Below are 56,514 nucleotides of genomic sequence, written 5' to 3' on the forward strand. Positions count from 1 at the left end.
CGAGCCTCCCGCTGTGCCGTACTGCTCTGCCGTGCATCCGCACTCCCTCTGTCGGTAACCGTGCGTAACTGTTCGTACGGTCGCCGTGCCAAACGCCGCCGGGCGGACCGAGGGTGCGGCGGCTCACCCGGCTGAATACGGCTGCGGACCTGCCGACAGCTGCGCGCTGCGCGCCGGACCGGAATACGGACGGAGGGTCGGCCGTTGTACGATTCAGTTCAACATTCAACTACTAATCGAGCAGTCAGAGCTTGAGCCAGAGCCAGAGCTTCGAGAGGTGAGCGCGATGCAGTTCGGAATCTTCACCGTCGGCGACGTCACGACCGACCCGACCACGGGGAAGGCGCCGTCCGAGCACGAGCGGATCAAGGCGATGGTCGCCATCGCGCTCAAGGCGGAGGAGGTGGGCCTGGACGTCTTCGCTACCGGCGAGCACCACAACCCGCCGTTCGTGCCGTCTTCCCCCACCACGCTGCTCGGCCATGTCGCGGCCCGCACCGAGAACATCATCCTCTCCACCTCCACCACCCTCATCACGACGAACGACCCGGTGAAGATCGCCGAGGACTACGCGATGCTCCAGCACCTGGCCGACGGCCGCGTCGACCTGATGATGGGCCGCGGGAACACCGGACCGGTCTACCCGTGGTTCGGCCAGGACATCCGGCAGGGGATCCCGCTCGCCGTGGAGAACTACGCACTGCTGCACGAGCTGTGGCGGAACGATGTCGTGGACTGGGAGGGCAAGTTCCGTACACCGCTGCAGAGTTTCACCGCCACGCCCCGCCCCCTCGACGGTGTGCCGCCGTTCGTCTGGCACGGCTCGATCCGCAGTCCGGAGATCGCCGAGCAGGCGGCGTACTACGGCGACGGCTTCTTCGCCAACAACATCTTCTGGCCGAAGGACCACTTCAAGCGGCTGATCACGTTCTACCGGGAGCGCTTCGCCTTCTACGGACACGGAACTCCCCGGCAGGCGACGGTGGGACTCGGCGGGCAGGTGTTCATGCGGAAGAACTCGCAGGACGCCGTACGTGAGTTCCGGCCCTACTTCGACAACGCGCCGGTGTACGGGCACGGGCCCTCGCTGGAGGAGTTCACCGAGCAGACACCGCTGACCGTGGGCAGTCCGCAGGAGGTCATCGAGAAGACCCTGACGTTCCGGGAGTCCTTCGGCGACTACCAGCGCCAGCTGTTCCTGATGGACCACGCGGGCCTGCCGCTGAAGACCGTCCTCGAACAGCTCGACATCCTCGGCGAGGAGGTGGTGCCGGTGCTGCGAAAGGAGTTCGCGAAGGACCGGCCGGCGGACGTGCCGGACGGTCCCACCCATGCGGCGCTCGTCGCCGAACGTGACCGCGGTCTGCGGGCCGGGACCGAGGAGGCAGTGGTATGACCGCGCTGAAACTGGTGGCGGTATCGGCCGGTCTCGGCCGGCCGTCGTCGACCAGGCTGCTGGCCGACCGGCTGACGGAGGCCACGTCCCGCGCGCTCGACGGCGGCGACGGCGGCGACGTCGAGGTACAGGTCATCGAGATCCGTGATCTGGCGACCGCCATCGCCAACCACCTGGTGACCGGCTTCCCGAACCCCGCCCTGCGCGAAGCCATCGACGCTGTGGCAGAGGCCGACGGCCTGATCGCGGTGACGCCGGTCTTCACCGCCTCGTACAGCGGGCTCTTCAAGTCGTTCTTCGACCTGATCGACAACACCGCGCTGGCCGGTACCCCGGTGCTCGTCGCCGCTACCGGCGGCACCGCACGCCACTCGCTCGTACTGGAACACGCGATGCGCCCGCTCTTCGCCTATCTGCGGGCGGTGGTCGTCCCCACCGCCGTCTACGCCGCATCCGAGGACTGGGGATCGGACGGCGACGGCGACGGCGGGAGCCTTCCGGGCCGCATCGAGCGGGCCGGCCGGGAACTGGCCGCACTGATGGCGGGCAGGTCCGCGACGGCCGGAGCGGAGGACATCTACGAGAACGTGGTGCCGTTCGCGCAGCAGTTGGCCGGACTCCGCGCCGACTGACCCTGCCAGGCAGGCACCGGGGGAGCCTGCCGTGCCGATGGGCCGCCCGGGGGAAGATGCCGGGCGGCGGAATAGGCGCCGGACCGAAAGCGGTTGGGGTTTCCATGACCTCTGAGAGCTCTGACGAAGTCGCGCGTTTCGGCACCATCGGCATCTGGAGTGCGGCTCTGCACCCCGCGGGTCCCGACCGCGGCGGTGAAGTGACCGAGGCCGTGGCCGAGCTGGACGAGCTCGGCTACGGCACCCTCTGGATCGGCGGCAGCCCGTCCATGGACGACGTGGTGCCCCTCGTCGACGCGACGCGGCGCATCACCGTAGCCACCGGCATCCTGAGCATCTGGCAGCACAGTGCCACCGATGTCGCGGAGCAGGTGGCGGGGATCGAGAAGCGCCACCCGGGCCGGTTCGTGCTCGGGATCGGGGTCAGCCATGACGCACTCGCCCCGAAGTACGCCCGCCCGTACTCGGAGATGGTCGCCTACCTCGACGCCCTGGACACCGCGTCCGTCCCGGTGCCTGCCTCGCGCCGGGTGCTGGCCGCGCTCGGCCCGAAGATGCTGAAGCTCTCGGCCGAACGGGCCGTGGGTGCCCATCCCTATCTGGTCACCGCCGAACACACGGCGCAGGCGCGCGAAGCCCTCGGCGCCGACGCCCTGCTCGCTCCCGAGCTGAAGGTCGTACTCGACACCGATCTCGACCGGGCGCGCACCGTCGCGCGCGGCACGCTCTCGATGTACCTGCAACTCTCCAACTACACCAGCAATCTGCTGCGGCTCGGTTTCGAGGACGCCGACTTCGCCGACGGCGGCAGCAACCGGCTCCTTGACGCACTGTTCGCGCTGGGCGACCTGGAGACGGTGCGGGCCCGGGTGGACGCGTACCGTGCGGCGGGCGCCGACCATGTGGCGCTCCAGGTGCTGACGGGGGACCGGCGCAGCGACCTGCCCCGCGCCGAGTGGCGCGAGCTGGCGTCGGCCTTCTCCCTCGGCTGACCCCGCCCGCCCCCGGACCGGCCCTGCGCCACTGACCGGTACCACTGGCCGGACGGATCAGTACCACTGTCCGGATGGATCATTCACCCATATTTCGACGGCCCCGCGGCCCGGTCCGCGGGGCCGTCGCCGTCGTTCGGGGGAACTCGCCGCCGGACCACGCCTATTGACGCCTCTGTCCACCGCTCCTAAGGTCTCGAACCACTCGACGCATGACGTCTGACGTCATGCGTCGATGTTCAGTGGTCCACGAGTTCCCCGCACCCTCCCCATCGCACCAAGGAGCGTTCGAGCAGATGGCATTGACGTGGAGAGCACCAACGTCCCTGCGGAGACTGGCTGTTGCCCTGTCGGCGGTGGTGGCGACACTCGCCGCCGTCGCCGTGGTGACAACGGGCCCGGCCGCCGCGGCCGACGGCAGCCAGTCGGCCGTGGTCAGCCAGGACTGCACCAGCAGCCGGATCCGGGTGGCGCTGCTCAACCCCACCGCGGCGGCCACCACCTTCACGGTCACCTGGCCGGGCAACGGCACCTGGACCCGGGCGGTGGCCGCCGGTGACCGTACCGATCTGTACTTCTCCAAGCCCAGCGGTACGGACTACTCCTTCCGCACCACCACACCCCAGGGGCTGGACAGGACCACGACGGGCACCCTGGACTGCGGCCGGTCGATGGCCGCGCAGGTCAGCGCGGAGTGCCCGCGCGCCGCTGACGGCTCGCCGGCCGCGACCCACCGGCTGAAGCTCACCCTGGTCAACCGCTCCGACACATCGAAGACCTTCACTGTGGGGTGGGAGGGCCGCTCCGGCTCCCCCTGGACCCGGACCGTGGCGGCGCGCAGTTCCGACGACACGCTGTCGTGGACGGTGGCCGACGGAACCCCGTACCGGATCAGGACGACGGCCACCGGCTTCGACCGCACCGAGAGCGGGACCGTGCGCTGCGGGCTGGCCGCGGGCACACCCGGAATGAACGCTCGGACGCTCTTCGCCGCGCACACCTCCACCAGCGCGGGAACCCCGATCGCCGGTCTGAACCGGGCCAAGGCGGACGGCAGCGGCTACGAGACCTACACCGGCACCGCCGCGTCGGTCCGTATCCCCGCGATGGCCGTCACCGACAACGGCACGGTCATCGCCATGGCCGACGCCCGCATCGACAGCTCCGGCGACCTGGGCGGCAGCAGCAACAACATTCAGGTGGCCATGCGCCGCAGCACCGACGGCGGCGCCACCTGGACGGGCGCCTCCACGGTCGCGCACGCGGCGACGACCAGCGAGGGGTACGGCGACAGCAGCCTCCTGGTGGACCGTTCGGCCGGTCCGGACGGCAAGGTCTACGCGTTCATCAACTACTCGCCCGCGCCCGGCATCGGCTACGCGGGCTCGTCGGCCGGCTCGAACTCGGCGACCGACACCACCGCCATGCACATCCGGGTGATCTCCTCCACGGACAACGGTGCCACCTGGAGCCGCCCGGTGGATCTGAACCCGCAGGTCAAAAGCGTCAAGTGGGCCGGGATGTTCGCCTCTTCCGGCCACGGCATCCAGCTCTCCGACGGCCGCCTCGTCCAGCCGATCGTCTACAAGCAGGACGGGGCCGACCACGCGGGCAACATCTACTCCGACGACCACGGCGCCACCTGGCACGCGGGCGCCGCGGCGGCGACCGGCGTCAACGAGAACAAGGCGGTCCAGCGCGACAGCGGCCAGGTGGTGCAGAACCTGAGGTCGGACAGCGGAGGCAACCGCTGGTACGCCACCGCCGCGGACACGGCCGCCGGCCGCAACGTCGCGGGCGCCTACGGTCCGGCCTGGAACTCCGGCCTGATCGACCCCGGTTGCAACGGCGACGAGATCTCGTACCTCAGGCCCACCGATGTGGGATCCGGCGGATACCCGGCCCTGACGCCCGTCACGGTGCAGAGCAACAACGCGTCCGCCGACCGCAGCGAGCTGACCGTGCGGACCAGCGAGGACGACGGTGTGACCTGGCCGCACCAGGTGCTGATCAAGTCGGGCGCGGCCGGCTATTCGACCACGGCGGTCCTCAACAACGGGGTGATCGGCGACCTCTACGAGATCGGCGACACCGGCGGCATCGTCTTCAGCAGCTTCACCCCCGACTGGGCACGGCAGTCCTGACCCGCACGTGATCCGGTGCTTGCGGTGCGGTCAGCCGATCAGTTCCCGGACCCGGGTCGGCCGGCGGGCCCGGTGCGAGCGTACGGGCCCGCCCCCTCGTCAAGGTGCGGGGGCGGGCCCGGAGTTCCGGAGGGGCGGGTCAACCGGCTGGAGCCGCCGCCCGTGCCTCCTGTACCCGTCGCCTGACCGGTGCGTAGTGCTCGGCGATGGCGCGGGTGAAGGCGTCGGCATCGCCGGCGCGGGCGGCGTCGACGATCCTGCGGTGGTTGGCCACGGTCTCGGCCTCGTCCTTGCTGGTGATCACGCCGAGATGCGGCACGACGATCGTGTAGACATCCCAGAACGCGAGCGACAACTGCCCTATCAGCTCGTTGCCGAGGGGTTCGACCAGCAGGGCGTGGAAGGCGCGGTCGGCCTCGACGAAGCCCGTACCGTCGCCGCTCCCCGAGCGCTCCATGTCGTCCACGATGCGGTAGAGGGTGCGGAGGTGGTCGCTGTCCAGGGAGGTGAGGATGCGCTCCGCCATCCCGCGCTCGAACAGTTCGCGTACGTCCACCAGGTCCGACATGACCTTGAAGTCGTCGTCGCGGCTGAGCAGTCCGCGGAAGGTGAGCCCCTCCACCAGGGCCGAGAGGGTGAGCCTGCCGACGTAAGTGCCGTGGCCGTGCCGCACCTCCACGATGTCCAGCGCGTCGAGGGTCTTGACCGCCTCGCGGACGCTCGACCGGCTGGCGCCGAGCGTGGCGCTCAGTTCGCTCTCGGTGGGCAGCGGATCTCCCGGGCGGAGTTTGTTCTCCAGGATGTACCGCTTGATGCCCTCGCTGACCTCCTGTCTCAGCAGGGAACGCCCCTGACGTCCTTCCAGGATGTGTCGGCTCTCCACCCCTTGACCCCTCTCCTCGTCCCAGCTACGTTCACACGTTACCAGCCATCAGACATCAGACATCAGACAAATTTCTGCACCTGGTGCCGTCGCTGTTCCGTTCCCCCGCATCAGGAGGACCCCCGTGTCTCAGAGCACGAGCACCGTCTCAGCGCACGAGTACCGCGGCCGGGACCAGGCAGCTCACGTCACGCGGAGGAACCAAGCCCCCGCCGAACTGCTCGAACTGGTCCGGCTCGCCCCGGAGCGCACCCTGCGGAGCTACCCGTACGAGCTCTCCGGCGGGCCGGCGCCGGCGCGCCGCCATCGCACGGGCGCTCGCCCTGGAGCCCGAGCTGATCGTCGTCGGCGAGCCGCGTGCCGGACACCGCGCTGACGTCTTACGGCGACCCGGACCTGGGCAGGATGATGGCCCCATGAGCGATCACGACGAGACCGCGGGCAGCCGGAGCGCTTTCGACGAGGAGGCACGACAGGTCCTCGCGACGGGCGCACGCGAGGAGAAGCTGCGCCGCCGCTACCCGATCGAATCGACGTCCTTCGAGCGGACCCGGATGGCGCCGTACACCGCGTACGCGGCGATGGTCCTCGAAGGCGCGGGCTGGCGGCAGATGTTCCCGGCCCAGCCGAGCGAGGACGAGGCGCGGCTCGATCTGGCAGCGGTCCTGCGCGGTACCACCGAGCACCCGCAGGTCACGGCGGTCCGCTACGCACAGGCGGCCGACGCCGTCGAGAACGGCGCGGACCAGGTGGTCCTCGGTGAGAGGGTCTACCGCATCGTGCGCGTCGAACAGACGGTCGTCATGACGGAGTACGGACCCGAGCCGCCCCAGGGCGCGGACTGTCCCTTCCCCGAGGAGTTCGACGACCGGGAGTCCGAACACTGAACCGGCATGTCCGTCAGGCCAGTTCGGCGAGGGTGTTCCAGAACATCAGCTCGTAGCTCTGCAACAGCCGCCCGTGCCGGAGGGCGGCTGCGGTGTCCAGGCCGCCGTCGAGCCCGGCCTGGACGGCGGCCGCTGCCTGCGCTTCGAGACCGGGCGCGGGCTCGCCGAAGAAGTCGAAGAACCCGCAGGCCTCGTCGTCGAAGCCGTAGTGGGTGCGCAGCCCCTCCGCGATCGCCGCGCAGTAGCCACCCCAGGCGGCGAAATTGGCGGTGAGTGCGAGGGCCGCCTCCGCCGGTGCGCCGGTCAGTGCCAGCCTGGCCACGTACGAGGGGTAGGCCTGGCAGCCGGCCGTCGGTTCGTACGCCGCCACGTCGGCGCTGTCGAGTCCGCACGCGGAGGTCAGCGCTTCGAGCCGCTCGGCCGCGGTGTTCTCGCCGCCCGCGAGGGAGGCCAAGAATACGGCACAGGCGTCCTCCCGGCGAGCGGCCGACCGCTCGGCCAGATACGCGAAGGCGCTCCGGTCGCTCGCGATGATGTACTGCTGTTCCAGCGCGAGCGCCGACAGTGCGCCGGGGTCCGCGGTACCCGCGGCGATGAGCGGCACGAGCCGGTTGTCCGCCGCGCCCGGTGCGAGCGCGGCCGTGGTGCTCCTGAGTACGTCCAGCGCTGTACGGTCCATTCCGGTCCCCTTCGTCATGGGTACGCGGTACCCGCCCAGAGTGTGTGCGGCACCTGTCGTGCGCACCCCGGGCGGCGGTGCCATACTCGGACATGTTCACTCGAACGGCTGTCCCTGTCCGAAAGGACGACGCCATGACCTGGGCTTCGTGGACCACCAGCGGAATCTTCGCGGGACCGGGCGGAGTCCGTACGGAAGAGGTCGGTGTGCTGACCGGCGACCTGACGGTGCACACCACGTGGTCGGAGGACCAGGCGTCCTTCGCCGTGCAGTACAGCGGGTCGTCGGACTGGTTCACCCTGGTCGGCAGCCCGGTGCCCTGCGGCTCGGAGCGAGCCAGCCGGGAACTCCACCAGATCGTCGTCGAGGCGGTCCGCACCGGCGGCGGAGCCACGGCCCAGACCGTCACGTACAACGCAGGGCCCTGGACGACTCAGCAGTAGGGCACGCTCAGCAGTAGGGCACGCCCACCGGCGCGGTGTGCGTAGCCGTACCCGGCCCGTCAGCTGCGGGAGCCGGCCGTGCCGGCCGCGTCCGCCGCATCCGCCGCTTCGGTGGCCCGCGGGGCCGCCGGCGGTGCGGCTGTCGTTCCGCGGCGGAGCCGGCGTGCCAGCGGCTCGGTCCAGCGGGCGGTCAGCGGGCCCACGATGACCAGGATCAGGACGTACGCCGTAGCCAGCGGGCCGATGCGCGGCTCGACGCCGACCGCCAGACCCGCGATCACGATGGAGAACTCACCGCGCGCCACCAGTGTGCCGCCGGCCCGCCAGCGTCCCGCCGGTCTGATCCCGGCCCGGCGGGCCGCGTACCAGCCCGTGGCGATCTTCGTCAGCACCGTCACGATCGCGAGCAGCAGCGCGGGGACGAGGACGGGCGGAATGTCGGCGGGGTTGGTGCTCAGCCCGAAGAAGACGAAGAAGACGGCGGCGAAGAGGTCACGCAGCGGAGTCAGCAGATTGTGCGCGCCTTCGGCGACCTCACCGGAGAGCGCGATACCGACCAGGAACGCACCGACCGCCGCGGAGACCTGGAGCTGCTGCGCGATCCCCGCGACGAACAGCGTCAGCCCGAGGACCACGAGGAGCAGCATCTCGGGGTTGTCGGACGAGACCGCCCGGCTGATGAACCGGCCGTGGCGCAGCGCCACATAGAGGACCGCGCCGACCGTGCCGAGAGAGATCAGCAGAGTGAGGCTGCCCCCGGCCAGGCTGAGCCCGGCGAGCAGCGCGGTGAGCAGCGGCAGGTAGACGGCCATCGCCAGGTCTTCGATGACCAGCACGCCGAGGACGACCGGTGTCTCCCGGTTGCCGAGGCGGCCGAGATCCCCGAGCACCTTGGCGATCACTCCCGATGAGGAGATCCAGGTGACACCGGCGAGCGCGACGGCGGCGACCGGGCCCCAGCCGAGGATGAGCGCGGCGGCAGCGCCCGGGGTCGCGTTCAGTACGAAGTCGACGATCCCGGAGGGGTACTGCGTCTTGAGGTTGGTGACGAGTTCGGACGCGCTGTACTCAAGTCCCAGCAGGAGGAGCAGCAGGATGACGCCGATCTCGGCGCCGGTGGCGGTGAACTCCTCGCTGGCGTCCAGCGGGATGAGGCCGCCGTGGCCGAAGGCGAGTCCGGCCAGCAGGTACAGCGGAATGGGGGAGAAGCCGATGCGGCCGGCGAAGCGGCCGAGGAGGCCCAGGGCAAGGATGACCGCCCCGAGTTCGATGAGCAGCGCGGACATGTCGTGCACAGGCGTCTATCCTCCGGTGATCAGTTCCGCGACGGCGTCCACGCCTTCGCGGGTGCCGACGACAACGAGGATGTCGCCACTGGCGAAGCGGAAGTCCGGGGTGGGAGAGGGGAATGCGGTGGTCCGCCGCAGCACGGCGACGATGGAGGCGCCGGTCCTGGTGCGCGCCTGAGTGGCGCCGAGGACGCGCCCCGCGTACGGGGACCTCTTGGTGATCGCGATGCGTTCGCTCACCAGGTCGATCTCCAGGTGCTCGTGCAACTGGGCCACCGGCGCCGGTGTGAGCAGCCGGGACAGCGCGGCCGCTTCGTGCGAGGCGAGCGGAGTCGAGCTGCGGCAGCTGTCGTCGTCCTCGGGGTCGTGGAAAGCGAGGATGCGCCGGCCGTCCTGATGTGCCACGACCGAAATGTGCTGTCCGGCATCGGTGTTGAGGTCGTACCTGGTTCCGACTCCGGGCAGGCCGGTTTTCCGGATGCGGGCGGCGGGTTCCATGGAAGGCTCCATCAAGGCATTGAGGGGCGGTGTACGGACACGGTTGCCGGAGGCGCGGCCCGACCGCGCTCGGTCTCGGTGGATCCGGTCCGGTGGGCAGCCGGTAGCTCTGCTCATACTCTAGCGCAGGTCAAGTAATGGTAAATAGTGCGGTCTTTATGGGGTGGTTGGTGGCTTTTGTGTCCGAATTGTCAAGGAAATGAGACCTGCGACGGTAGCGCTCTGTACCGAGGCCGCCCGGTAAGGGTGTGGTGCCGGGCCCGCCGCTGTTGCTGGCATGATCGGGGGCATGGCTGAACGCGTTATCGCCGCGTGTGACGGGGCGTCGAAAGGAAATCCGGGACCTGCCGCATGGGCCTGGGTCATTGCCGACGGTGCGGGGGCACCCGTCCGCTGGGAGGCGGGTCCGCTGGGCACGGCGACCAACAACGTCGCCGAACTGACGGCTCTGGAGAGCCTGCTGGCCGCCGTGGACCCGCGCGTAGCGATGGAGATCCGGATGGACTCCCAGTACGCGATGAAAGCGGTCACGACCTGGCTGCCCGGCTGGAAGCGCAAGGGCTGGAAGACGTCGGCCGGCAAGCCGGTCGCGAACCAGGAACTCGTGATGCGGATCGATGAACTGCTCACCGGCCGTACCGTCGAGTTCCGCTACGTCCCCGCGCACCAGGTCAACGGTGACCCGCTCAATGACTTCGCCGACCGGGCCGCCAGCCAGGCCGCGATCGTGCAGGAGGCCGCGGGCAGCCACCTCGGCTCCCCGCAGCCGCCCGCCGCGCCCGACGCCGTCCGTACCGGCGGGGCGTCCCGGCGTCCCTCCGGGGGCGCCACGAAGGCCGGGCCGTCGGCGAAGCGCACCTCGTCGCGGACACTGAACGCGAAGTTCCCCGGCCGGTGCCGCTGCGGCCGTTCCTACGCGACCGGTGAGCCCATCGCCAAGAACGCGGACGGCTGGGGCCACCCCGACTGCCGCACGGCGGACGCCTGAGCCGAGCGGCCGGCCGGATCAGCCGGCCGGGGAGTACGAGTAGACCGTCGTGGACACCATGCAGGCGCCCGGCTGGACCACCTCCGCGCGCAGGGTGGACGTCTTCGGGTCGTAGTCGACGCCCTCGGACTCGAAGGTGCCGGAGCAGATGCTGCGCCGGGGGAGCTGGAGCAGTGTCGTCACCCGGCCGGTGACGACACTGCCGTCCAGGGCGTGCGGGAGGTCGACCTGGAGCAGGTCCTTGGCCTCGTCGTCGGATACGCACACCAGCCGGGTGTCCGATACGAAGTCGCAGCCCTGGATGTCGCTCACCGCGCGGTCCAGTGAGATCTGGCCGGCCTGCGGGAGCGCCCCGCCCGTGGGTGGAGTGGCCGGATTCAGCAGCGGAGCCGGGAAGACCTGGAGGCGGTCCTGGTCGCCCCACTCCCCGGAGACCATCCACTGCGAGTCCGGAGAGACCGCGGTGAAGGAGTTGTTGAGCTTCTCGCCCGGGTCGAGTCGGTGGACGTACTCGTACCGCTTCCCGTCGGGGGTCGTCACCGCGTACATCTTCGATGTCGCGTCGTCCCCGCCCTGGTAGGCGTCGAAGACATCGCCGTCGGCGATGTCCGGATCGCCCACGTGGTTCCAGCCCTTGGCGCGGAGGTCCAGCGGCACCGACGCGAGCCCGCGGAAGAGCAGCGAGCCGTCCGCCCGGCTGGCTACGCCCTCGCCGCCGGTCAGGGAGCCGGTGTAGGAGGTGCCCGACTCGGTCCAGCCACCGGGGGAGGCAGCGGTCGCGCTGGGCAGGAACGCGACGGAGAGCGCTATGGCGCCCGTCAGAACGGCGGCAACGCGGAGCGTCTTGGGGGGCACTGATCCTCCGGCGGTTCGGCAGCGGGATGGCGAAGCGTAGACCGGACGCCCGTACGAACGCACCACCCCGGCGCGGCAGTTGCCTGCCGATGGCCGGAATGCGACGTAGCCGCGAGCCCGGCCGGATCCCAGCGAAAGGACCTAGTCGGCGGGCTCGGCGGTCCAGGTGATCAGCGGGGGCCGCACCGAACCGCAGAGCGGCTGCCCCTGGCCGTCCGTGAGGCGCAGCCGGGCGGTGAGGCGGCCGGACCGTACCGCCGCGTCGAGCACTTCGGGGCTGACGGCGTCCAGCATCAGTTTGGCGCGCCGGAACATGGTGGCGGTGCCGTCCTCGTCCGCGGTGGTCCAGGACAGATAGACGAAGCGTCCGCCGAAGCGGTTCTGGATGTACGGACCGGCGATGACGGTGCCGTCGGGCCCCGGCGCCGTCGTGCACTCCAGCGTCCACCGGGCCGACGGCAGGTCGCCGGCGTGCGGTGCGGCCACTTCCTGGGGGCGGTCCTTGGCCTGGACGCCGACGTGGATGTCGACGGCGTCGGCGAAAGCGGAACTGGTGCGGCCGGGGAGGCCGGAGGCTTCGATACGGAGCTGCATGCCGCCATTGTCCAGGGCCGGGGCGTTCGGCAGATCGGCACACGCTCGTTCCGTGTTCTTCACACGCCGGACCGGGGGCCGTGGCAGTGTCCTGTGAACCGTACATGACATCAACCACGTGCTACCGCGCGCCAGTTGGAGAGGACACCCCACATGTCCCGTCTTACAGCGACGAGATGGATGACCGCCGCGGCCCTGGCGGCGGTCGCCGCGCTGAGCGTGGCACCCCCCGCGCCCGCGGCGGCCCGCCCTGCTCCCCTCCCGGCGGCGACGGCCGCCGGGGTGCTGGACGATTCGTACTACGCGGACGCCGAGGGCAAGTCCGGCGCGGCGCTCAAGAGCGCGCTCCACACGATCATCAGCAAGCAGTCGACGGTCAGCTACGCCCAGGTCTGGGACGCACTGGAGGTCACCGACCAGGACCCGGCCAACTCCTCCGACGTGATCGAGCTGTACACCGGGAAGTCCGTGCCCAAGTCGAGCAGCGGCGGCAGCACGGGGGACTGGAACCGCGAGCACGTCTGGGCCAAGTCGCACGGGGACTTCGGTACCGCCACCGGACCGGGCACCGATCTCCACCATCTGCGGCCCGCGGACGTCTCGGTGAACGGTGTCCGGGGGAACAAGGACTTCGACAACGGCGGCACGGCCGTGGCCGGAGCCCCCGGCAACTTCACCGACTCGGACTCCTTCGAGCCGCGCGACGCGGTCAAGGGGGATGTCGCCCGCATGATCCTCTACATGGCCGTGCGGTACGACGGTGGTGACGGATTCCCGGACCTGGAGCCGAACGACAAGGTGGACAACGGATCGGCGCCGGCCATCGGCCGGATCAGCGTGCTCACGAAGTGGAGCGACGAGGACCCGCCCGACGCCTTCGAGGAACACCGCAACGACGTGATCTACAGCGACTACCAGCACAACCGCAACCCGTTCATCGACCACCCCGAGTGGGTCGACTCGATCTGGTAGACGCGGGCGGTACGACAAGGGGTGGGCCCGCGTCCGGGCCCACCCCTTACTGCTTCCGGGGCGTGCCGGGGCTCAGGGGCTCTCCATGTCTCCGCTCACGTCTCCGCTCCCCTTGGAGGTGTGGGCGATGCACTCGACGTCGATCTGGTCGGCGAGTTTCGCCAGTTCGATGGTGAGGGCGGCCACGGTGTCCTCGTCGGCGTTCGACGCGTCGTCGCGCACCGCCTGGAGCCAGCCGGCGCCGAGCGTCCGCAGCATGTGGCTCACGTCGGCGGCTGCCACATGCAGCACGCCCTGTTCGTCGGGGACCAGGGCCAGCATGACGTCACGGTTCAAGTCTCTCCGCCTCCAGTGTCTGCGGAATGCTCCGCGATGCGACTCTAATGACACCTTGCGCCCTCACGCGGGACATGAGGTCCATGCCCGCCGCGGGCGCAGCCGATGCGCGAGGCATCCGGGTGTGTGGTGTCAGGTGCCCGCTCACGCGCCTACCCACCCCGGACCATCGGAGCGGCACGCGGAGTCGTGGGCGGGGCCGGACCTCACCGGCGCTCGGCGCGGCGGCGCCGGATGACGGCGATGTCGATGGCCGACACGGCGGTGAAGAGAGCGCAGACGGCGGCGAGAGCCACCAGGACCGCCGTGCCCGGGGATCCCGCGGGGCGCGCCGAAGCCGCCCACAGGGCGAGGAGCGCCGCCCCCGCGGCGAACAGCGGCAGGGCGATGGCGGAGAGCACCAGACGGGCGCCCAGTGCGCTGTAGGCGGTCAGCGGTTCGGTCCCGGTCCTGACCCATCGGGGGCCGGAGAACACTGAGTGCGAGTGCGGGGCGCGTCCGCCGTGGCCTGTTCCCAGTGCGGCACGGTGGGACATGAGGAATCCCCTTCCCGGCTGCGGCCACCGGGAACGCGGGCGGCCGCGCACCTGATCACACGGATCCTGTACCACCCAGTGTGCTCCGCCCGCGCTGCTCCCGGCCGGATCCGGAGGAGACACCCCAGGGCCGGGGCTCCAGGCCCTGTCCGGCCCTAGCGGATGCGTCCCACCGCTGCGTAGATCCCGCTGCCTTCCGCTTCCGGGGAGGCGGTGTCCTTGAACCACTCGGTCGCGGTCACCAGGCCGGGCTCGACGAGATCGATTCCGTCGAAGAACCGGGCCACCTCGGTACGGGTGCGGAAGCCGAGCCGGATGCCGCCCTTCGCGTACTGCGCCGTGACCATGGCCGCCAGTTCCTCGTACCGGTCCGACGCGGCGTGGGACATCACCAGGCAGCTGCCCGGCGCCAACGTCTCCACCAGGGCGCCGACGATGCCGTACGGGTCCTGGTCGTCCGGCACGAAGTGCAACAGCGCGATCAGGGAGAGCGCGATCGGCCGGTCGAAGTCCAGGAACTTCCTGGCGTGCTCGATGATCGTGCGCGGCTCGCGCACATCCGCCTGGATGTAGTCGGTCGCGCCCTCCGGGCTGCTGACCAGCAGGGCTTCCGCGTGCCGCAGGACGATGGGGTCGTTGTCCGTGTAGACGATCCGCGCCGACGGCACGGTCTGCTGGACGATCTGGTGCAGGTTCGGCCGAGTGGGGATGCCGGTGCCTATGTCGAGGAACTGGTCGATGCCGCTGCCCGCCAGCCACGCGGCGGCGCGGTTCATGAACGCGCGGTTCTGCCGGGCGGCGTCCTTCGCCTCGGGCGGAAGGCTCTCGCCCACCTCCTGGTCGACGGGGTAGTTGTCCTTGCCGCCCAGCAGCCAGTCGTAGACCCGCGCGGGGTGCGGCTTGCTCGTGTCGATCCGGGGGGCGGGTGCGGCTGCCGTCATGGCGGGCTCCGTTGCGCGAGGAGTGGACGGGGCAGGCCCCTGGGTGAGGCCGGGGGAGAGGGTGACTGCCGCACTGCCGCAGTCCACCGCACCCCGGCCGACCAGCGCCTTGTCGGCGCAGTCTGTCACAGCAACTCGCCACCCAGCACATGGCATTGGCCCCGCGGAACTGAGGGGACGGGGGGAAATGAAGACGGACCGGGCCCGCCGGGCCCGGTCCGTCCTGTGCGTGGATCAGTGGTCGTGTCCGTCGTGGTCCGGCATGTCCGCACCGGACCCGGAGCCGTCGTGCGAGGCCGCCGCCTGCACGGTGAACTCGGCTGTGTGGACCTTCCCCTGGTGCTGGAAGTCCAGATACAGCCGGTACGCGGTGGCGCTGGGAAATTCTGCGTGGAAGGTGATCCCGGGCCCGGGGCGCGTGGTGCCGTCGCCGGGGGCTCCCTGCGGATGCACGTGGAGGTAGGCGAGGTCGCCCTGGCGCAGGGCGACGAGATGCCCGTACGCACCGAGGTAGGGCTGGAGATCGGTGACCGGCCGGCCGTTCTTCGCCACCGACAGGGTGAGCATGCTCGCCGCGCCGGCCGTCGCATCTCCGGACAGGGTGACGGTGTATCCGTCGACATGTGCCGTGCGGGAGGGGGCGGGCAGCGGAGTGGGCCGGTAGTCGCCCGCGACGGAGACGTCCGCGCCCAGCGTGAGCCCGCTGCCGCCCGCGGGCACGAAGTCGGTGAAGACGCGGTAGCTCCCGGCCGATCCGAAGGTGAGCGGTACCGACCAGGTGCCGTCGGCGCCCAGTTCGGGATGGACGTGCTGGAAGCCGGACAGGTCGCGGCGGGCCACGATGAAGTGCAGGTCCTTGCCGTGCGACTGCGTGTAGCGGGTGACCGGTCTGCCGTCGGGCCCCGTGATCCGGAAGCGGAAGTCGGTCTGCTTGCCGGCCGGCAGCGGATCCGACGGCGGTACGAGGGTGTACCCGTGCTCGGAGACCTGCAGGCCGCCGGGCACGGTGTCGCCCGACCCCATCGGGTCGGCGGAACCGGCCATGTCGTGGCCGGCGTGGGCCTCGGCGCTGTCACCCACCGGCCCCACCGCGTGGCCGATACCGAGGGAGGCCCCGAAGACCAGGGCGAGACCTACCGCGAACGTTGCTGTCTTGCCGATGGTGTTCATCGCTTGTCCTTCCGGGGAGCCGACGGCTCCGTGCCGATCGTGCGGGGGGCGGGATACGGCCGCCGGCCGCCGGCGGCCGGCGCCCGCTGTGCGCGGGCCGCCGGGCCGGGGCGGCGGGCTGGATCAGTGGCAGCTGCCGCAGCAGCTCCCCGACGCCTGCTCGGGTGCCGCGGTGACCTCGTAACCGGCCTCGTCGATGGCGGCGGCGAATGCCGCGTCGTCCACGGCGGCGGTGGACGTCACCGTCACCTTGCCGGTGGACAGGTCGACATCGACCTGGGTCACGCCGTCGATCTTGGAGACCTCTTCGGTGACGGACTTGACGCAGTGCGCACAGGTCATGCCGCTGACGGTGTAGACGGCCGGGGACGCGGACGCGGTGGTGGTCATGGCGAAGCCTCCTGCTTCTCGGTCGCGCCGGCGGTCTCTCCGCCGGTCACTCGTCCGACTACATACCCCTTGGGGGTATCTCGTCAAGTCGGATCGATGCGACATCGGGACTGGCGTTACGTACCCCCTGGGGGTATGTTGCAACTCCAAGGATACCCCCCTCCGGTATGGGAGCACAGTGATGTCAGACTCAGCCGCACCTCCGCATCCGCGGCGCTGGACCGCGCTCGCAGTGATCGCCCTGGCGCAGTTCATGGTGATCATGGACACGTCGATCATTGGCGTGGCCCTGCCCGATATGCAGCACGACCTGGGGTTCTCGCAGGAGAACCTGTCCTGGGTCTTCAACGCCTACGTCGTGGCGTTCGGCGGGCTCCTGCTCCTCGGCGGCCGGCTGTCGGACCTGTTCGGGGCCAAACGGCTCTTCGTCATCGGCTGGACGGTCCTCGCGGTCGGTTCCCTGACCGCGGGGCTGGCCGGCGAGGTCTGGATCGAGCTGACCGGCCGCGCGCTGCAGGGCATCGGCGCCGCACTGATCGCGCCGTCGGCGCTGACGCTGCTGATGATGCTCTTCGGATCCCGCCCGGCCGAGCTCCCCAAGGCCTTGTCGCTCTACGGTGCGGCAGCCCCGGCGGGCGGCACCGCGGGCGTCTTCCTCGGCGGCCTCATCACCCAGTACGCCAGCTGGCCCTGGGTCTTCTACATCAACATCCCCATCGCGATCGCCGTCCTGGCGATCACGCCGGGCGTCATGCCGTCGGTCCCGGCGCGCCGGGGTTCCATCGACCTCGCCGGAGCCGTCACGGTCACGGCGGGGCTGGCCATTGCCGTCTTCGCGGTGGTCCGTGCCCCCGGAACGGGCTGGGGCTCGCCCAGGACCTGGCTCGTCCTGCTGGCCGGGATCGCCCTGATCGCTGCGTTCGTCGTCATCCAGTCCCGGCGGCGTGAGCCGCTGATGCGGCTCGCCATCCTGCGTTCACCCAATCTGGCGGGTGCCAATATCGCCCAGCTGCTGATGGCCGCCGCCTGGATCCCGATGTGGTTCTTCCTCAACCTCTACCTGCAGCAGGTGCTGGGGCTCGGTGCGTTCGCCTCCGGGGCCGCGCTGCTGCCCATGACGGTCGCGATCATGGTCATGATGATCGTCCTCGCGCCCCGGCTGATGGCCCGGTTCGGCCCCAAGCCGATGATCGTCACAGGGCTGTTCGCGCTGGCCGCCGGCATGGTCTGGCTCTCCTTCGTCCGCGCCGACGGCACCTTCTGGGTCGATGTCCTGCCCGCCTCGCTGCTGGCCGCGGTCGGTATGTCGCTGGCCTTCATCCCCTCGCTCGGTACGGCCCTCTCCAGCGCGCGTCCCGAGGAGGGCGGGCTGGCTTCCGGCATCGTCAACACCAGCTACCAGGTCGGCTCGGCCCTGGGGCTCGCGGCCATGACGGCGGTCGCCGCCGCGCACGGCTCCAACGAACTGGGCCATCCCGAGGCCCTCGCCAACGGCTTCTCCGCCGCGTTCATCGGTGCGGCGGTCCTCGCCGCGGCCGGCGGGGCCGCCTCGCTCCTCACCCTGCGCGGCGCGCCGGCGACCTCCGGAACGGAGGGAGCTGTGCCGCAGGAGCAGCCCGAGGCCGTCTGACGGCCCTGTTCCACCACCCGGGCCGGGCGGCCCGCCGGACGGCATACGACTCCGTCCGGCGGGCCGCCGGACCTGTGGCCTGGGGCTCCGGGGCGGACGTGACAGGATGTCTCCATGTCTAACAACGTTTTCTTCGACATCACCATTAACGGCGAGGCCGCGGGAAGGATCGTCTTCGAGCTCTTCGACGGCGTCGTTCCCAAGACCGCGCAGAACTTCCGCGAGCTCGCCACCGGCCAGCACGGCTTCGGTTACGCGGGCTCGGGCTTCCACCGTGTCATCCCGGAGTTCATGCTCCAGGGCGGCGACTTCACCCGGGGCGACGGCACCGGCGGCAAGAGCATCTACGGCGAGAAGTTCGCCGACGAGAACTTCACGCTGAAGCACGAGCGTCCGTACCTGCTGTCGATGGCCAACGCCGGCCGGAACACCAACGGTTCGCAGTTCTTCATCACCACGGTGGTGACCCCGTGGCTGGACGGCAAGCACGTCGTCTTCGGCGAGGTCATCGAGGGTCAGGACCTCGTGAAGAAGATCGAGTCGCTGGGATCCCGCTCCGGCGGCACCAGCGCGAAGATCGAGATCGCGGCTTCCGGAGTCGTCGAGAAGTAACCCCCCCCTGGGGTTTCTGACGGGGCCCTTCGGGACCCTTCCCGGCACGGACCGGAGATGTCCGGGTGCCTCCGCGACCGCCGCCAGTGCGAGCGGTCGCGGAGCCCCGGACCCGGTCGTGCCTCCTGAGGCTTCACCCACCCGGCGCGGCCAGCACCCGGGCCCGGCAGGCGGACGGGGAGCCCCAGGCCGAGCGCAGGGCGCGGGCCTTGCGGATCCACAGCGACAGGTCGTACTCGGCGGTGTAGCCGATGGCGCCGTGCAGTTGCAGTGCGGTACGGGCCGCCGCGTAGGCCGCCTCGCCCGCCGCCACCTTCGCGGCCGCGACCTCGGCCCCCGCATCCGGCGACCTGCCCGCCAGGGCCACCGCCGCACCGTGCACCAGCGGGCGCGCGAACTCCAGCCCGGTCAGCGCGTCGGCCAGCCGGTGCTTCACGGCCTGGAAAGAGCCGATGGTGGTGGAGAACTGGGTGCGCTGCTTGGCGTAGGCGACTGTCCGCTCGACCAGCGCCAGACCGACCCCCAGCGACTGGGCCGCAGTCGCGAACGCCGCCCAGTCGGCGGCAGCACGGGCCGCCGCGCCGACATCCGCGCCCGACGCGAGCGGGACTCCGCCGGCGATGTGCGGGACCGCGAGCCGCCGGGCCGGATCGACCGAGGGCTGGACGGTGCCGTGCCCGGACGCCGCGTGCAGCTCCGTCTCTCCCTGTCCCACCACGAAGGTGACGTCGGCGGTGTCCACGTCCAGGGCGTACGGGCCGCCCGCCGGCATGGCCAGCGACGCCATCGCCTGACCCGATGCGAGCCGCGGCAGCCAGCGGTCCGCGGTCGCCGTGTCCGGGCACCCTGCGGGCCCGCCGAGAAGGACGCCCGCCGCTACGGTCTCCACCAGTGGTCCCGGTACGGCGTGCCGCCCCAACTCGATGAAGGAGACGGCGAGTTCGACGGGGAGCAGGCCCATGCCCTCGTACTTGTCCGGTACGGCTAGGGCGAAGGCCCCCGCGTCGGCGATCCGCTTCCACAGCGCGCGGCCGGGGCCGGTGTCGCCCGCGCCCCAGGCCCGTACGGCGGCCGGTACGTCGGCCGATGTGAGCATCCGGTCCAGCGTCCGGCCGAACTCGGTCTGTTCGTCGTCCAGCAGGAATTTCATGACCGGCGTCCCTTCGGCAGGCCCAGCAGCCGCTCGGCGATGATGTCGCGCTGGATCTCGTTGGTCCCCGCGTAGATGGGGCCCGCCAGCGAGAAGGTGTAGCCGTCGGCCCAGCTGCCGTCGGCGGGTGCGTCCGCTGCCTCGTCCGAGAGCTCGCCGCGCGGCCCGAGGAGGTCGAGTGCCGTCTCGTGCAGGCTGATGTCCAGCTCCGACCAGAAGACCTTGTTCAGGCTGGACTCGGCGCCGATGGAGCCGCCGGCCGCGATTCGCGAGGCGTTGGCGTAGGTGAACAGCTGGTAGGCGCGCGAGCGGATCACGGCGTCGGCGACCCGGTCGCGCAGCGCGGTGTCGTCCGGGTCGGCCTCGGCGCGCCACAACGCGGTGAGCCGTTCGGCCGCGGCGGTGAAGCGTCCCGGGCTGCGCAGCGTCAGGCCGCGTTCGTTGCCCGCTGTGCTCATCGCGACCTGCCAGCCGCGGTTCGGCTCGCCGATGACGTCGGCGTCGGGCACGAAGACGTCGTCGAGGAAGAGTTCGGCGAAGGCCGGCTTGCCGTCGAGGCGTCCGACGGGCCGTACGGTCACGCCGTCGGCGTCGAGCGGGAACATCAGATAGGTGAGGCCGCGGTGCGGCCGGTCCGCGTCCGGGTCGCTGCGGAAGAGCCCGAAGGCCCGGTCGGCGAAGGCGGCCCGCGACGACCATGCCTTCTGGCCGTTGAGCAGCCAGCCGCCGGCCGTCCGGGTCGCGGTGGAGCGCAGCGAGGCCAGATCCGAGCCGGACTCGGGCTCGGACCAGGCCTGCGCCCAGATCACCTCACCGCTCGCCATGGCGGGCAGGATCCGGGCGCACTGCTCGGGGCTGCCGTGCTCGAAGAGGGTGGGGGCGAGGAGGTTGATGCCGTTCTGGCTGACGCGGCCGGGTGCGCCCGCCGCGAAGTACTCCTCCTCGAAGATCAGCCACTGCAGGATCGAGGCGTCCCGGCCGCCGTGCCGGGCGGGCCAGGAGACCACCGACCAGCGGTCGGCCGAGAGGGTCCCTTCCCAGGAGCGGTGGGCCGCGAAGCCCTCGGCGGTCTCCAGGGAGGGCAGGGGCGAGGCGGGGACGTGTGCGGCGAGCCATTCGCGCGCCTCGGCGCGGAAGGAGTCCTCGGCGGCGGTGAAGTCGAGATCCATCAGCGTCCTGCCTTCTTCATCGCACCGATGTCCATACCGCCGAGCGAGTCGGCCGCCGTCTCGGCGTTGTGCGCGTGGGCGAGATGGTGCAGGCCGAACACCGAGTCGAGACCGGTGTGCAGGCCCTGCAGATCCTCGGCCTGGTTGACCGCGCGCTTGGTCAGGGCCAGCCCCATCCGGGGCATCTCGGCGATGCGCGCAGCGAGTTCACGGGTGCGGTCGGTGAGCTCGGCCGCGGGAACGACCCGGTTGACCATGCCGACCTCGTAGGCGCGCTGCGCGCTCATCCGGTCACCGGTGAAGAGGAACTCCTTGGCGATCCGCGGGGGCATCACCCAGGGGTGGGCGAAGTACTCGACGCCGGGGATCCCCATCCGTACGACCGGGTCCGCGAAGAAGGCGTCGTCGGAGGCGACGATGAGGTCGCAGACCCAGGCGAGCATCAGCCCGCCTGCCACACACGCGCCCTGCACGGAGGCGATCAGCGGCTTCGGCAGCTCGCGCCACCGCCGGCACATGCCCAGATAGACCTCGGACTCCCGGGCGAAACGGCTCTCCGCGCCCGTCTTGTCCGAGTGGTCCCACCAGAGTCCCGCCGTGCGGTCGAAGGGGAGGTGCGCGTCGCGCTCCGGGGTGCCGATGTCGTGCCCCGCGGAGAAGTGCCGGCCGGCGCCCGTCAGGACGACGGCCTTGACCTCGCTGTCGTCGGCGGCGCGGTAGAAGGCGCGGTCGAGTGCGTACGTCATCGCGGAGTTCTGGGCGTTGCGGTAGTCGGGGCGGTTCATGGTGACGAGGGCTATGGGGCCCTGCCGCTCGTAGCGCACCACGGGCTCTTCGTGGTCGGCGGTCATCGGCGGCTCCTTCTCTGGCAGGTATTCTTCCCTAACAAGTGTTTGGTAGGTTAACCTACGGCCATGAGCAGCGTCGAGGAATCCGGCACCGGGACCGCCCGGCAGCGGACCGCATCGCGAGGTGGACATCCGTGAACAAGCCCCCGCAGTACCTCCCCGGGCACCAGCTGCTCGCCGGCCGTACCGCAGTGATCACCGCGGCAGCCGGCGCGGGGATCGGCGGCGCCACCGCGCGCCGGTTCCTGGAGGAGGACGCCCGTGTCGTCCTCGGCGACAGCCACGCCCGCCGCCTCGACGAGACCGTCCGGGCCCTGGCCGATGAGTTCGGCGCCGACCGGGTCGCCGGCGCCGCCTGCGACGTCACCGACGAGGACCAGGTGGGCGCCCTCTTCGACCTGGCCGAGGAACGGCACGGCGGGCTCGACCTCGTCGTCAACAACGCGGGGCTCGGCGGAACCGCCGAGCTGACCGAGATGACCGACGCCCAGTGGGACAAGGTCATCGACGTCACCCTGAACGGGACCTTCCGGTGCACCCGCGCCGCGCTGCGCCGGATGAAGGCCTCCGGCGGCGGGGGAGTCGTCGTCAACAACGCCTCCGTCATCGGCTGGCGCGCCCAGCGCGGACAGGCCCACTACGCGGCCGCGAAGGCCGGCGTGATGGCACTCACCCGCTGCGCCGCCGTGGAGGCCGCCGAGTACGGCGTACGGGTCAACGCGGTCTCGCCCAGCCTGGCCATGCACCCGCACCTGGTGAAGGTCACCACGCCCGAGCTGCTCGAACAGCTCACCGAGGCCGAGGCCTTCGGCCGGTACGCCGAGCCGTGGGAGATCGCCAACGTCATCGTCTTCCTGGCCAGCGGCTACTCCTCGTACATGACGGGCGAGACGGTGTCGGTCAGCAGTCAGCACGCGTGAGCGGGGAACGACAATGGGTCTGTGCCTACAGCCAAGAACGCGCCGGCCGACAACGTGCCGGGCAAGAACGCGACCGCAGCCAAGAAAAAGACCGCGATGAGTCCCTCGCCCGCGCGGCGCAGGGAGCTGCTCGCCACCGCCGCCGAGGTGTTCGCAGCTCAGGGCTACAACGCCACCACGGTGCGGAAGATCGCGGACGAGGCCGGGATCCTGGCCGGCAGCCTCTACTACCACTTCGACTCCAAGGAGTCGATGCTCGATGAAATCCTGACCACCTTCCTGGACGAGCTGTGGGCCCGCTACGACGCCGTACTCGCCTCCGGTCTCGGCCCCAGGGAGACCATCGAAGCCCTTGTGACCGAGTCCTTCCGGGAGATCGACCGGCACCGCGCCGCAGTCGCCATCTACCAGAAGGAATCGAAGTACCTCTCCGTGCAGCCGCGCTTCGGCTATCTCGCCGACTCGCAGGAGAAGTACGAGAAGGCCTGGCTCGGAACGCTCGAACGCGGCGTCTCCGATGGGGCCTTCCGCGGCGATCTCGACGTCCGTCTCACCTACCGCTTCGTGCGCGACACCGTCTGGGTCGCCGCGAGCTGGTACCGGCCGGGCGGACAGCACAGCCCGGAGGAGATCGCCCGCCAGTACCTCGCGATGGTGCTGGAAGGCATCGCGTCCGGGCCGCACCAGGAAACGTAGACCGACCGCCGGTTGCCGGACGGTCGGAACCCCATCAGGTTCCCATGGAGGAGCAGTCATGGCCGAGGCCTACATCGTCGAAGCGGTACGCACCCCGGTCGGGCGGCGCAAGGGCGGGCTCAGCGCCGTCCACCCGGCCGACCTCGGCGCGCATGTGCTCCGGGCGCTCGTGGAGCGCTCCGGTATCGACCCGTCCGCCGTCGAGGACGTCGTGTTCGGCTGCCTGGACACGGTCGGCCCGCAGGCCGGGGACATCGCCCGGACGAGCTGGCTGGCCGCCGGGCTCCCCGAGGAGGTGCCGGGTGTGACCGTCGACCGGCAGTGCGGTTCCTCCCAGCAGGCCGTGCACTTCGCCGCGCAGGGGGTGCTGTCCGGCACCCAGGACCTCGTGGTCGCGGGCGGCACCCAGAACATGTCGATGATTCCCATCGCCTTCGCCAGCCGGCAGGCCGCCGAGCCGCTGGGGCTGACCGAAGGGCCGTACGCCGGGTCCGAGGGGTGGCGGGCGCGCTACGGCGACCAGCCCGTCAACCAGTTCCACGGCGCCGAACTGATCGCCGAGAAGTGGGGCATCTCCCGTACCGACATGGAGGAGTTCGCGCTCCGCTCGCACCAGCGCGCGCTCCGGGCGATCGACGAAGGGCGCTTCGCACGCGAGACGGTCGCCTACGGGGAGGTCACCACCGACGAGGGGCCGCGCCGGGACACCTCACTGGAGAAGATGGCCGGACTGAAGCCGGTTGTCGAAGGCGGCCGGCTCACCGCAGGCGTCTCGTCCCAGGTCTCCGACGGGGCGTCGGCCATGCTGCTCGCATCCGAACGGGCCGTACGCGAGCACGGGCTGACGCCCCGGGCCCGGATCCACCACCTCTCGGTACGCGGCGAGGACCCGATCCGGATGCTGTCCGCGCCCATACCGGCCACGGCGTACGCGCTGAAGAAGGCGGGCATGTCCATGGACGACATCGACCTGGTCGAGATCAACGAGGCGTTCGCGCCTGTGGTGCTGGCCTGGCTGAAGGAGACCGGCACCGATCCGGAGAAGGTCAATGTCAACGGTGGCGCCATCGCACTGGGCCACCCGCTCGGGGCGACCGGCACCAAGCTGATGACGACGCTCCTGCACGAACTGGAGCGCACCGGCGGGCGCTACGGCCTCCAGACCATGTGCGAGGGCGGCGGCCAGGCCAACGTCACCATCATCGAGCGCCTCTGACACGACGGCCCCGTCGGATGCCTCCTACCGGCATCCGACGGGGCTTCCGGCAGGCCTCTCACGCAATGCGGCCGTGCCGTTCCCAGCACCTCCAGGTGCCGGGAACGGCACGGCCGTTGCATGTCCCGGTGTTCTCAGCCGGTCCCGGTGGACGCACCAGGGACGGCGACTCCGGCCTCCAGCGCGGCCAGCGACCGCAGCGTCTCGTGGGCCTCGGACATGATCCGGCCGACGAGCTCGGCACAGGACGGCAGATCGTCGATCAATCCGGCGACCTGCCCCGACGCCATCACCCCCAGATCGGGGCGGCCGTCCACCATCGACGCCTTGAGCATCATCGGTGTGTTGGCGGCCAGCAGCACCTGACTCCAGGTCAGGTCCTTGCCGTGCTTCATGGCCAGGCCGTCGCGGACCATCTCCGCCCAGCCGAGACCGGAGTGCGCCTTGAAACCGGCGGCGTGCCGCAGCGCCCGCAGCAGCGCCGCGGGCCGCCCCGAGCGTTCCAGCGAGGCGACCAGCGGCGTACGGAGCATCCGGTGCGGCAGCCCGTCGACCTTGGTGGTGACGGTGATGTCCTTGACACCCGCCGCGAGATACTCCGCCTTCACCGCGTCCGGCACCGTGCTGTCCGAAGTCAGCAGGAACCGGGTGCCCATCGCCACGCCCGCCGCGCCCTGGGCGAGCGCGGCCACCAGACCGCGGCCGTCACGGAATCCGCCCGCCGCCACGACCGGGATGTCCACCGCGTCGACGACCTGCGGAAGCAGCACCGTGGTGGCGACCTCACCGGTGTGCCCGCCGCCCTCGCCGCCCTGCACGATGACCGCGTCGGCGCCCCACGCGGCCACCTTCTCGGCGTGCCGGCGCGCACCGATGGACGGGATCACCACGACGCCCGCGTCCTTCAGCCGGCCGATCAGGGCCTCGGAAGGGGCGAGCGCGAAGGACGCCACCCGCACGCCCTCCTCGATGATGAGGGCCACCCGGTCCGCGGCGTCGCCCGCGTCGGCCCGGAGGTTGACGCCGAAGGGCTGGTCCGTACGGGACCTGACCTCGCGCACCGCCGAGCGCAGCTGCTCCAGCGTCATGGTCGCGGAGGCCAGGATGCCCAGCGCCCCGGCGTTGGCCGACGCCGACACCAGACGGGGCCCCGCCACCCACCCCATGCCGGTCTGCACGACCGGATGGCGCACGCCGACCAGCTCGGTGAGCGGGGTGGAGAGCGTGGCGGCCGGGCCCGTACCGCCGCTGTCCCCGGTCACGTACGCACCTCACGGTTGCGCAGCCCCGCAGGGTCGATGACCGTACGGATCAGCCGGAGTTCCTCCGCGCTCGGCTCGCGGGTACGGGGTACGTCGTCGGCGATCGTGAGCGGGAAGCCGGTGGCCTCGCGCACCTGGTCCGCGCCCACCCCGGGGTGCAGCGAGCGTACGCGCAGTGTGCGGTCCGGTGTCTCGAAGTCCAGCACCGCCAGATCGGTGACGACCCGGCGCAGTTCGTGGAATCGGGTGGCCGAAGGGCCCGCGGCGGCGGCGCGGTCGTGGCCGACACCGCTGACCATGTCGACCTTGTCGACGAACACCCGGGTGGAGTGCCGCGGCACCCAGTAACTCGTCGGGTTGTTGATGGTGTTGACCGGGGCGCCGCGCACACCCAGCAGCTGCCTGGCGGGCTGCTTCCAGTCGCCGATGCAGCTGATGTTCTGGTTGCCGTGCCGGTCGAGCTGGCTGGCGCCCATCATCACGTGCCGCTTGCCGCCGGTCACCATGGAGAGGTGCCGCCGGTACGGCAGCCAGCCCTCGACGACCTCCGGCGTGGCGCCGATGGCGGGGACATCGCCGATCACCAGCGCCTCGCCGTCGGTGAGCAGCAGGTCGGGGGAGAAGGTCAGCCGGGCGAGCCGGGCACCGACAGCGGGCACGGTCCCCATCGGGCTGGCCAGGATCTCGCCGTCCCCCCGCCAGGCCTCGGCGCAGGCGATGACGCAGTACTCGGCGCGGGTGACATCGCTCCGCTCATCGGCGGTGGCGTCCTGTGTGCTCATGCGCCCTCCTCGGCGAACGCCGCGACCGCGGCCTGATAGGTGTCCTCGTCCCCGGACAGGAAGCGTGCGGTGAACTCCCGCCAGGCGTCCGGATCCGCGGCGGCCTTGGCGTACGCCGCCTGGAACGGCTCGTCGCGTCCGTAGTCCGGCATGCAGGAGGTGAAGTGCGCCCCGTTCGGGGTCTCGACGACCCCGGTCACCGACTGCCGCCCCACCAACAGGGTCTGCGGCGCGCCCGCATCGGCGAACTCCGTGCTCGGCACGATGCGTTCGCACGAGACGTACGCCTCGGTCGCCGCGTCGCAGAAGAGGTCGTCGAAGTACGGGTCGGGGCCCAGGTACTGGGCGTTGCCCCGTGCGTCGGCCCGGTTGAGGTGGACGAGCGCGGCGTCCATCCGCAGCGCGGGCACGGCCACCAGTTCCTCGCCGTCCGCGTACGGCGAAGTGACCGTACGCAGCTCGGGGTTGACCCGCATCACGTCCGAGCCGAGACCGGCCCGCACCGGCAGGAACGGCAGCCGGTGGGTGGCCGCGGTCAGCCCCCACATGAACATCGACTCGTCCAGCTCGGTCAGCTCGAAGTCACCGCGCTGGCGCGCCGCACGGAAGTGCGGCTCCAGCGGGATGGAGTCGAGCGTGGTGAAGGCGGCCACCAGCTTGCGGATCTTCCCGGCGGCGGCCAGCAGGCCCACATCGGGGCCGCCGTACGAGATGACGGTCAGATCGGTGACGTCCGACCGCAGCAGGGCCCGGACGAGCGCCATGGGCTTGCGCCGGGAGCCCCAGCCGCCGATCCCGATCGTCATGCCGCTGCGCAGCCGGCCGGCGACCTCGTCCGGCGACATGATCTTTCCGGTCTGCCCGGTCTCCCCGGGTGTGTCGCTGCTCACGACTTCTCCTTGCTTCCGAAGGTGTCACGGACCCGGTCGGCGACGCCGATCAGGTTGGCCTCGAAGGTGAAGCCCTGCTCGAAGCGGTAGCTGCGGCGGACGTCGACCGGGTCGATCCCGTTGATGGCCGCCTTCGCGAGGCGGATCAGAGTGCCGTCCTTGGCGGCGATCTCCGCCGCCAGCCGTACGGCCGCGTCCAGCACCTCCGCGCGCGGGACGATCTCCCACACCGAGCCGTGGTGGTGCAGTTCCTGCGCGGTGGCGGTGCGCGAGGTGTAGTAGAGGGTGCGCATCAGATGCTGCGGGACCAGGCGCGCGAGGTGGGTCGCGGCGCCGAGCGCGCCCCGGTCCAGCTCGGGGAGGCCGAAGGTCGCGTCGTCGCTCGCCACGATGGCGTCCGCGTTGCCCACCAGGCCGATACCGCCGCCCAGGCAGAAGCCCGCCACGGCCGCGACCACCGGGACCTCGCACTCGTACACCGCGGCGAACGCCTCGGCGCAGCCGCGGTTGGCGCCCACCAGTGCCTCATGGCCGTCGGTGCGCTGCATTTCCTTGATGTCGACTCCGGCGTTGAATCCGCGCCCGGCCGCGGCGAGCACCACGCAGCGCACGGACGGGTCGGCGCCCGCGGCGCGCACGGCCGCTGCCAGGTCGTACCAGCCCTGTACGGGCAGGGCGTTGACCGGAGGGAAGTCGACGGTGACCACGGTTACGCCGCTGAGCGGGCTTGAGGTGGAGACACCCATGAGCAGATCAGCTACCTTTCCACCAAACATTTGTTAGGTGAGAAGGTAGCAGTGGTTCGCGTACCGCGGGAGGGGGCGCCCGGCGTCCTTGCCCGTACGACTGCCGACGAAGCCGAAGAGACGAAGCCGAAGAAGCGAAGAGGAGAAGTGGGATGACGTCACAGAACGTGCAAGGCGCGACGGACGGCACGGCCGGGAACGGCGGAGGAATCTGCGCGGGGCGGGTCGCCGTCGTCACCGGGGCGGGCCGGGGCCTGGGCCGCGCCCACGCGCGCGCCCTGGCGGCCGAGGGCGCCCGGGTCGTCGTCAACGACCTGGGGGTCGGGCTCGACGGCGCGGGCGGCTCGGCGGGCCCCGCACAGGAGGTCGTGGACGAGATCGTCGCGGCGGGCGGCGAGGCCGTCGCGCACGGTGGGGACATCGCCACGACGGACGGTGCGGCCTCCCTGGTCACCGCCGCGCTCGACGCCTTCGGGCGGCTGGACATCCTGGTGAACAACGCCGGGTTCCTGCGGGACAAGATGCTCGTCAACCTGGACGAGGAGAGCTGGGACGCGGTCATGCGGGTCCACCTCAAGGGTCACTTCCTGGCGCTCAAGCACGCCGGGGCGCACTGGCGCGCGGAGGCCAAGGCGGGGCGGATGCCGCAGGCCCGGGTGATCAACACCAGTTCGGGTGCCGGGCTGCTCGGCAGTGTGGGGCAGGGCAACTACACGGCGGCCAAGGCCGGGATCCTGGGGCTGACCCTGGTCGCCGCTGCCGAACTGGGCCGCTACGGCGTCCAGGTCAACGCCATCGCCCCCGCCGCCCGCACCCGGATGACGGAGACGGTCTTCGCTGACGCCATGGCGGCGTCCGGCGACGGCGGCTTCGACGCGATGGCCCCCGAGAACGTCTCGCCGCTCGTGGTCTGGCTGGCCTCCGGAGCGTCCGGCGGAGTCTCCGGCCGGGTCTTCGAGGCGGAGGCCGGGCGGATCACCGTCATGGAGGGCTGGCGGCCGGGGCCCGGCGCCGACAAGGGGGCGCGCTGGACGCCGGCCGAGGCGGGCGAGGCGGCGCTGCGGCTGCTCGCCGCCGCCGAGCCGCCGCAGCCGGTGTACGGCGCGCAGTGAGCATCGCCGTGCGGGCGCCCGTTCGTGGCGCCCGCACGGCGGTCGGCCCGGCGCCGGGCCGGTCGCGGCCCGTCAGCCTGCGGCCGTGTCGGCGGAGCGCGCCGCGAGGTAGCGGCCCGGTACGTCGCCGCCCCCGTGGACGGCGAGATCGGCGCCGTTCACGTACGACGCCTGAGGGCCCGCCAGGAACAGGCAGGCGTCGGCCACGTCGGACGGCACGGCCATCCGCCCCATCGGGATGGTCCGCGCCACCGCCGCACCTCCGTCGCTGCCGTAGACGGCCGCCGCGTTCGAGGTGCGGATCAGCCCGGTGGTGATGTGGTTGACGCGGACCAGCGGCGCCCACTCCAGTGCCAGGGCGCGGGTCAGGCCGAGCAGTCCGGCCTTGGCGGCCGAGTAGGCGGCCGTGCCCGGCTGCGGATCGTGGCCCGAGACGCTGCCGATGTTCACGACCGAGCCGCCCTCGTCCTGCGTCCGCATGACGCGGTTGGCCGCCTGGGCCGTGTAGAAGGGCGCCAGCAGATTGAGTGCGACGATCCGCTCGACGAACCGCGGCGAGACGGTGGCGGCGTCCGAATCGGGCGAGCCCCCCGCGTTGTTGACGAGCGTGTCCAGCCGGCCGAACCGGGCCGCCGCGTGCTCGATGAGGCCGGCCGCCGCGTCGGGGTCGCGTACGTCCGCCGCGAGGAAGGCCGCGGTGCGTCCGCCGGCGGCGGGCAGGGAATCCGGTTCACCGCGGCCGCACACGAGGACCTCGGCCCCCGCGCCGAGGAACGCCTCGGCGATCGCGTGTCCGATTCCCTTGGTGCCGCCCGTGACGACGACTGCCCGTCCGGTGAAGTCCGCCGGGTTCCTGATGGTCATGAGCCGCCTCCGTGCCGTCCGGGCCCGGCTGTGCCTTGGACGGCCGGGAGCTGGTGCGACATCAACCTACCAAGCGTTAGGTAGGTGGACTAGAGTGCACTGGATTACGAGCTTTCATTCCGAGAATTCCTACGACGAGGGGTCTCCATGACGCAGGACGAGCCGGCCCGTACTGTTCCCGGCGTGCTGGCCACGACGGCCCGCAGCCACCCGGACACCGAGGCGCTCGTCGACGGCGCGACCCGGCTGACGTACGGCGAACTGGCCGCGCGGGTGCGGCGCGCCACCGCCGCCCTGATGGCGTCGGGCGTCGTCCCCGGCGACCGGGTGGCCGTCTGGGCCCCCAACGGGCACCGCTGGGTGGTGGCCGCACTCGGGGCGCTCGGTGCGGGGGCCGTGCTGGTGCCGGTCAACACCCGCTACAAGGGCGAGGAAGCGGGCTGGCTGCTCGCCAGGAGCGGGGCCAGGACCCTGTTCGTGGACAACGGCTTCCTGGGCCACGACTACCTCGGCTACCTCGGCGGGCTGCCGGGCGCCCCGGAGACCGGGCCCGGAGACGGCGGTCCGGCCGCTGCCGCTGCCGCTCCCGCTGCCTCCGAGGACGACGGTCCCGGCGCCGCTGTACGCGGCACGGGGCCGGTCCCCGCGCTGCCCGCACTGCTCGACGTGGTGCTCATCGGGGACGGCGCGGCCCCCGGGGCGCGCGGCTGGCAGGAGTTCCTGGCCGCGGGCGGGCCCGTGTCCGGCGCGGCTGCCGACGCACGGGCCGCCGCGGTCGGCGAAGAGGACGCCTGCGACATGTTCTTCACCTCGGGCACCACCGGCAGACCGAAGGGCGCACTGACGGCACACGGCCAGAACATCCGCGCCTTCGACGCCTGGAGCGAGCGGGCCGGGCTGCGCCACGGGGACCGGTATCTCATCGTCAACCCTCTCTTCCACACCTTCGGGTACAAGGCCGGAGTCCTCGCCTGTCTGGGCCGGGCGGCCACGATGGTGCTCCAGCCGGTCTTCGACGTACGGGAGACTCTGCGGCTGGTGAGCGAGGAGAAGGTGACCGTGCTGCCCGGTCCGCCCGCCATCTACACGTCGATCCTCGACCACCCGGACCGCCACGCCTACGACACCTCGTCGCTGCGCCTGGCCGTCACCGGCGCTTCCGTCGTACCCGTCGCACTGGTCGAGCGGATGCGGGAGGAACTGAAGCTGACCGTGCTCACCGCGTACGGCCTCACCGAGTCGTGCGGCATGGTCTCCATGTGCACCGCCGACGACGACGCGCGGACCGTCGCCCGGACCTCCGGCCGGGCTGTCGACGGCGTGGACCTCTGTGTGGTGGACGCGGCGGGCAACCCGCTCGGGGCCGGTGAGAACGGCGAGATCGTGGTGGGCGGATACAACGTGATGCGCGGGTACTTCGAGGATCCCGCCGCGACCGCCGAGGCGATCGACGCGCAGGGCCGCCTCCACACCGGCGACGTCGGGTGCCTCGACGCCGAAGGCAACCTCACCGTCACCGGACGGCTCAAGGACATGTTCCTGGTCGGCGGGTTCAACGTGTACCCCGCCGAGATCGAGCAACTGCTCGCGCGCCACGGGCAGATCTCCGAGGCCGCCGTCGTCGGGATACCGGATCCGAGGCTGGGCGAGGTGGGCCGGGCCTATGTCACGGCCCGGCCGGGCGAGCGGCCGGATCCCGCGGAGGTGATCGCCTTCTGCCGGGAGCGGCTGGCCAACTTCAAGGTGCCGCGCGAGGTCGTGGTCCTCGACCGGTTCCCGCGCAACGCCATGGGGAAAGTCCTCAAGACCGCCCTGGACAGGAGCTGACCGCGATGCACGCCGCCAAATACCGGATCCCGCCGGGTGAGTTCACCGCTGTACGGGGAGCCACGGCGTGAGCGCGCCGTCGCGCACCCCGGCGGGTGCCTGGCGCGGCCGTGAGCTGGGAGAGCGCACCGTCAGCTACGACGAGCGCGACGCGATCCTCTACGCCCTCGCGATCGGCGCCGAAGCCACCGACCTGGACCTGGTCTTCGAGGAACGGCTGCGGGTGCTGCCCACCTTCGCGCTCACCCTCGCCCAGTGGGCGCCCGACGCACTCGGCTCGCTGGGCGCGTTCGACATCCGTACCGCGGTCCACGGTGCCCAGCGGCTCCAGGTGAAGGCACCGCTGCCGCGCTCCGGCAAGCTGTCCATGCGCGCGTACGTGAGCGAGGTCTGGGACAAGGGATCGGCCGCGGTGTTCGAGGTCGTCGTGGTCAGCGACTGCTCCGTCGCCACCTGGTCGCTCTTCGCCCCGGGATGCGGCGGCTTCGGCGGCGAACGCGGCCCGGCCGCACCGTCCGCCCCGCCGGAACCGCCCGGCCACCGGGCCGAGGTGGCGACCGCCCCGAACCAGGCGGCGCTCTACCGGCTGCTCGGTGACCGCCACGCCATGCACATCGACCCGGACGCCGCACGGGCGGCCGGGCAGCCGAGGCCGTTCCTGCACGGGCTGTGCTCGATGGCGGCCGCGACGCTGCCGCTGGCCCGGGCGGTCGGCGCTCATCCGGCCGATCTGGTCCGCCTCGAAGGCCGCTTCGCGGCCCCGGTGTTCCCGGGGGACCGCCTCACGGCACACGCCTGGGAGCCCGCGGGTCCGGAGGCGCGCCCGCCTGCCGGCGCGCACCCGGCGCCGCCCGCCGAACTGCGCTTCGAACTCCTCGGCGGCGGCCGCTCAGTGGTGTCCGGCGGACGGGCCGGGTTCAGCGCCTGACCGCACCGGCCGGAGCGGTGTAAGTGCACGGTGAGTGAGCCGGGTCACTTTCTGTTGATGTTCAGGCATAGGTAAAGGCCAATCGGGGAGGTGACCGGACCACTGGTCGAACCAGTGGATTCAGTTGAGTGAGGAAAGGCAGAACACACGTGTCGGCAAGCGAGACCATTCATGTAGACGGGATGTGGCGGGGCGCCGCATCCGGCGCCACACGGGAGGTCATCGACCCCGCCGACGCGAAGACCCTGCAAGTCGTCGCCGAAGGCGGCGCGGAGGACGCGGACGCCGCCGTACTGGCCGCGCACACCGCCTTCGCCGGCGGCCGGGGCGACTGGCCCCTCACGCCGGTGTCCGAACGCGCCGCGCTGCTGCGCCGGGTCGCCGGGCTGCTCCAGCGCGACCGCGAGGAGATCGCGCTCATCGAGAGCCGCGACACCGGCAAGACCCTGGAGGAGGGCCGGGTCGACGTCGACGACGTCACCAACGCCTTCCGGTACTTCGCCGATCTGGTGCTGAACGAGAGCGGCGGCCGGGTCGTCGACGCCGGATCGCCCGACGTCCACAGCGTCGTCGTCCATGAGCCGGTCGGCGTCTGCGCCCTGATCACCCCCTGGAACTACCCGCTGCTGCAGGCCAGCTGGAAGATCGCACCGGCGCTCGCCGCGGGCAACACCTTCGTGATCAAGCCCAGCGAGGTCACCCCGCTCTCCACCGTCCACCTGGTGAAGCTCCTGGCGGAGGCCGGCCTGCCCGCCGGAGTGGCCAACATCGTCACCGGCCCCGGAGTACCCGTGGGGGCCAGGCTCGCCGAACACCCGCAGGTCGACCTGTTCTCCTTCACCGGGGGACTGGCCAGCGGTACCACGGCCGCGAGTTCGGCCGTCGCCGGAGCGAAGAAGATCGCCCTGGAGCTGGGCGGCAAGAACCCCAATGTCGTCTTCGCCGACGCCTGCTCCACCGAGGAAGGCTTCGACACCGCCGTGGACCAGGCGCTGAACGCCGCCTTCATCCACAGCGGCCAGGTCTGCTCGGCCGGTGCCAGGCTCATCATCGAGGAGTCCGTCCGGGACCGCTTCGTCGCCGAACTGGCCCGCCGCGCCGAGCGGATCAGACTCGGCCGCGGCACCGCCGAAGGCGTCGAGTGCGGGCCGCTGGTCTCCCAGCAGCAGCTGGACAAGGTCGAGGCGTACGTGGCGTCGGCCCTGGCCGAAGGAGCGCAGCTGCGCTGCGGCGGCAAGCGCCCCGAGCCGTCCGACGAGCGGCCCGCCACCGGTTACTTCTACGCGCCCACCGTCCTCGACGGCTGCCACCGCTCCATGAAGGTCGTACGTGAGGAGACCTTCGGCCCGATCCTGACCGTCGAGACCTTCCGTGACGAGGAGGAGGCGGTGACACTGGCCAACGACACCGAGTACGGACTGGCCGGCGCCGTCTGGTCGGCCGACACCGCCCGCGCCCGCCGCGTCGCAGCCCGGCTCCGGCACGGCACTGTCTGGATCAACGACTACCACCCCTACCTCCCGCAGGCGGAGTGGGGCGGTTTCGGCAAGTCCGGCATCGGCCGCGAGCTGGGCCCCACCGGCCTGGACGAGTACCGCGAGTCCAAGCACATCTACGAGAACCTCCGGCCCGCACCGGTCCGCTGGTTCACGGGCTGACTGCCCGTCTGTTCGCAGCGCCGCTTACCACCGTCAGCACTTTGCAGAAGGAGCAACGCCTCATGCCTCCGGAGATCTCCACGGTCGCCGCCGACTACGTCATAGTCGGCGGTGGCACCGCGGGTTCGGTGATCGCCTCCCGGCTCACCGAGGATCCCGCCGTCAGCGTCGTCGTCGTCGAGGGCGGCCCGACCGACATCGACCGCGACGACGTCCTCACCCTGCGCCGCTGGCTCGGTCTGCTCGGTGGCGACCTGGACTACGCGTACCCCACCACTGAGCAGCCGCGCGGCAATTCGCACATCCTGCACAGCCGCGCCAAGGTGCTCGGCGGCTGTTCCTCGCACAACACCCTGATCTCGTTCAAGCCGCTGCCCGGAGACTGGGACGAGTGGTCCGAGCACGGCGCGGCCGGCTGGGACGCGAAGTCCATGGACCCGTACTTCTCCAAGCTCCGCAACAACATCGTCGCGGTGGACGAGAAGGACCGGAACGCCATCGCCAGCGACTTCGTCGCCGCGGCCCAGCAGGCGGCCGGTGTCCCGCGCGTGGAGGGCTTCAACAAGAAGCCCTTCCACGAGGGCGTCGGCTTCTTCGACCTCGCCTACCACCCGGAGAGCAACAAGCGCTCCTCCGCCTCGGTCGCCTACCTCCACCCGCACATCGAGGCCGGCGACCGGCCCAACCTCACCATCATGCTGGAGACCTGGGCCCACCGGCTCGAACTGGACGGCAACCGTGCCACCGGTGTGCACGTGCGCACCAAGGACGGCGAAGAGGTCCTGCTGCGGGCCGGCCGCGAAGTGCTGGTCTGCGCGGGCGCCGTGGACACCCCGCGGCTGCTGATGCTGTCGGGCATCGGCCCGAAGCAGGACCTGGAAGCCCTCGGCATTCCCGTCGTGCACGACCTGCCGGGCGTCGGCGAGAACCTCCTCGACCACCCCGAGTCCGTCATCGTGTGGGAGACCGACGGGCCCATCCCGGAGAACTCGGCGATGGACTCCGACGCCGGACTCTTCGTCCGCCGCGACCCCGGATCGCGCGGCCCTGACCTGATGTTCCACTTCTACCAGATCCCCTTCACCGACAACCCGGAGCGGCTGGGCTACGAGAAGCCCGAGCACGGTGTGTCGATGACACCCAACATCCCCAAGCCGCGCAGCCGCGGCCGCCTCTACCTCACCAGCGCCGACCCCGAGGTCAAACCGGCCCTGGACTTCCGGTACTTCACCGACGAGGACGACTACGACGGCCGGACGCTGGTCGACGGCATCCGCCTCGCCCGCGAGATCGCGAAGACCGAACCGCTCGCCCACTGGCTCAAGCGCGAGGTCTGCCCGGGTCCCGATGTCACGTCCGACGAGGACATCAGCGAGTACGCCCGCAAGGTCGCGCACACCGTCTACCACCCGGCGGGCACCTGCCGGATGGGCGCCCCCGACGACGCCCTCGCCGTGGTCGACCCCGAGCTGCGGATCCGCGGACTGGCCGGTATCCGTATCGCCGACGCGTCCGTCTTCCCGACGATGCCGTCGGTCAACCCCATGATCGGAGTCCTCATGGTCGGCGAGAAGTGCGCCGAACTGCTGGCCGCCACCCCTGCCCAGGGAGGTACGGCATGACAGCGACCGGCACCCCGGCCGCCTCCGGCGACGCCGGACGGCACAGCGGCGAACCGACGACGCCCGCATCGGAGGCGAAGCCCGCATCGGACGCGAAGCCCGCATCGGACGCCGCGCCCGCATCGGACGTGACGCCTGTATCGGACGTGACGCCCGCATCGGACGCTGCCGCCGCACCGGCGGACGAGAAGCGCGGCACCGTCTTCTCCGTACGCAATCTGTGGAAGGTCTTCGGCCCCCGCGCCGACCGGATCCCCGGTGACAGCGCGCTGACCGGGCTGACCGGCGAGGAGCTGCGCCTGCGCACCGGCTGCACCGCCGCCGTGCGCGACGTCTCCTTCGACGTCCACGAGGGCGAGGTCTTCGTGGTCATGGGCCTGTCCGGCTCCGGCAAGTCGACGCTCGTGCGCTGTCTGACCCGGCTCATCGAGCCCACCAGCGGCGACCTCACCATGGACGGTGAGGACGTCCGCGCCATGGACAGGACCAAGCTGCGCGAACTGCGCCGCCACCGCGCCGCCATGGTCTTCCAGCACTTCGGCCTGCTCCCGCACCGCACGGTCCTGGACAACGTCGCCTACGGGCTGGAGATCCAGGGCGTCGGCCGGGCCGAACGCCGCACCAAGGCGGCCGAGTTCATCGAGAAGGTCGGCCTCACGGGCCTGGAGCACCGGCGGCCGAGCGAACTCTCCGGCGGCCAGCAGCAGCGGGTCGGCCTGGCCCGCGCGCTCGCCGTGGACCCCGAAGTCCTCCTCTTCGACGAGCCGTTCAGCGCGCTCGACCCGCTCATCCGGCGGGACATGCAGCAGGAGGTCGTCCGGCTGCACAAGGACGAGGGCCGCACCATGGTCTTCATCACCCACGACCTGTCCGAGGCGCTGACCCTGGGCGACCGCATCGCGCTGATGCGCGACGGCCGGATCGTGCAGCTCGGCACGCCGGAGGAGATCGTCGGCTCACCGGCCGACGACTACGTACGCGACTTCGTACGCGACGTGCCGCGCGAGCAGGTCCTCACCGTCCGCCGGGCCATGCGCCCCGCACAGGACGGCGAGGCCGGCGAGGGCGAGTCGGTGCCCGCCGGCACGCTCATATCCGACGCCATCGACACCGTCGTCCGCTCCGGAGGCGCCGTCCGCGTCGTCGAGGGGGACCGGTGCCTGGGCATCGTGGACCACGCCTGTCTGCTCGCCGTCGTGGCCCGTCTCGACGAGAGCCCGGCCGAGAGCGGAGTGGCCGCCTGATGCGTACGCTCCACGCGCCCGCGCGCCTGCTCCACCCGGCCACCCGGAGGCGCGCATGACGACCGCCACCACCGCCCCCCTCGGCGCCGAAAGCCCGGCCGCGCCCGGCAGAGCCGGCCGGATCCGTACCGCACTGCTCCACCGCGGTCCGGGCAAGCTCCTCGTGCTCGCCGTCGCCGCCGCCGTCCTGGTACCGATCGCGAACTCCGTCTGGTCCAGCGGACTGTGGCCCGGTGCGCTCACCGTGGACGTCTCGGCACCGCTGGGCCACGTCAGCGACTGGATCATCGACAACCGCGACACCCACCCGCTGTTCCTGTACTTCCTCGGCTATCTGAGCAACGCCGTGGTCATCGCCGTACGCGCCGTCTATCTGGTGCTGCTCGCCCTCGGCTGGACCGGGGTCACCGCCGCGGTCACCCTGGTGGCCTGGCGGGTGGCGGGATGGCGCATCGCCGCAACCGCCCTGGTCTCCCTCCTGATCAGCGGAGTGCTGGACATGTGGGTGCCGACCATGCAGACGCTCGCGCTGATGGTGGTGGCGGTCATCGTGTCCGCCGTCGTCGGAGCGGTGCTCGGCCTGGCGGGCGGTCTCTCCGACCGGCTGTTCCGCATCCTGCGCCCGGTGCTCGACACCATGCAGGTGCTGCCGGCCTTCGCCTATCTGCTGCCCGTGGTCCTGGTGTTCGGCATCGGTGTCCCGGCCGCCCTGCTCGCCACCGTGGTCTACGCGGCTCCGCCGATGGCCCGGCTCACGGCGCTCGGGCTGCGCGGCGCCGACGTAGGAGTCCTGGAGGCCGTCGCCTCGCTCGGCTCCACCGCACGCCAGCGGCTGATCACCGCCCGGCTGCCGCTGGCCCGCAAGGAACTGCTCCTCGGCCTCAACCAGACCATCATGATGGCGCTCTCGATGGTCGTCATCGCCTCACTCATCGGCGCCGCCGGTCTCGGCGACCGCGTCTACCAGGCGCTGGCCTCCGTCGACGTCGGCGGGGCGCTGGCCGCGGCCATCCCGATCGTGCTCCTCGCCATCGTCATGGACCGCACCACCGCCGCGGCCGGGACCCGCCTCGGCAGCGAGCCCTCCGGACCCGCCGCCCTGCGCGGCTGGCGCGGCTGGGCCCTCGCGGCCGTCGGTACCGCCGTCGTCGCGGTGGCCGGCCGGCTGGCCGGCTCCACGCTCTGGCCCGCCGGAACCACCGTGGCCATCGCGCGGCCCGTCAACGACTTCAAGGAGTGGATGGTCGACCACCTCTACTCCGGAGTCCCCGTCGTCGGCGGCACCGCCGACTGGGCCGCGCACTTCACCTCCTGGATCCTCGACCCTCTCAGGGACGGGCTGACCGGGCTGCCCTGGTGGGGCGCGCTGCTGATCGTCGCCGCCCTCGCCTGGCTGATCGGCACCTGGCAGACCGCCCTGACCGCGGTACTCGCGCTCTGCGCCATCGGCGTACTCGGCATGTGGAAGCCGTCCATGGACACGCTCTCCCAGGTCCTGGCCGCGCTGGTCGTCACGCTCGTCATCGGGTTCGCCGTGGGGATCCTCGCAGCGGGCAGCCGCCGTGCCGAGGCCGTACTGCGCCCGGTCCTGGACGTCATGCAGACCATGCCGCAGTTCGTGTACCTCATCCCGGTCGTCGCCCTCTTCGCCGTGGGCCGCGCCCCGGCCGCCGCCGCCGCGGTCGTCTACGCGCTCCCCGCCGTCATCCGCATCACCACCCAGGGCCTGCGCCAGGTCGATCCGGCAGCGGTGGAAGCCGCCCGGTCGCTCGGCGCAACCCGGCTGCAGACGCTGCGTCAGGTCCAGCTGCCGCTGGCCCGCCCGGCGCTGCTGCTGGCCGTCAACCAGGGCGTGGTCCTCGTACTCGCCGTGGTCATCATCGGCGGCCTGGTGGGCGGCGGCGCCCTCGGCTACGACGTCGTCACCGGACTGGCCACGGGCGACCTCGCCATCGGCCTCGTCGCGGGTGTGGCCATCGTCTGCCTCGGCCTGATGCTCGACCGGGTCACCCAGCCCACCGAACGCCGCACCCGGAAGGGGGCCTGAACCGTGACCCGTACCCGCACCCGTGGCGCACGCCGCGCCACGACCGTACTCGCCGCCCTGGCGTCGGGCGCCCTGCTCGTCTCGCTCAGCGGCTGCGGGGCCGCCGACATGACGAAGCAGGCCTCACCGTTCGCGGCGGCCAAGGGCGCCAAGTCCGTCACGCTGTCCGTGCAGAGCTGGGTCGGCGCACAGGCGAACGTGGCCGTCGCCAAGTATCTGCTCGAACACAAGCTCGGCTACCGCGTCGACACCGTCCAGGTGGACGAAATCCCTGCCTGGGACGCGCTCAGTCAGGGCCGGGTCGACGCGATCCTGGAGGACTGGGGCCACCCCGACCAGGAGAAGCGGTACGTCAAGGACAAGAAGACGATCACCGCGGGCGGCGACCTGGGGGTCACCGGCCACATCGGCTGGTTCGTCCCGAAGTACTGGGCGGACAAACACCCGGATGTCACCGACTGGAAGAACCTCAACAAGTACGCCGGTCAGCTGCGTACGGCGGAGAGCGGCAGCAAGGGCCAGCTGATGGACGGCTCGCCGTCCTATGTCACCAACGACAAGGCGCTGGTGAAGAACCTCAAGCTGAACTACGACGTGGTCTTCGCCGGGTCCGAGGCCGCGCAGATCACCCAGATCCAGCAGTTCGCCAAGGAGAAGAAGCCCTTCCTCAGCTACTGGTACGAGCCGCAGTGGCTCTTCAACCAGGTACCGATGAAGGAGGTCAAGCTCCCCCCGTACACGGCGAAGTGCGCGGACAAGGGGGTCAAGGACCCGAAGTCCATCGACTGCGCCTACCCGTCGACGCCCCTCCAGAAGTACTTCAACACCGAGTTCACCAGGACGGGCGGCGACGCCGCGACGTTCCTGAAGAACTTCAAGTGGACGAAGGACGACCAGAACAAGGTCTCCGAGATGATCGCCTCGCAGAGGCTGTCGGCCGACGAGGCGGCCAAGCGCTGGGTGGACCAGAACCCGGACATCTGGAAGAAGTGGCTCCCCGGCAAGAAATGACAGCGCGTCATGCCGTCGGTCCACGCGGACCGGCGGCATGCGGCGCTCCGCGTCCTTTCCCTGCGCATCCCTGCACAACCGCTTCCCAGGCGGGGCGACGGTCTTGTGTGTTGAGTTTTTCTGTCTGATGCTGGCGGTTCTTGTTCTCTTACGTTCGGAGCTGCCGTATGAGTGCACACCGAGTAAGCAGACGTTCCGTCCTCGTCACCGGGGCCGCCCTCGCGGGATGGGCCGCCTTCTCCGCGCAGAAACTCGCCTTCGCCGCGGATGCCGCGGATACCAAGGGCGGGACGGGCGCGGAGTGGGACGCGCAGCCGAAAGTCTTCCAGATCGGCAGAGAAGAAGCCCGCGCCAGGCTCGTCCCGTACGCGACCGAGTCCGACGCGCTGCACGGCGACTTCGCGAAGTCCCCCTACTTCCGCTCCCTGAACGGGACCTGGCGGTTCCACTGGTCCAAGAACCCCGACGCGCGGCCGACCGGTTTCCAGGCCCCCGGTTACGACGACCACGGCTGGGACCGCATCGCCGTCCCGTCGAACTGGGAGATCGAGGGCTACCAGGAGCCCATCTACCTCAACATCCCCTACCCGTGGACCGGTTACGAGAAGCCCGAACCGCCCGATGTCCCGCACGAGTTCAACCCGGTCGGCTCCTACCGGCGCACCTTCACCGTGCCCCGCGGCTGGTCCGGCCGCCGCACCCTGATCTCCTTCCAGGGCGTCAAGTCCGCGTTCTTCGTCTGGGTCAACGGCAAGCGCGTCGGCTACAGCGAGGACAGCTACACCCCGGCCGAGTTCGACATCACCGACCATGTGCACGCCGGTGACAACAGCCTCGCCGTAGAGGTCTACCGCTGGTCCGACGGCAGCTGGCTCGAGGACCAGGACATGATCGACCTCTCCGGAATCTTCCGGGACGTGTATGTCTACGCGATCCCGCCGGTCCATGTGCAGGACCTGTTCGTACGGACCGCGCTGGACGACGCCTGCCGCGACGCGACCCTGACCGTCACCGCGACCGTACGCAACCGGGGCAGCGCCACGGCAGGCGGGCACCGCGTCGAGGCCGTGCTGTACGACGCCGGGGGGCGGCGCGTGGGCAGCCCGATGCGCGGCGGGGTCACCCCCGGCAGGAAGGACGCCGACGTGCAGCTCACCGCCGGCGTCCGCGCCCCGGCGCTCTGGTCGGCGGAGCAGCCGAACCTGTACACCCTGGTCGTCACCCTCACCGACGGCCGGGGGAGAGCGGTCGACATCCAGCGCACCACGCTCGGATTCCGCGAAGTCGCTTACGGGCCCGGCAAGTTCACCGTCAACGGCAAGCCGGTCATGTTCCGCGGCACCAACCGCCACGAGACCGACCCCGACCACGGCCAGGCCATCCGGGAGGACCGGATGATCCAGGACATCCGGCTGATGAAGCAGTACAACATCAACGCCGTCCGCACCTCGCACTACCCGAACCACCCCCGCTGGCTCGAACTGTGCGACGAGTACGGCCTCTACGTCATCGGTGAGACGAACCTGGAGTCCCACGGGGTGCGCGACACCGTGCCCGCCTCGCTGCCCGAGTGGACCGGTGCCTGCGTGGACCGCCTGCGCTCCCTGGTCGAGCGCGACAAGAACCACCCCAGCGTCGTCGTCTGGTCGCTGGGCAACGAGGCAGGGCAGGGATCCAACTTCCGGGCCATGGCCGACTGGGTCCGCACCCGGGACAGCTCCCGTCCGGTCCACTACGAAGGCATGAATGCGGTCGCGGATCTGCACAGTCAGATGTACACCGTGCCCGCCGACGTGGAGGCGTACGGAAAGTCGGGCAGTGAAACGCCCTTCATCCTCTGCGAGTACGCCCACGCGATGGGCAACAGCAGCGGCAACCTCAAGGAGTACTGGGAGATCTTCGAGCGCTACCCCAATCTGCACGGCGCTTTCGTGTGGGACTGGGTCGACCAGGCGATCAGGCTGCCGGTCCCCGGCGACCCCCGGCACAACTACCTCTCGTACGGCGGGGACTGGCACCCCGGATACCCCACCGACTCCAACTTCTGCTGCAACGGCCTGATGGCGGCGGACCGCAGCCCCCACCCCGGGCTCCTGGAGCTCAAGAAGGTCTACCAACCGGTGGGGATCAGCGCCGCCGACCTCACCGCGGGCACGGTGACGGTTCGGAACAAGCACCTGTTCAGCGACCTGGGCGCGTACGAGCTGCGGTGGACGGTGACCTGTGACGGACGGACGGCGCAGCACGGCACGCTGCCCCCGCCGAAGGCGGCGCCAGGGGGCGAGGCGACCGTCCGTATCCCCTGGAGCAAGCCGCACACGCCGGAGCCCGGCGCCGAGTACTGGCTGAACCTCACCTTCGTGCTGGCTTCGGACACCAGCTGGGCGGATGCCGGACACACCGTGGCCGGTGAGCAGTTCGCGCTGGACTGGCACGCTCCGGCGCCGGCCGACCCCGATCCCGACGGGCTGCCCGCCCTCACCCTGGAGGAGAGCGACAGCAGTGTCAGGGTCACCGGGCGTCACGTGGACGTGGTGCTCGACAGGGCGACCGGGACGCTCAGCTCCTACCGCTGGAAGGGCCGGCTCCTGCTGTCCGGCGGCCCGGTGCCGAACTTCTGGCGCGGCCCGACCGACAACGACATCGGGCGCGGCGCCCAGGACACCCTGCGGACCTGGCGGGACGCGGGGACCAAGCGCACGGTGACGTCCGTCGAGGCCGCACAGCCGTCGCGGGGCGCGGTCACCATCACGGTGGAGTGCACCCTGCCCACGGCGCCGAAGGCATCCACCTGGTCCACCGAGTTCACCGTCAGGGGCGACGGGGAGGTGCGTATCAGGCACACCCTGACGGCTGCTGACGAGCTGCCCGATCTGCCCGTGGTCGGCGCCCTGCTGGCGGTGCCTCAGGGCTTCGAGCGCATCGACTGGTACGGCCGCGGCCCGCAGGAGAACTACTGGGACCGCAACTCCGGTGCCTTCGTGGGCCGTTACCGCTCCACCGTCGACGCGCAGGTGGCGCCCTACGTCCGGCCCGAGCAGACCGGGAACATGACCGACGTGCGCACACTGTCGCTCACGGAACGCTCCGGCGCGGGGCTGACCGTACGGGCCGACCCGGCCGAGGGAGAACCGATGCTGGAGACCAGCGCGCTGCACTATTCGCCGTTCGATCTGGAGGGGCCCAGGCATCCGTACGAGCTGAAGCGGCGCGACGAGACCCTGCTCGGGGTCAACCACCGGCAGATGGGCGTCGGCGGCAACGACTCGTGGGGTGCGCCGCCACTCGACGCGTATCTGCTGCACGCGGGCCGTACCTACACCTATGCGTACCGGCTGAGCCCGGCTCAGGAGACCGTCCAGTCCTGAGCTGTCCGGTCCGGTCACCGGGCGCGACCGGTCGCGGTCCGCCCGGGGCCGGCCGTGCTGGGCCGTACGGGTGGGGGCCGGGAGCCGTCCGTAGGGCGTGGCCCACGTTCCTGTTTCGGAGACCTGGCCGCGCCGGTACGGATGGGGGACAGTCAGCGGCTGCCGTGCCCATCGGGGGCAAGAGGGATTCCCGGGCCGTGGACGGCCGGCCCCACCACCACCCGTACACCGGAGGATCTCCCGTGCTGACGACCCACTTCGTCCCAGGCGCGCCGAACTGGCTCGACCTCGGCGCCCCCGACATCGACGCGGCTGTCGCCTTCTACACCGGCGTGTTCGACTGGACCTTCCAGTCGGCGGGCCCCGAAGCCGGCGGCTACGGCTTCCTTCAGAAGGACGGCAGAACGGTCGGAGCCGTCGGCCCGCTGACGGAGAAGGGCGCGACCGCCGCCTGGACGGTCTACTTCCACACCTCCGACGCCGACGCCACCGGCCGCGCGGTCGAGCAGGCCGGCGGAACGGTCCGCGTTCCGGCGACGGACGTCTTCACCGCCGGCCGCATGGCGGGCTTCACCGACCCGACCGGCGCCGAGTTCGGCGTCTGGCAGCCGGGCGACGTACAGGGCCTGGAAACCGTCATGGAGCCGGACGCGATGTGCTGGACGGAGCTGCACTCCACCGACGCGGCAGCGGCGAAGACCTTCTACCGTGCGGTCTTCTCCTGGGACTACCAGGACATGTCCATGGGGGACGGCATGGTCTACACCGTCGTGTCCGCGGCCGGCGGCGGCAAGGGCGACGACACCAGCCACGGCGGCATCATGCAGCTCCCGAAGGAGAACATCGAAGCCGGGGCGGGGTCGGAGTGGCACCCGTACTTCGGCGTCGAGGACTGCGATGCCACGTTCGCCGCGGCCACCGGGGGCGGCGCCACGGTCCTGATGCCGCCGAGCAACGTCGCGGGGGTCGGCCGGCTGGCCATGCTCAAGGACCCGGACGGCGCGGTGTTCGCGCTGATCAAGGGCGATCCTTCGATGACCTGAGCCGGACTGAGCCGGACTGAGCCGGACTGAGCCGGACTGAGCCTGCGGCGATCCGAGCGGGCGATGGCCTGAGCGCGTGCACGGGGATGGGGTTCCGCCCGTGCACGCGCACCGTGCGAGAAGGCCCGCCCTCACCCGGCGGGAGCCGCGTTGAGCAGGTCGAGCTGCTCTGCTGGCAGCCGTAGTCCGGCGTGCCGGCCCACGGGCCGTTCCAGTGCGGCCCGTACATGTCGAGCGCGTTGCGGTCCTTGCTGTGGGCGGCGTCCGCCCACCGGTTCAGCGGTGTGCTGTACGGGTGGTCCGACAGCTCTCCGTTGAGCTTGCCGAGCCCCCGGACGTAGGCCCCCTTGAAGGACGGACCGTCACCGGTGCAGCCGTCGGACTCACCGGGCTCACTCAGCACTCCGTCGGTCTCCAGCCGGGTGGTGGAGGCATCGGCCAGGGTCCGCGCGGTGTCCAGGAGCGCGCTGTCGCCGGTGGCCCGGTGCAGCTCGGTCAGTCCGCCGAGGATCACGCCCTGGTTGTATGTCCAGGTCTGCTGGCCGTTGTTGGAGCAGTCGTCGTTCAGACCGTCGTTGATCAGGTGGTCCGAGTTGATCATGCCGCTGGCGCTGAACCACGACCACTCGTTCTTCGCCCGGTCCAGATAGGCGGAGTCGCCCGCGATCCGGTTGTGCAGGGCGGCGTTGAGCTGGAGGAACAGCTCGTTGGTGATCGCGTTCTTGTAGGTCTTGTTCTCGTTCCACAGGACCCCGCCGCCACAGGTGTCCGTCCAGTTGGCGAACATGTGGTCGGCGTCGGCGCGTGCGGTGGTCAGGTAGCGGCTGTCGCCGGTCAGGTCGTACGCGGCGACCCAGGCCAGCCCCCACCAGCCGGTGTCGTCGAGATAGTCGTTGGTGAAGTTGCCGCCCTGCGCGCCGATGTTCTTGTCGTAGGTGCTGGAGACGGCGTACTTGTAGCTGGGCATCCCGCTGGTGCGGATGTTGTCGATGACGGCCGTCAGCGCGTTGGCGCTGGTCCACCAGCCGTTGCCGCCGAACAGGCCGGTGTTCCGGTCGAACGACATCATCAGCGCGGTCGCGGCGGCGGTGCTCCTGCTGCCCGCGTTCCAGTCCGTGCGCGCCCACCCGGTGCAGGCGATCTCGGCCCGGTCCCCGGCCTTTCCGCAGGCCCGGAGTGCGCCGACGCCGGCCGAGTTCCAGTCGTCGACGTTGTACATCTGGGTGCGCCAGCCGCCTGCTCCCGCAGGGGTCCTGGTGTCGCCCAGCTTGCTGCCCGACGACCAGGTCCTGCCCCCGTCGAAGGAGCGGTCCAGCCAGACCTCGTCACCCGCACTGCCGTTGTCGATGGAGGCCCAGCCCATGACATCGTTGTCATCGATATGCAGAGCGATGGTGCGCGAGTAGATCGAGGTGGTGACCGGCGTTCGGTCCTTCGTCGCCGCGGCGGGATCCCGGGCGTCGCAGTACTTGTTGCAGATCGCTCCCTGGGCGTCGGCGGAAGCGGTCCGCGGGCCGGCGGAGGCAGCCTGCGGCAAGAAGCCGAGAAGCAGGCACGACAGTGCGGCGAGCAGGGTCAGCCGTCTGGGTGTGGGGGACATGTGGGCCTTCCGGTGCGGGGTGGGGGACCGTCAGGGCGGCGCCCGGAGCGGGCGGGCGAACAAGGTATCAGGTTCATGCCAAGAGTGGACCCGCGCCGCGCGACGGCTCCGCGGACGGCTGCTGCGTTTGCGGGGGTGTGTCACTCGCGCCGAGAATCGGACGCAGTACGGACCGGCCCTGTCCGGGGCGCCGAGGCTGCGAACGCGGCCGGCCGTGTCCGCGCCCCGCCACGGCAGGGTGCGTGCACAACCGGCGGCGAGAACCGGCGCGATCCGCGCCGAGAACGGAGCACGGCCATGAAGCCGATCGTCACCGTGGGCCTGGACAGCAGGGCCGAGTCGCTCGCCACGGCCCGCTGGGCCGCGCGCGAGGCACAGTCGCGCGGCGCGGGGCTGCGCATCCTGCACGCACGGGCGGGGCGCCCCGACGGTCCTGACCGGCCGGCGAACGGGGGAGGTCAGGACGGCCTGCCCCGGTGGATCATGGAGCGGGCGCGGATCGTCGTGGACGAGCGCTGTCCGGGGCTGCCCGTCACCGAGGAGCTGACGGAAGGCGACCCGGTGGCGTCGCTGCTGGAGGCGGCGGGCGATTCGCAGGTCGTGGTGCTCGGCTCCCGGGACATGGCGCCACTGGCCAGTTACTACCTGGGCGACATCGGCCTGCAGGTGGTGGCACGCGCCGACGCGCCCGTCGTCCTCGTCCGGGCGCGGGAAGCCACCGGCCCGGTGGCGGAGGACGGCGCCGTGGTGCTGGGTCTTTCACTGCACGGGCCGTGCGAGGAGCTGTGCGAGTTCGCCTTCGCCACGGCGGCCAGGCGCGGCGTCATGCTGCGGGCCGTGCACGGCAGAAGCCTTCCGGAGCACGCGTACACCCGGAGCGGAGTCGATTCGCGGGTCTCCGGGCGAACGACCGAGCGCGCCCAGTCGGAGCTCGGCGAGGCGCTGCGGCCCTGGCGGGAGAAGTTCCCGCAGGTCCGCACGGCCGACCGGGTACGCACGGAGAGCCCGGCCCACGCCGTCGTACGGGGTGCGACAGGCGCGGGGCTGCTCGTCGTGGGGCGCCGCAGGAGGGGGCCCGCGCTGTCGCCGCCCGTCGGCCACGTCCTGTCCTCGGCCGTGCACCACGCGCCGTGCCCGGTGGCAGTCGTCCCGCACGGCTGAAGCGAACACGACCGGACAGGCACCACTGAACAGGCACCACCGAGCACCCGCGGTCCAGCAGGCACCGAGCAAAACTGAGCAGGCACCGAGCAGGAACTGAGCAGGAACCGAGCAGGCACAGCCCGGCAGTGATGACCCAGGAGGCAGCGAGCGCCATGCGCGAGACCAGTACGGAAGCACCGGCCGCGGTCACCGACGAGGAACTCGCGTCATTGGTCGCCCACTGGCGGGCCGCCAACTACCTGGCGGTCGGCCAGATCTACCTCCTGGACAATCCGCTGCTCGCCGAGCCGCTGCGGCCGGAACACATCAAACCCCGGCTGCTCGGCCACTGGGGCACCTCGCCCGGACTGAACCTGGTCCACACGCACCTGAACCGCGTCGCCAAGGCGCGCGGCCAGGACACGGTGTGCGTCTGGGGGCCCGGACACGGCGGCCCGGCCGTACTGGCCAACTCGTGGCTGGAGGGCAGTTACTCCGAGACGTACCCGGACATCGGCCGGGACGCCGCGGGGATGGCCCGGCTCTTCCGCCAGTTCTCCTTCCCCGGCGGCGTGCCCAGCCATGTCGCGCCCGAGACACCGGGCTCGATCCACGAGGGCGGGGAGCTGGGCTACTCGCTCTCCCACGCGTACGGCGCGGCTTTCGACAACCCGGACCTGCTGGTCGCCTGTGTCATCGGTGACGGCGAGGCGGAGACCGGCCCGCTCGCGGCGTCATGGCACTCCAACAAGTTCCTCGACCCGGTGTACGACGGCGCCGTCCTGCCGGTCCTGCACCTGAACGGATACAAGATCGCCAATCCGGCGGTGCTGGCGCGCATTCCCGAAGCGGAGCTGGACGAACTGCTCCGCGGGTACGGCCATGACGTCCTGCACGTCACCGGCGCCGATCCGGACAGCGTGCACCGGGCCATGGCCGAGGCGATGGACACCGCACTGGACCGCATCGGCCTCATCCAGCGAGCCGCCCGCGAGGAGGGCAGCACCGCGCGCCCGCGCTGGCCCATGATCGTGCTGCGTACGCCCAAGGGCTGGACCGGCCCCGTGAGCGTCGACGGCCTGCCGGTCGAGAGCACCTGGCGGGCCCACCAGGTCCCGCTGCCCGCTGTCCGCGAGAACCCGGAACATCTCAGGCAGCTGGAGATGTGGCTGCGCTCCTACCGGCCGGAGGACCTCTTCGACCCCGCGGGGCGGCCCCGCGCCGAGGTCCTGGCCTGTATCCCCGACGGGCCCCTGCGCCTCGGCGCCAACCCGCACACCAACGGCGGGCTGCACCTGCTCGACCTGCCCGTACCGCCCCTGGAGGAGTACGCCGTGGACGTCGCACGGCCCGGCGCGACCCTGCACGAACCGACCCGCGTACTCGGCGGTCTGCTGGAGGCGGTCATGGCGGCCACCGCGGAGCGCCGCGACTTCCGCGTGGTGGGACCGGACGAAACCGCCTCCAACCGGCTCCAGGCTCTGTACGGCGCCACCGGAAAGGCCTGGCAGGCGGAGACGCTCGGCGTCGACGAGCACCTGGACCGGCACGGCCGGGTGCTGGAGATCCTCTCCGAACACACCTGTCAGGGCTGGCTGGAGGGCTACCTCCTCACCGGGCGGCACGGGCTCTTCTCCTGCTACGAAGCCTTCGTCCACATCGTCGACTCGATGGTCAACCAGCACATCAAGTGGCTGAAGGTGTCCCGCACCCTGCCCTGGCGCCGCCCCATCGCCTCGCTCAACTACCTGCTGACCTCGCACGTCTGGCGCCAGGACCACAACGGCTTCTCCCACCAGGACCCCGGCTTCGTCGACCACGTACTCAACAAGTCCCCGGAAGTCGTACGTGTCTACCTCCCGCCGGATGCCAACACCCTGCTCTGCGTCGCCGAACACGTCCTGCACAGCCGCGACTACGTGAATGTCGTCGTGGCGGGCAAGCAGCCCTGCTTCGACTGGCTCACTCTCGACGAGGCGCGTGCTCACTGTGCGCGCGGAGCCGGGGTCTGGGAGTGGGCAGGTACTGAGCGGGAGGGCGAGGAGCCCGATGTCGTGCTGGCCTGCGCGGGCGACGTACCCACCCAGGAGGTGCTGGCCGCCGCCCTGTTGATCCGCCGTCACCTGCCGGGCCTCGCGGTGCGCGTGGTCAACGTGGTCGACCTGGCCCGGCTGCTCCCGGAATCGGATCACCCGCACGGGCTGTCCGGCAGGCAGTACGACGCGCTCTTCACCCGCGACAAGCCGGTGATCTTCGCGTACCACGGCTATCCGTGGCTGATCCACCGTCTCGCCTACCGCCAGGCCGGTCATGCGAACCTGCACGTACGCGGCTACAAGGAGTCCGGGACCACGACCACCCCCTTCGACATGGTGGTCCGCAACGACCTGGACCGATACCGGCTGGTCCTGGACGTCATCGACCGCGTCCCCGGGCTCGCGGTCCGCGCCACCCACGCCCGCCAGACCATGGAGGACGCCCGCCTCAGGCACCACGCGTGGATCCGCGAGCACGGCACCGACCTCCCCGAGGTGGCCGACTGGACCTGGCAGCCCCTGCCCCTGGGCACCTGAGCCACTGCCTCGGACCGGCACCTGGGACATTCCCGCGGATGACGCCGCGTCCGTGACCCCCGGGCGGCACAATCGGTGGTGCCGTACGAGACCCGCGGTGCCGCCGGGGCCCGTCCGTACAGCCGTTGCGGAAGGGGCCCTTCTGATGACAACTCCTCGCGTGCGCCGGGTGGAAGTGCCGCAAGTGGCCCGGACCGCCGGAGAGTTCGCCACGGCCGACTACGCCTCCGCCTTCGAACTGCCCTCCCGGCACGCGCGTTCCCGGACACCGGAGCAGTGGGCACGAGCCACCTTCGAGGACGCTCCGGCCGCTGTGCGGTGGATCCTGCTGCGGGGCTGGACTCTCGGCCTCGGGCTGCGGATGGGGCCGAGGCCGTCGCCGGACCACGTCCTCGGCTGGCTGGTCTCGGAATCCGGCCCCGGATCGGTGACCCTCGACGCGAGTTCGCCCCTGGTCGCCACCCGCAACGTCGTCGTGGTGAACGGCTCCGGCGTCGTGTGGGTCACCTTCGTGCGCTTCAACCGGCGGGTCTCCCGGCTGGTGTGGTCCGCGGCCGCGCCCGTCCACCACCTCGCGGTGCCCTATCTCCTCGGCCGGGCCGACCGCACCCGTACGGCTCCCCAGGGCCATTAGTCCGGGTCGGGCCGGGCTCCCGGGCTCAGACGTCGGCCCAGACCAGCCGGCCGCCGGCGTCCTGGCAGGTGCCCCAGGCGGCGGCGAGTGCGGTGACGATGAGCAGACCGCGGCCGCGTTCCGACAGACCGGTCCGGGCGGCGCCGTCCGGCTCGGTCCCGTACTCCGGTGGCCGGCGCTGGGCCGGAATGCCGTCGCCGCCCGCGTCCCACACCTGGATCCTTATCCCGGAGCAGGTGCGCCGCAGACAGCAGCGCACCGTCGCGGACCGGGCGCTGTAGCGCACGGAGTTGGTGACGAGTTCGGAGACCAGCAGGACGGCGGTCTCGGTCCGCTCCTCCGGCTCGCCCCAGGCCAGCATGGCGTCGCGTACGTGCTGCCGGGAGTCGATGACCCCCTCGGGTATGCGCGGCGTCGACCAGCGGTAGGCGGAGTCGTCCCTGTCGTCGGAGTACGCGGCAGAGGCATCACCATCAAATTCAGACATATATGCACTATCAACATATTCGGCATACTCTGCAACTGTCAGAGTGTGAATCACACAGAATGTGACACGACGGCTGCCCGGATTCACCGCGAAGGAGATGGACGCCGTGAGAGCCCGCTCAGGCCCGACCCTGGAGCACCGTGTCGTCGCGGAACAGCTCCGCCTGGCCCGTGAGCGGGCCGGTTGCGGCCTCGCGGCGGTCGCCGCCGCGCTGGACCTGTCCGAGGCCACCGTGCGGCGCATCGAGCGGGCGGAGACCGCTCTGGATGCCGGGCAGGTCCGGGATCTCCTGAAGTACTACAAGCACCCCGAGGCCGACGCCCGGCGGATCAGGGCCAGCCTGGCCAGGGCGAACGAGCCCGGATGGTGGCACCGCTGGCGTGACGTCCTGCCCGCCTGGCAGCGGGACGTCCTCGGTATCGAGTCGTCGGCCGGGGTGATCCGGATGTGGCACCCCGCGCTGGTCCCCGACCTGCTGCGGACCGCCGATTACGCCGCCGCCGTCGAGGCGGTCCGGCACCCACAGGCGCCGCCCGCCGTACGGGCCCGGCGCACGGAGTTCCTCCGGGCCCGGCAGGAGCGGTTGCGCGAACGGGGCGCGGTCCTGTGGGGGCTGATTCCGGAAGCCGCCCTCTGTACGTGTGTCGGCTCCCCGGATGTCATGCGGGAGCAGCTGGACGCCTTGCGGCTCGCGACCGCCCACCCGAACATCACCCTGCAGGTCATGCCTCTGACGGCCGGGCCGCACGCGCTGACCGGAGCCCCGCCGCTGGAGCTGCTGCGCCTCCCGGTGCCGGAGGTCCCGGACCACGCCGTCGTCGGAGGTCCGGGCGGCGAGGCCACCCTCACCCATGACCGCGACACTGTCTCCGCGTACCGGATGCTGATGGACTCCGCCTGCGGCGCGGCACCGGCAGCAGGCGCCGAGCTGCCCGCCCTGTACCGGTGGTGAGCTCAGCCCGGCGCCCGGATGTCGCCGGATGCAAGGATTTGATGACACCTGGTGTCCGGCGTGGCCGAGGTCGACCGAGGCAGGCGAAGGTCAGTCGAGGTGGCTGAAAACAGGCCTGAGGATACGCAGGGCGACCATACGATCTCGCTAAGTCGCCCGGTAGGCGGACGATGTACGTCCAGTTACATGTAGTGCGGGGTGAAAGCCTGTCAGAGTGGCTACGGGCGAAGCCGGTACGGGTCCTCAAGCCGTGGTCGCCGTATCGGCCTGTTGCACCGTGACACCAATCGTGAGGCCGCGGCTTTACCCCATTCGAGAAGCGGTTCCCAGCCAGTTCGAAGCCGTTGCAGAAGCTGATACAGAAGCCGATTCCAGAAGCCGATTCAAAGGTTCTTCATGGCCCGTTCCCCCGCGTCCGTCCCCCCGCCACGCCGGACGCAGTACCTCTGGCCGACGGTTCTGAGCCTCGCGCTCATCACGTTCGCCGCTCCCGTGGTGCCCCTGGCCGCCGGCAGCGCCGCAGGCCCCGTCGTTCTCGTGGTGTACCTCGCCGCGGCCCTGGCCGTGCTCACGCTCCTGGTGAGACTGCGCGGACAGCACAGAGACGCAGAGGCCGGGGCGGCCCGCTCGCTGCGTGAGGCCGGGGATCAGGCCGACCGTGCGGCCCTCCGCGACACCGAGTGGCGCCGCCGGGCGCAGCAGCAGAGCGATCTGGTCCAGGCGGAGGTCGAGCACGCCGTCAAGGAGCGGCTGCCCGCAGCACTGGCCGGCCGGGAGGACCCGGGCCCTTCGAACGGGACATGGCCGCTGGACGAGAACGTGACCGGCCTGCTCGACCGGCTGCTCGGCGAGGTGCGCGAAGCAGCCGAGTACCGCGAGGAGTCGCAGCGGCTGGCCCTCGTCGAGCTCGCCAGCCGGGTCCAGACCTCCGCACACCGGATCCAGGCCGCCGTGACGGGGATCGCCGACCGGTACCCCGGCGACGCCGAACTCCTCGAATCCACCATGCGGGTGGACCATGCGGCGACCCAGCAGGCCCGGCACGCCCAGAGCCTCAAGGTGCTGTGCGGCGAGTGGCCGGGGCAGCAGTGGCAGAAGCCGCTGGCCCTGGTCGATGTGGTGCGGGCCGCCTCGGGACGGATCGTCGCGTTCACCCGTGTCGAGGTGTCGGGCGACCCCGACGTGGGGATCGCGGCGCCCGTCGTCGAACCGCTGATCCATCTGCTGGCGGAGCTGCTGGCCAACGCGACCGAGTACTCGCCCCCGAGCACCGCGGTACCGGTGACCGTACGGACCGTGCAGCGCGGCGCAGTCATCGAAGTGGACGACGGCGGTCTGGGCCTGGACGAGTACCGGCTCGTTGAAGCGCGTGAAGTCGCCTCGGGCCGCAGGATCCTGGGCGTCGGCGACGTCGGCGAGATCCCGCAGACCGGCTTCGCAGTGGTGGGGCGCTTCGCCCAGCGCCACGGGTTCGGCGTCGACCTGGGGCCTTCCCCGTACGGCGGTGTCCGCGGCGTGGTGCTGATTCCCACCCACGTACTGGAAGCCATCGACCCGCCCGGTTCGCCCGCGGACGGCTCCGACGCTCAGCACCCGCCCGCCCCCGATTCCGGGGCAGGGCAGTCGCCCACCGTCCCCGGGCAGACCTCGCAGAGCCCCGAGATCCCCGCCGAACAGCCGGTGCAACAGGCCATTCCGCTGTACGAGCAGGGCGGCGAGCGGACCAGGCGCCTCCCGCGCCGGCGGTCGCGCCGCGACGAGTACCGCTTGTCCGACGGGCCGCCGGACGGGCCGCCCCCGGCCGGCTCCATGTCCTCGGCGACCCCGGACGAGGCGGGCGACTGGATGGAGCAGTTCTTCGAGGGCGGCCGGTCCGTGCCCGAACCCGGCTCCGGCCAGGACGGCCGGGACGGCCGGGACGATTCTTCCCCCCACACCCCCGATTCCGCAGAAGGACAGGCGTGAGCATGAGTTACGTGGACAACCCCGAGCAGCGTGGCTGGATGATCTCGGAGGTCGCGGCGGTGCCCGGGGTACGCCAGGCGATCGTCTTCAGCGCCGACGGACTCCTGCTGGTCAGCTCCGACGGCATGGACCGGGACGCCGCCGACCGCCTCTCGGCGAACTGCTCGGGGCTACAGTCCCTGGGCCGCAGCCTCGGACGAGAGTTCGGCGAGGACGGCGGCTCGGTCCACCAGCAGATGGTGGAGTTCAACGGCGGCTTCCTCTTCATGCGCAGCGCCGACAACGTCCATCTCGCCGTGGTGACAGGACCGGTGGTCGACCCGAAGCTGGTGGCCCGTCAGATGCAGGCACAGGTCATGAGAATCGGCGCGGCCAACCTCAGCAGCCCGCCGAGGCCGGGAGCCGCCCGGTGAGCGACCCGGAGGGGGAGTACACGGACCGGGCGTTGCGCCCCTATGTGATCAGCAAAGGGCGCTCACGCCCCACGCGTAACACCATCGGTATTGAGACACTGCTCATCGCCGTCGACCCTCCGCACGACCTGCCCGTTTCCGCCACCCGGGAAGAACGCGCCCTCCTGCGGATGTGCCGTCGGCTGCTCTCCCTGGTGGAGGCGGCCGCCCACCTCCAACTGCCGGTGAGCCTGGTCAAAGTACTGGTGTCCGACCTCGCCGACAGCGGTCATCTGTCGGCGCGCCCCGGCGTACCGCAGGCCGTTCCCCCCGATGGCCAACTGCTTCAGGAGGTACTCGATGGTCTCCGCCGTCTCCGCTGACCGCTATCTGGCCGGCACCGTCCAGCAGGCCGCCAAGATCCTCGTCGTCGGTGCTTTCGGCGTCGGCAAGACCACGCTGGTCGGGTCGGTCAGCGAGATCGAACCGCTGCGCACCGAGGAGGTGATGACCCGGGCGAGCATCGGGGTGGACGACCTCTCGGGTACGGGCACCAAGACCACCACAACCGTCGCGATGGACTTCGGCCGGATCACGGTCACTTCGCGGCTGGTGCTCTACCTCTTCGGCACTCCCGGCCAGCGCCGGTTCTGGGACCTGTGGGAAGGGCTGGCCGAGGGCTCCATCGGCGTGCTGGTCCTGGTCGACACCCGCAGGATCGAGGACAGTTTCGACGTACTGGAGCAACTGGAGATCCGCGGGCTGCCGTTCGCCGTCGCCGTGAACCAGTTCCCGGACAGCGAGTACTACTCCGCCGACGAACTCCGTGTCGCGCTCGACCTGCTGCCGGAGACCCCCGTCGTCATCTGTGACGCACGGGAGCGCACCTCGTCGCTCGACGCGCTGATCAGCCTTGTTCACTACGTGCTGAGCGCCGGAGCGGCGCGCGTACCGGAGAGCGCCTCATGAACCATCCCCTCCCGCCGCCGTCCTGCCCGGCCCGCGGTGGCCACACCACCGGGCTGCTCCCGCTGTCCGAGGCCGTCGGTTCCAGCGATCCGCAGGCGGCCTACCGCAGGCTGCGTGAGCAGTGGGGCAGCGTGGCCAAGGTGGAACTGGAGCCGGGGGTGCCCGCCTGGCTCGTCATGGGCTACCGCGAACTGCTGACCATCACCCGCCAGGAGCAGGTGTACTCGCGGGACGCGCGCAACTGGCGCGACCTCAACGACGGTGTCGTGTCACCGGATTCGGGCCTGCTCCCGATGATGGCCTGGCGGGCCAACGTCGTCGGCGCCGACGGCCCGGAGCACCGCAGGCTGCGGCAGCCGCTCGACGACGGCGTCGCCCGGATCGACCAGCGCCGCACCCGGCACCAGGTCGAGGCGGTCTGCGCGCAACTGATCGCCGGGTTCTCCGCACGCGGCAGCGCCGACCTGGTCAACGAGTACGCCACGATTGTCCCGATGCTCTCCACCGCCTCGCTGTTCGGCCTGGACAG

General features: G+C 71.0%; 53 protein-coding genes and 1 pseudogene (2 of these 54 running past the window's edge). 32 read left to right on the top strand and 22 right to left on the bottom strand.

Translation table 11 applies throughout. The features are described from left to right. Positions 1-37, bottom strand: partial view of a hypothetical protein gene (locus OG385_RS32005; RefSeq protein ID WP_266860119.1) — the 5' end (the start) only. 1,163 nt of this gene lie to the left of the window's left edge; 37 of the gene's 1,200 nt are visible here — the first part of the coding sequence; it begins with the start codon at positions 35-37; its stop codon lies beyond the left edge, outside the window. 249 nt (positions 38-286) lie between these two features. Here OG385_RS32005 and OG385_RS32010 point away from each other — a divergent pair, with 249 nt between their 5' ends. The 4 genes from OG385_RS32010 (at position 287) to OG385_RS32025 (ending at position 5,164) form a co-directional block, all read left to right on the top strand. Further along, positions 287-1,396: an LLM class flavin-dependent oxidoreductase gene (locus OG385_RS32010; protein ID WP_266860121.1), complete on the top strand. Its 1,110-nt coding sequence runs from the start codon at positions 287-289 to the stop codon at positions 1,394-1,396. After that, the gene (locus tag OG385_RS32015; RefSeq protein ID WP_266860123.1) at positions 1,393-2,028 is read left to right on the top strand and encodes an FMN reductase; all 636 of its coding nucleotides are present in this window, start codon (positions 1,393-1,395) and stop codon (positions 2,026-2,028) included. The genes OG385_RS32010 and OG385_RS32015 overlap by 4 nt, the downstream gene beginning before the upstream one ends. A gap of 104 nt (positions 2,029-2,132) precedes the next feature. Further along, positions 2,133-3,020, top strand: coding sequence for an LLM class F420-dependent oxidoreductase (locus OG385_RS32020; RefSeq protein ID WP_266860125.1), 888 nt, complete (start codon positions 2,133-2,135; stop codon positions 3,018-3,020). A 296-nt stretch (positions 3,021-3,316) separates the two neighbouring features. After that, a complete protein-coding gene (locus OG385_RS32025) occupies positions 3,317-5,164 on the top strand; it encodes an exo-alpha-sialidase (protein ID WP_266860127.1) in 1,848 nt (615 codons plus the stop codon). Between the two features lie 139 nt (positions 5,165-5,303). Here OG385_RS32025 and OG385_RS32030 read toward each other — a convergent pair whose 3' ends face one another. Beyond that, on the bottom strand, positions 5,304-6,029 hold the full coding sequence (locus OG385_RS32030) for a FadR/GntR family transcriptional regulator (RefSeq protein ID WP_266861292.1): 726 nt from the start codon (positions 6,027-6,029) through the stop codon (positions 5,304-5,306). Positions 6,030-6,463: 434 nt separating this feature from the next. On the opposite strand from OG385_RS32030, the gene OG385_RS32035 reads away from it, so the two are divergent. Beyond that, entirely contained in the window at positions 6,464-6,934 is a 471-nt protein-coding gene (locus OG385_RS32035; RefSeq protein ID WP_266860129.1) for a DUF5954 family protein, read from the top strand. A 13-nt stretch (positions 6,935-6,947) separates the two neighbouring features. Here OG385_RS32035 and OG385_RS32040 read toward each other — a convergent pair whose 3' ends face one another. Further along, complete coding sequence (locus OG385_RS32040; RefSeq protein ID WP_266860131.1) at positions 6,948-7,613, bottom strand: transcriptional regulator; 666 nt, start codon at positions 7,611-7,613, stop codon at positions 6,948-6,950. A gap of 134 nt (positions 7,614-7,747) precedes the next feature. Here OG385_RS32040 and OG385_RS32045 point away from each other — a divergent pair, with 134 nt between their 5' ends. Beyond that, positions 7,748-8,056 carry a hypothetical protein gene (locus OG385_RS32045; RefSeq protein WP_266860133.1) on the top strand — a complete coding sequence of 103 codons (309 nt, stop codon included), beginning with the start codon at positions 7,748-7,750 and terminating at the stop codon, positions 8,054-8,056. Between the two features lie 59 nt (positions 8,057-8,115). Here OG385_RS32045 and OG385_RS32050 read toward each other — a convergent pair whose 3' ends face one another. Continuing rightward, positions 8,116-9,351 carry a cation:proton antiporter gene (locus OG385_RS32050; RefSeq protein ID WP_266860135.1) on the bottom strand — a complete coding sequence of 412 codons (1,236 nt, stop codon included), beginning with the start codon at positions 9,349-9,351 and terminating at the stop codon, positions 8,116-8,118. Between the two features lie 6 nt (positions 9,352-9,357). Next, on the bottom strand, positions 9,358-9,843 hold the full coding sequence (locus tag OG385_RS32055; protein WP_266860137.1) for a cation:proton antiporter regulatory subunit: 486 nt from the start codon (positions 9,841-9,843) through the stop codon (positions 9,358-9,360). Positions 9,844-10,120: 277 nt separating this feature from the next. Here OG385_RS32055 and OG385_RS32060 point away from each other — a divergent pair, with 277 nt between their 5' ends. Then, the gene (locus tag OG385_RS32060) at positions 10,121-10,831 is read left to right on the top strand and encodes a ribonuclease H (protein ID WP_266860139.1); all 711 of its coding nucleotides are present in this window, start codon (positions 10,121-10,123) and stop codon (positions 10,829-10,831) included. A gap of 18 nt (positions 10,832-10,849) precedes the next feature. On the opposite strand, the gene OG385_RS32065 is transcribed toward OG385_RS32060, so the two are convergent. Both OG385_RS32065 and OG385_RS32070 read right to left on the bottom strand, forming a co-directional pair. Further along, positions 10,850-11,686, bottom strand: coding sequence for a hypothetical protein (locus tag OG385_RS32065; RefSeq protein WP_266860141.1), 837 nt, complete (start codon positions 11,684-11,686; stop codon positions 10,850-10,852). Between the two features lie 141 nt (positions 11,687-11,827). Next, complete coding sequence (locus OG385_RS32070; protein WP_266860143.1) at positions 11,828-12,280, bottom strand: DUF5990 family protein; 453 nt, start codon at positions 12,278-12,280, stop codon at positions 11,828-11,830. Between the two features lie 180 nt (positions 12,281-12,460). Here OG385_RS32070 and OG385_RS32075 point away from each other — a divergent pair, with 180 nt between their 5' ends. Continuing rightward, positions 12,461-13,252 carry an endonuclease I family protein gene (locus tag OG385_RS32075; protein WP_266861294.1) on the top strand — a complete coding sequence of 264 codons (792 nt, stop codon included), beginning with the start codon at positions 12,461-12,463 and terminating at the stop codon, positions 13,250-13,252. A 72-nt stretch (positions 13,253-13,324) separates the two neighbouring features. Here the strand turns inward: OG385_RS32075 and OG385_RS32080 are convergent, their stop codons facing one another. The 5 genes from OG385_RS32080 to OG385_RS32100 all read right to left on the bottom strand — a co-directional run bounded on the left by OG385_RS32080 (position 13,325) and on the right by OG385_RS32100 (position 16,625). Continuing rightward, complete coding sequence (locus OG385_RS32080; protein WP_266860145.1) at positions 13,325-13,588, bottom strand: DUF6213 family protein; 264 nt, start codon at positions 13,586-13,588, stop codon at positions 13,325-13,327. A 206-nt stretch (positions 13,589-13,794) separates the two neighbouring features. Then, positions 13,795-14,124, bottom strand: a complete 330-nt coding sequence (locus OG385_RS32085; RefSeq protein ID WP_266860147.1) for a hypothetical protein — start codon at positions 14,122-14,124, stop codon at positions 13,795-13,797. A 155-nt stretch (positions 14,125-14,279) separates the two neighbouring features. Then, positions 14,280-15,065: an SAM-dependent methyltransferase gene (locus tag OG385_RS32090; RefSeq protein ID WP_266860149.1), complete on the bottom strand. Its 786-nt coding sequence runs from the start codon at positions 15,063-15,065 to the stop codon at positions 14,280-14,282. Positions 15,066-15,299: 234 nt separating this feature from the next. Then, positions 15,300-16,235, bottom strand: coding sequence for a hypothetical protein (locus OG385_RS32095; protein ID WP_266860151.1), 936 nt, complete (start codon positions 16,233-16,235; stop codon positions 15,300-15,302). 123 nt (positions 16,236-16,358) lie between these two features. Next, complete coding sequence (locus tag OG385_RS32100; RefSeq protein WP_266860153.1) at positions 16,359-16,625, bottom strand: heavy-metal-associated domain-containing protein; 267 nt, start codon at positions 16,623-16,625, stop codon at positions 16,359-16,361. 181 nt (positions 16,626-16,806) lie between these two features. On the opposite strand from OG385_RS32100, the gene OG385_RS32105 reads away from it, so the two are divergent. Together OG385_RS32105 and OG385_RS32110 are read left to right on the top strand one after the other, a co-directional pair. Continuing rightward, positions 16,807-18,255 carry an MFS transporter gene (locus OG385_RS32105; protein ID WP_266860155.1) on the top strand — a complete coding sequence of 483 codons (1,449 nt, stop codon included), beginning with the start codon at positions 16,807-16,809 and terminating at the stop codon, positions 18,253-18,255. 114 nt (positions 18,256-18,369) lie between these two features. Next, entirely contained in the window at positions 18,370-18,867 is a 498-nt protein-coding gene (locus OG385_RS32110; protein WP_266860157.1) for a peptidylprolyl isomerase, read from the top strand. Between the two features lie 133 nt (positions 18,868-19,000). On the opposite strand, the gene OG385_RS32115 is transcribed toward OG385_RS32110, so the two are convergent. Genes OG385_RS32115 through OG385_RS32125 form a run of 3 tightly spaced genes read right to left on the bottom strand, consistent with a single transcriptional unit; the run spans position 19,001 to position 22,037 of the window. Next, the gene (locus OG385_RS32115; RefSeq protein ID WP_266860159.1) at positions 19,001-20,017 is read right to left on the bottom strand and encodes an acyl-CoA dehydrogenase family protein; all 1,017 of its coding nucleotides are present in this window, start codon (positions 20,015-20,017) and stop codon (positions 19,001-19,003) included. Next, positions 20,014-21,186 carry an acyl-CoA dehydrogenase family protein gene (locus tag OG385_RS32120; RefSeq protein WP_266860161.1) on the bottom strand — a complete coding sequence of 391 codons (1,173 nt, stop codon included), beginning with the start codon at positions 21,184-21,186 and terminating at the stop codon, positions 20,014-20,016. The genes OG385_RS32115 and OG385_RS32120 overlap by 4 nt, the downstream gene beginning before the upstream one ends. Beyond that, entirely contained in the window at positions 21,186-22,037 is an 852-nt protein-coding gene (locus OG385_RS32125) for an enoyl-CoA hydratase (protein ID WP_266860163.1), read from the bottom strand. The genes OG385_RS32120 and OG385_RS32125 overlap by 1 nt, the downstream gene beginning before the upstream one ends. Positions 22,038-22,168: 131 nt before the next feature. Here OG385_RS32125 and OG385_RS32130 point away from each other — a divergent pair, with 131 nt between their 5' ends. The 3 genes from OG385_RS32130 to OG385_RS32140 all read left to right on the top strand — a co-directional run bounded on the left by OG385_RS32130 (position 22,169) and on the right by OG385_RS32140 (position 24,866). After that, complete coding sequence (locus tag OG385_RS32130) at positions 22,169-22,954, top strand: SDR family oxidoreductase (protein ID WP_266860165.1); 786 nt, start codon at positions 22,169-22,171, stop codon at positions 22,952-22,954. A 96-nt stretch (positions 22,955-23,050) separates the two neighbouring features. Next, complete coding sequence (locus OG385_RS32135) at positions 23,051-23,650, top strand: TetR/AcrR family transcriptional regulator (protein ID WP_266861295.1); 600 nt, start codon at positions 23,051-23,053, stop codon at positions 23,648-23,650. 58 nt (positions 23,651-23,708) lie between these two features. Beyond that, positions 23,709-24,866, top strand: coding sequence for an acetyl-CoA C-acetyltransferase (locus tag OG385_RS32140; protein WP_266860167.1), 1,158 nt, complete (start codon positions 23,709-23,711; stop codon positions 24,864-24,866). Positions 24,867-25,000: 134 nt separating this feature from the next. On the opposite strand, the gene OG385_RS32145 is transcribed toward OG385_RS32140, so the two are convergent. The 4 genes from OG385_RS32145 to OG385_RS32160 are packed head-to-tail and all read right to left on the bottom strand — an operon-like array spanning position 25,001 to position 28,546. Continuing rightward, a complete protein-coding gene (locus OG385_RS32145) occupies positions 25,001-26,128 on the bottom strand; it encodes a nitronate monooxygenase family protein (RefSeq protein ID WP_266860169.1) in 1,128 nt (375 codons plus the stop codon). After that, positions 26,125-26,910: a CoA-transferase subunit beta gene (locus OG385_RS32150; RefSeq protein ID WP_266860171.1), complete on the bottom strand. Its 786-nt coding sequence runs from the start codon at positions 26,908-26,910 to the stop codon at positions 26,125-26,127. Before OG385_RS32150 ends, OG385_RS32145 begins: the two co-directional genes overlap by 4 nt. Further along, positions 26,907-27,755, bottom strand: coding sequence for a CoA transferase subunit A (locus tag OG385_RS32155; protein ID WP_266861296.1), 849 nt, complete (start codon positions 27,753-27,755; stop codon positions 26,907-26,909). Before OG385_RS32155 ends, OG385_RS32150 begins: the two co-directional genes overlap by 4 nt. 41 nt (positions 27,756-27,796) lie before the next feature. Next, the gene (locus OG385_RS32160; protein WP_266860173.1) at positions 27,797-28,546 is read right to left on the bottom strand and encodes an enoyl-CoA hydratase family protein; all 750 of its coding nucleotides are present in this window, start codon (positions 28,544-28,546) and stop codon (positions 27,797-27,799) included. A gap of 152 nt (positions 28,547-28,698) precedes the next feature. Between OG385_RS32160 and OG385_RS32165 the strand changes: the two genes are divergently transcribed. After that, positions 28,699-29,658, top strand: a complete 960-nt coding sequence (locus OG385_RS32165; protein ID WP_266860175.1) for an SDR family oxidoreductase — start codon at positions 28,699-28,701, stop codon at positions 29,656-29,658. Positions 29,659-29,730: 72 nt separating this feature from the next. On the opposite strand, the gene OG385_RS32170 is transcribed toward OG385_RS32165, so the two are convergent. Continuing rightward, positions 29,731-30,522, bottom strand: a complete 792-nt coding sequence (locus OG385_RS32170) for an SDR family oxidoreductase (RefSeq protein ID WP_266860177.1) — start codon at positions 30,520-30,522, stop codon at positions 29,731-29,733. A gap of 147 nt (positions 30,523-30,669) precedes the next feature. Here OG385_RS32170 and OG385_RS32175 point away from each other — a divergent pair, with 147 nt between their 5' ends. The 9 genes from OG385_RS32175 to OG385_RS32215 all read left to right on the top strand — a co-directional run bounded on the left by OG385_RS32175 (position 30,670) and on the right by OG385_RS32215 (position 45,270). Then, complete coding sequence (locus OG385_RS32175; protein ID WP_266860179.1) at positions 30,670-32,349, top strand: AMP-binding protein; 1,680 nt, start codon at positions 30,670-30,672, stop codon at positions 32,347-32,349. 67 nt (positions 32,350-32,416) lie between these two features. Beyond that, positions 32,417-33,277, top strand: a complete 861-nt coding sequence (locus OG385_RS32180) for a MaoC/PaaZ C-terminal domain-containing protein (RefSeq protein WP_266860181.1) — start codon at positions 32,417-32,419, stop codon at positions 33,275-33,277. Positions 33,278-33,459: 182 nt separating this feature from the next. Continuing rightward, entirely contained in the window at positions 33,460-34,935 is a 1,476-nt protein-coding gene (locus OG385_RS32185; protein WP_266861298.1) for an aldehyde dehydrogenase family protein, read from the top strand. 62 nt (positions 34,936-34,997) lie between these two features. Next, positions 34,998-36,557, top strand: a complete 1,560-nt coding sequence (locus tag OG385_RS32190; protein ID WP_266860183.1) for a GMC family oxidoreductase — start codon at positions 34,998-35,000, stop codon at positions 36,555-36,557. Continuing rightward, positions 36,554-37,801 (top strand): glycine betaine/L-proline ABC transporter ATP-binding protein, encoded by a 1,248-nt coding sequence (locus OG385_RS32195; protein WP_266860185.1) that lies wholly within the window; start codon positions 36,554-36,556, stop codon positions 37,799-37,801. Before OG385_RS32190 ends, OG385_RS32195 begins: the two co-directional genes overlap by 4 nt. A gap of 55 nt (positions 37,802-37,856) precedes the next feature. Continuing rightward, positions 37,857-39,848 carry a proline/glycine betaine ABC transporter permease gene (locus tag OG385_RS32200; protein ID WP_266860187.1) on the top strand — a complete coding sequence of 664 codons (1,992 nt, stop codon included), beginning with the start codon at positions 37,857-37,859 and terminating at the stop codon, positions 39,846-39,848. A 3-nt stretch (positions 39,849-39,851) separates the two neighbouring features. Then, the gene (locus OG385_RS32205) at positions 39,852-40,859 is read left to right on the top strand and encodes an ABC transporter substrate-binding protein (protein ID WP_266860189.1); all 1,008 of its coding nucleotides are present in this window, start codon (positions 39,852-39,854) and stop codon (positions 40,857-40,859) included. 167 nt (positions 40,860-41,026) lie between these two features. Then, a complete protein-coding gene (locus OG385_RS32210; protein ID WP_266860191.1) occupies positions 41,027-44,227 on the top strand; it encodes a glycoside hydrolase family 2 TIM barrel-domain containing protein in 3,201 nt (1,066 codons plus the stop codon). 242 nt (positions 44,228-44,469) lie between these two features. Next, positions 44,470-45,270: a VOC family protein gene (locus OG385_RS32215; RefSeq protein WP_266860193.1), complete on the top strand. Its 801-nt coding sequence runs from the start codon at positions 44,470-44,472 to the stop codon at positions 45,268-45,270. A 131-nt stretch (positions 45,271-45,401) separates the two neighbouring features. On the opposite strand, the pseudogene OG385_RS32220 reads toward OG385_RS32215, so the two are convergent. After that, positions 45,402-46,870: pseudogene (locus tag OG385_RS32220) on the bottom strand (glycoside hydrolase family 76 protein). A 297-nt stretch (positions 46,871-47,167) separates the two neighbouring features. Between OG385_RS32220 and OG385_RS32225 the strand changes: the two are divergent. The 3 genes from OG385_RS32225 (at position 47,168) to OG385_RS32235 (ending at position 51,220) form a co-directional block, all read left to right on the top strand. Next, complete coding sequence (locus OG385_RS32225) at positions 47,168-48,031, top strand: universal stress protein (RefSeq protein ID WP_266860195.1); 864 nt, start codon at positions 47,168-47,170, stop codon at positions 48,029-48,031. A gap of 131 nt (positions 48,032-48,162) precedes the next feature. Further along, positions 48,163-50,586: a phosphoketolase gene (locus OG385_RS32230; protein WP_266860197.1), complete on the top strand. Its 2,424-nt coding sequence runs from the start codon at positions 48,163-48,165 to the stop codon at positions 50,584-50,586. Between the two features lie 145 nt (positions 50,587-50,731). After that, positions 50,732-51,220, top strand: a complete 489-nt coding sequence (locus tag OG385_RS32235) for a DUF2867 domain-containing protein (RefSeq protein WP_266860199.1) — start codon at positions 50,732-50,734, stop codon at positions 51,218-51,220. 25 nt (positions 51,221-51,245) lie between these two features. On the opposite strand, the gene OG385_RS32240 is transcribed toward OG385_RS32235, so the two are convergent. Further along, complete coding sequence (locus OG385_RS32240) at positions 51,246-51,707, bottom strand: ATP-binding protein (RefSeq protein ID WP_266860201.1); 462 nt, start codon at positions 51,705-51,707, stop codon at positions 51,246-51,248. Between the two features lie 106 nt (positions 51,708-51,813). Between OG385_RS32240 and OG385_RS32245 the strand changes: the two genes are divergently transcribed. The 6 genes from OG385_RS32245 to OG385_RS32270 all read left to right on the top strand — a co-directional run. Continuing rightward, complete coding sequence (locus OG385_RS32245; protein ID WP_266860203.1) at positions 51,814-52,659, top strand: DUF5753 domain-containing protein; 846 nt, start codon at positions 51,814-51,816, stop codon at positions 52,657-52,659. Between the two features lie 396 nt (positions 52,660-53,055). Next, positions 53,056-54,624, top strand: a complete 1,569-nt coding sequence (locus OG385_RS32250; RefSeq protein WP_266860205.1) for an ATP-binding protein — start codon at positions 53,056-53,058, stop codon at positions 54,622-54,624. 2 nt (positions 54,625-54,626) lie between these two features. Further along, complete coding sequence (locus tag OG385_RS32255; RefSeq protein ID WP_266860207.1) at positions 54,627-55,037, top strand: roadblock/LC7 domain-containing protein; 411 nt, start codon at positions 54,627-54,629, stop codon at positions 55,035-55,037. Beyond that, positions 55,034-55,399, top strand: a complete 366-nt coding sequence (locus OG385_RS32260) for a DUF742 domain-containing protein (protein ID WP_266860209.1) — start codon at positions 55,034-55,036, stop codon at positions 55,397-55,399. The genes OG385_RS32255 and OG385_RS32260 overlap by 4 nt, the downstream gene beginning before the upstream one ends. After that, positions 55,377-55,985 carry an ATP/GTP-binding protein gene (locus OG385_RS32265; RefSeq protein WP_266860211.1) on the top strand — a complete coding sequence of 203 codons (609 nt, stop codon included), beginning with the start codon at positions 55,377-55,379 and terminating at the stop codon, positions 55,983-55,985. The genes OG385_RS32260 and OG385_RS32265 overlap by 23 nt, the downstream gene beginning before the upstream one ends. Continuing rightward, a protein-coding gene (locus OG385_RS32270) for a cytochrome P450 (RefSeq protein WP_266860213.1) crosses the window boundary here: on the top strand, positions 55,982-56,514 show its start. The gene runs 742 nt beyond the window's last position; only the first 533 of its 1,275 coding nucleotides appear in the window; its start codon is at positions 55,982-55,984; its stop codon lies beyond the right edge, outside the window. The genes OG385_RS32265 and OG385_RS32270 overlap by 4 nt, the downstream gene beginning before the upstream one ends.

This window comes from Streptomyces sp. NBC_01306 (genome assembly GCF_026340465.1).
In the GTDB taxonomy this organism is placed as follows: domain Bacteria; phylum Actinomycetota; class Actinomycetes; order Streptomycetales; family Streptomycetaceae; genus Streptomyces.

Coding starts and splice junctions, on each gene's coding strand:
- OG385_RS32225 (WP_266860195.1), top strand. CDS start 47,168: ATGAAGCCGATCGTCACCGTGGGCCTGGACAGCAGGGCCGAGTCGCTC.
- OG385_RS32090 (WP_266860149.1), bottom strand. CDS start 15,065: ATGACGGCAGCCGCACCCGCCCCCCGGATCGACACGAGCAAGCCGCAC.
- OG385_RS32095 (WP_266860151.1), bottom strand. CDS start 16,235: ATGAACACCATCGGCAAGACAGCAACGTTCGCGGTAGGTCTCGCCCTG.
- OG385_RS32015 (WP_266860123.1), top strand. CDS start 1,393: ATGACCGCGCTGAAACTGGTGGCGGTATCGGCCGGTCTCGGCCGGCCG.
- OG385_RS32110 (WP_266860157.1), top strand. CDS start 18,370: ATGTCTAACAACGTTTTCTTCGACATCACCATTAACGGCGAGGCCGCG.
- OG385_RS32020 (WP_266860125.1), top strand. CDS start 2,133: ATGACCTCTGAGAGCTCTGACGAAGTCGCGCGTTTCGGCACCATCGGC.
- OG385_RS32150 (WP_266860171.1), bottom strand. CDS start 26,910: ATGAGCACACAGGACGCCACCGCCGATGAGCGGAGCGATGTCACCCGC.
- OG385_RS32105 (WP_266860155.1), top strand. CDS start 16,807: ATGTCAGACTCAGCCGCACCTCCGCATCCGCGGCGCTGGACCGCGCTC.
- OG385_RS32055 (WP_266860137.1), bottom strand. CDS start 9,843: ATGGAACCCGCCGCCCGCATCCGGAAAACCGGCCTGCCCGGAGTCGGA.
- OG385_RS32160 (WP_266860173.1), bottom strand. CDS start 28,546: ATGGGTGTCTCCACCTCAAGCCCGCTCAGCGGCGTAACCGTGGTCACC.
- OG385_RS32010 (WP_266860121.1), top strand. CDS start 287: ATGCAGTTCGGAATCTTCACCGTCGGCGACGTCACGACCGACCCGACC.
- OG385_RS32230 (WP_266860197.1), top strand. CDS start 48,163: ATGACCCAGGAGGCAGCGAGCGCCATGCGCGAGACCAGTACGGAAGCA.
- OG385_RS32120 (WP_266860161.1), bottom strand. CDS start 21,186: ATGGATCTCGACTTCACCGCCGCCGAGGACTCCTTCCGCGCCGAGGCG.
- OG385_RS32210 (WP_266860191.1), top strand. CDS start 41,027: ATGAGTGCACACCGAGTAAGCAGACGTTCCGTCCTCGTCACCGGGGCC.
- OG385_RS32175 (WP_266860179.1), top strand. CDS start 30,670: ATGACGCAGGACGAGCCGGCCCGTACTGTTCCCGGCGTGCTGGCCACG.
- OG385_RS32240 (WP_266860201.1), bottom strand. CDS start 51,707: ATGTCTGAATTTGATGGTGATGCCTCTGCCGCGTACTCCGACGACAGG.
- OG385_RS32075 (WP_266861294.1), top strand. CDS start 12,461: ATGACCGCCGCGGCCCTGGCGGCGGTCGCCGCGCTGAGCGTGGCACCC.
- OG385_RS32060 (WP_266860139.1), top strand. CDS start 10,121: ATGATCGGGGGCATGGCTGAACGCGTTATCGCCGCGTGTGACGGGGCG.
- OG385_RS32035 (WP_266860129.1), top strand. CDS start 6,464: ATGAGCGATCACGACGAGACCGCGGGCAGCCGGAGCGCTTTCGACGAG.
- OG385_RS32170 (WP_266860177.1), bottom strand. CDS start 30,522: ATGACCATCAGGAACCCGGCGGACTTCACCGGACGGGCAGTCGTCGTC.
- OG385_RS32040 (WP_266860131.1), bottom strand. CDS start 7,613: ATGGACCGTACAGCGCTGGACGTACTCAGGAGCACCACGGCCGCGCTC.
- OG385_RS32140 (WP_266860167.1), top strand. CDS start 23,709: ATGGCCGAGGCCTACATCGTCGAAGCGGTACGCACCCCGGTCGGGCGG.
- OG385_RS32085 (WP_266860147.1), bottom strand. CDS start 14,124: ATGTCCCACCGTGCCGCACTGGGAACAGGCCACGGCGGACGCGCCCCG.
- OG385_RS32125 (WP_266860163.1), bottom strand. CDS start 22,037: ATGACCGCCGACCACGAAGAGCCCGTGGTGCGCTACGAGCGGCAGGGC.
- OG385_RS32190 (WP_266860183.1), top strand. CDS start 34,998: ATGCCTCCGGAGATCTCCACGGTCGCCGCCGACTACGTCATAGTCGGC.
- OG385_RS32070 (WP_266860143.1), bottom strand. CDS start 12,280: ATGCAGCTCCGTATCGAAGCCTCCGGCCTCCCCGGCCGCACCAGTTCC.
- OG385_RS32265 (WP_266860211.1), top strand. CDS start 55,377: ATGGTCTCCGCCGTCTCCGCTGACCGCTATCTGGCCGGCACCGTCCAG.
- OG385_RS32200 (WP_266860187.1), top strand. CDS start 37,857: ATGACGACCGCCACCACCGCCCCCCTCGGCGCCGAAAGCCCGGCCGCG.
- OG385_RS32100 (WP_266860153.1), bottom strand. CDS start 16,625: ATGACCACCACCGCGTCCGCGTCCCCGGCCGTCTACACCGTCAGCGGC.
- OG385_RS32185 (WP_266861298.1), top strand. CDS start 33,460: ATGTGGCGGGGCGCCGCATCCGGCGCCACACGGGAGGTCATCGACCCC.
- OG385_RS32045 (WP_266860133.1), top strand. CDS start 7,748: ATGACCTGGGCTTCGTGGACCACCAGCGGAATCTTCGCGGGACCGGGC.
- OG385_RS32250 (WP_266860205.1), top strand. CDS start 53,056: ATGGCCCGTTCCCCCGCGTCCGTCCCCCCGCCACGCCGGACGCAGTAC.
- OG385_RS32165 (WP_266860175.1), top strand. CDS start 28,699: ATGACGTCACAGAACGTGCAAGGCGCGACGGACGGCACGGCCGGGAAC.
- OG385_RS32195 (WP_266860185.1), top strand. CDS start 36,554: ATGACAGCGACCGGCACCCCGGCCGCCTCCGGCGACGCCGGACGGCAC.
- OG385_RS32255 (WP_266860207.1), top strand. CDS start 54,627: ATGAGTTACGTGGACAACCCCGAGCAGCGTGGCTGGATGATCTCGGAG.
- OG385_RS32135 (WP_266861295.1), top strand. CDS start 23,051: ATGAGTCCCTCGCCCGCGCGGCGCAGGGAGCTGCTCGCCACCGCCGCC.
- OG385_RS32025 (WP_266860127.1), top strand. CDS start 3,317: ATGGCATTGACGTGGAGAGCACCAACGTCCCTGCGGAGACTGGCTGTT.
- OG385_RS32235 (WP_266860199.1), top strand. CDS start 50,732: ATGACAACTCCTCGCGTGCGCCGGGTGGAAGTGCCGCAAGTGGCCCGG.
- OG385_RS32155 (WP_266861296.1), bottom strand. CDS start 27,755: ATGTCGCCGGACGAGGTCGCCGGCCGGCTGCGCAGCGGCATGACGATC.
- OG385_RS32115 (WP_266860159.1), bottom strand. CDS start 20,017: ATGAAATTCCTGCTGGACGACGAACAGACCGAGTTCGGCCGGACGCTG.